This window comes from Paraburkholderia sp. J94, from assembly GCF_905220285.1.
Taxonomy (GTDB): Bacteria; Pseudomonadota; Gammaproteobacteria; order Burkholderiales; family Burkholderiaceae; genus Paraburkholderia; species Paraburkholderia tropica_A.
The window spans coordinates 172,177-225,829 of the sequence record NZ_CAJMZH010000016.1 but is presented as its reverse complement, the minus strand read 5'-3'; the positions used below and the strand labels follow the sequence as shown (position 1 = coordinate 225,829).

Below are 53,653 nucleotides of genomic sequence, written 5' to 3'. Positions count from 1 at the left end.
ACACGACAGGTTTAGCGTAAAGATCCGGTCGAGAATGGCGTGTGCTTCATCAGCGCTCACGGCGAGAAAGCCATTCTGAACATCATAGCCATGTACGTGGACCAGCCAGCCACCTAAGGCAACGGCGACGCGTTTGAGTATCAAGGCCGCCACCACGGCGACCATCGGCACTATCCAGAGCGAAGAGCGCAGATGGCTAATCAGACTGTAACGACGATTCCAGGCCATTTCCCCTCCTTCGTGAGGTCGCATCCCGCATCGACTCTTCGGCGCGACGCGCATCCCCCTCACGCCGGACCGAACTCGCGTGCACTGAAATTTGGCACCTGCAATCGATTCGGTGTCCGGGGCAGTTTGCATTCGCTGCCCATCGGGAATTGCACGTTACTGAACCCGCGAGTGTTGTCTCCAACTAGAACTAGACTCAACGATGCGCCTGCGCTGGTTGATTCAAATCAACCAGCGTCTGGAGATCAAGTCACAGAAGGGGCACTTGATTGCCACCTTGTTGCGCTGACCGCGAAGACTTGACCTATGTCAAGCGAAATAGCCGCCCCGACGCCTAGCGTTTCATGCATGCCATGTACGGCGGTCGGTGTCACGAACGCAGACGGCAACGACAACGGATTTGGTGCCCATCGCGCCTGATTTATCTGACTAGATCGGCACCCCAAACGGCGTCGTAGCCAGCAAACGACGCACGCCCGGCAGGTCGTCAGGCGGATGTCCGTCCTCAACGACCTCGTATCTTCAGAGGAGTGACTTCAATGTATCGGCCATCGATCTGGATTACCCCGCCCTTGCTGGTTCACGGAACCGATGTGTGGTTCTCAGCGTACGGATTCGGGTGGGGATACCGAGCCTTCGCGATTTCGCTTGAATCCGTACGCACCTCGCTCGGTGCAGCAGACTCATCGGACGAGCAATTCCGCCTGGCCTTCCAACTGGGCACGCAGACGCTTTTGCGTGCAATCCGGGAGCACAATTTTCAGCCTTACGCAGGGGAGCGCATCTGGCTAGCCCTCGAACCGTCGATTCGTCCAACGTCGAACGGACACTGCGAAACATCGACGCTTGCCGAAAGCGATGAAGCCAGCACTGTAGAGGCGTTACGGCCAACACTCGTTTCCTCCGGGTGACCCACGGCAAAGCTCGTCTGGGGGACCAGGCGAGCGCCTCCTGAGCGCGAATACGCGTGGCAAGCCGAGCCACCTGGGTGCCCTCCAGCATGTGTTCCAACGCCATAAGGAGCAGTCTCTATGGAATTCGTATTATTGGCCGCCATCTTTCTTGCGTCGACGGGATTGCTTGTAAGTGCAACCGTGGCACCGACGACGCCAGCCACGACGGCCCCCCTCACGGTTCCCGGCCCCAAGGTGGACCGCATGGCTGCGCCGCAGTCAGGTCCCGATCTGCCCGGTCGCCCAGGCGCATCTCCGGCTGGGAATTCCGAACGCAGCGATAACCCGACTCACGGAGTGCAATATGGGTCTCCTTGATTGGCTGTCACAGCCGAAGCGGTCGCCCCATCCGCATTCGGACAGTATGCGCCTCGCCGAAATGATCGACCGCACCATCGCGATCAACCCACGCCTGAAACACGCGCGGCGCCACAACGAACGTCTGGCTGACGCAGTCGGCGTGGCGCTCGCCTACATCGACGAACTGATCGGCTCGTTGCCGCCAGCACATGAGGCGAATTCGGCAACGTGGTCAACCGATCCGTTAATCAGGGCATTTTTCGCGACACCAGACGATCTGGCAAAAATGTTCAGCCGCTCGCAAGCCCTGCGTGATTACTTCGATCGAAACCCGTCCATGTCGCACGCCTATGCGACCCTCGGCATGGCGATGACAGAGCGTCACGTCCTCGGCGTTGCACTCGAGGGAGAGCTTGTCCGCCATGACGTTCCTCAGACTCAGATCTGCTTCAGCGACCACCGCATCATTATCTGCGCTCAGACGGAGATCGAACTGCATGACGCGATTGCCCGCCGGCTGGTAGACCAACTGGCACTTGAAGGACTATCGCGACTGGCTGCCGACCGCCGCGACCTCCTTGCAAGAGGACGTGAACTGCTTGAGGCGCGTGTCGCTTTGCTGGAGCGCCAGGGCACAGGGGTTCGCTCGGTGCTCGGTGAGCGCCCGGACGACGATGCCGACGAACTGGCCAGGTTACAGATCCAGATTGACGAAAACGCCCGCAGCCTGGCTTCCCTTCGCGTTCCGACTGAAGCGATCGAGTTCGAACTGGACCGGGTCTGCCATGTCTGCGCTCATCCAGCAGACGCTTTGTACATCGAAGCTCGCCGCATCCGTCTGGACCTCCTGAATGTGGTCAGGGAGGACGAGACTCAGGCGAGCCGCGAGATCGAATTTCGGGTCGCTCGCATTCCCGGCGATCCGCCCCGAACGCGTGCCTTCACGCTGGTCCGCTACCCGCGATCGGAATTGCTGCCCGGCGGATTGCATATCGATGCCGCCATGCGGGCCCTGTAGTGCCCCAGTAGCGACAGATTGCGCGCCATCGGGCGAAGCGCAAAGCGCGCTTGCGCCCGACACTGCGCCGACGGGGCCGAACAGCGAGCCAACACGTCTTCCGCACCTATTCGCGAGGCGATAGCACGAGCAATAGCGGAACGGTCGTCAAGCGCAGAGTCCGTTCGGCGACGCTGCCAAGCAGCCAGCGGGCCAGGCCGCGTCGTCCGTGCGTTCCGAGGAGTACGAGCTGCGACTTCGAGCGCACGGCATCACGCTCGATCGCATGTGGTACGTCATCGAACGAACTGCTTGTCTTAATAAGCGCGGTTTCCACCGCCCGTTCACTTTGTCGGCCATACACGGCAAGTTCATCGACTGCCGCCTTGAGGGCGACCCGGCCGATCTCTGTCAGGGTGTCTTCGAGCTGCCTTTCAAAAGGCCCGGTTCCCGCGGCGAGCAGGCGGTCGACGACGTAGACGATGCGCCAATTGGAACGTGGCGCGACGAGACCAGCGCCTGCACGCAGCGCACACAGGGACGCATCACTGCCGTCCGTCGCGAAAAGAACCCGCGAAGGCGGACCATCCGTGGCGCCTTTGTATTCGGGCGGGACGATCAGGACCGGTGCATGGAGCAGTCGGGCCAGCGGCGCAGAGACCTCGCCCTCCACCCAACGCAACAAGCCCTGATGATGGCGGGTTCCCAAAACTACGAGATCGGGTGACCATTGCGAAATCGCATTGCTGAGTGCGTCTACAAGATGACCGCCCACTTTGCAAAGGTCGATGAGTTGGCCCTCTATTTTTGCGTCGCATCCCTGCAGTTTGGCTTGTGCGGCCTGGATCGCGGCATCCGCATCACGCAGCAATTCGAGCCGCGCCCCCTGAAGCTGCACACCCGCCCATCCGCCGAGAGGCACGAGCGTGTGCGGGTTTTCTGCCACGGACACCACGCGCACGGTTACGCCGCCATGAACGAGCGGCTTTAGATACTTGAGCGCCGCAGACGACGCCGGTGTCGAATCCACCGCGACCAGAATCCTCGTGAATGACATAAATAACTTCGTGCCGGATTGCTGGTTCATTTCGCACCTCACGATCAACGCAGGACGTCGAGTTGCATGCTCCCGCGGATCCGCCGCCAGCAATTGACACAGATCAATTCAGACAGAGCCTGGTTCCCTTGCACCCACTCCAGCAGCCGAAATCCCATTTCATATTATCGAATTTGCGCCGTCCTTTTGTGATACCGTCGATCGGCGGCTTGAATCGCTCGTCGTACTTCACCATGAAAAACACCCAAAAAATTGGATCAATGTCCAACTCTTGGGGTGCGGTTCAAGCCGGGTTGGCATTTTTGTTTGTCGGGCGGAATCTTGCCCGGATTCAGGCCGTTGTGCTCGTCAATATACGCGTCGCGCCGGGCCCAGGCGACTCGCCAGATGCCGCGACCGCCGTCTAATCCGCGAGTTGTCCTCGTGCAAGCGTTTCGAGCGCCGACATGTCCCGCGCAATCACCTCTCCCAGATAGGTGCGCAAGAACTCCACCCAGGTTCGGGTCTTCGCATCGACGAACTTGCGAGAGGGATAAAGCGCATACACATTGACCCGTTGCAAGATGTGTTGCGGCAGCACGCGCACGAGCGCGCCACTGCGCAGCCCTTCGATCGCGGCATAGACGGGCAGCATGCCGATACCCATACCCTCTCTAATCGCGACGGCCAGCGACTCAGCGATATTCACCTGCACCGGCCCGTCGACATGCATCGCAACGGCGCCTTCCGGTCCTTCGAGCGTCCACTCGTGCGCGGGAGCCGTGGGCGTCTTCAGGATCAGGCAGTCGTGACGCGCAAGATCAGCCGGCGTTCGCGGCGCGCCGTTCGCTTGAATGTATTCGGGCGACGCGCACAGAATGCTGCACGACACGCCCAGCCGGTGCGAAACGAGATCGGAATTCGGCAACGAGCTCGCGATCACCAGCGACACGTCGCTGCTGCCCCCATACAGATCGGGCATACGCTGCGAGAGCGTGAGTTCGACCGTGACGTCGGGATGCCGTGCGCGATACTGTGAAATCGCTGGCAGCACATAGTGCTGCCCGATGCTCGCGAAACTATGCATACGCAGCGCGCCCGCTGGACGCTCGTGTGCACAGCTGGCTTCCTCTTCGGCGCCATCGACGTCGGTAAGAATCTGCTTGCAGCGCTGCAGATAACGCTCGCCGGCCGTCGTGAGTGCGAGACGGCGCGTCGTGCGATTGAGCAAGCGGGTGCGCAGATGCGCCTCAAGCTCCGAGACCGCGCGCGACATCGCTCCCGTGGTCGAATCGAGCGATTGGGCAGCTGCAGTGAAACTGCCCGCCTCGACCACGCGGACAAACACCCGCATATTTTGTAGCGTATCCATCAGACCTTCAGTCGTTATCTTGTTTCGCGAATGACCAGCGAGCGCGCGCGGGTCACATCGCCTGATCCGCGAACAGGCTGCAGCGCTCACGATCAGGCGCGTGGCCGGTGGAGCGCTGCTTCGTAAGACGAATCACGCGTGCCGAACTTCAGCCGAGAGGCAGTTTAATGAAAATTCGGCGATGCATATCGTGATTTAATGTCATAAAATCCAGTCGTATTTTTCATGCGTAACAAGACTGATATGTCGATAGATATCCGCGCGCTGCGCTATTTTGTCGAAACCGTTCAACTGGGCAGCTTCACGCAGGCTGCCGCCGCGGTGTTTGTCACCCAGTCGACAATCAGCAAGATGGTGAAGCAACTGGAAGACGAAGTCGGCCAACCGCTGTTGATCCGTGATGGAAGGCAAGTTCAGCTCACCGACATGGGGCGTGTGGTGTACGAACGTGGGTTGCAGGCGCTTTCCGTCATTCAACAGTTGCAGTTGGAAGTCGCCGATGTCGCACAGCTCTCTCGCGGTCAACTCTCCGTGGGTATGCCGCCAATGGGGAATCTGTTTTTCCCAGGCGCCGTCAGGACCTTTCAGCAACGTTACCCGAAGCTCGAATTGCATCTCGCCGAACACGGTGGACAATTGCTCGAGCAGAAGGTCATATCGGGAGAGCTGGAAGTCGGCGCCACAGTACTTTTACCCGGAAGCAATCCAGAAGGTCTTGCAAGCCGCGTGATCGCACGCCATTCGATCTGGGCGGTGGGTCCGCGTGAAGCCTCATGGCATGGACGCCGGACCGTGCGGCTTGCCGCGCTCAAAGCCGAGCCGCTTATCCTGCTCGACGAGGGTTTTGCATTGACCCGCCGCGTTCTTGCAGCCTTCCGCGAGGCCGGTATCGAACCGCACGTCGTGGCAAGGAGTGGACATTGGGACTTTCTCGCTGCCATGGCGGCAGCGGGTCTCGGCACTACCTTCCTGCCCGAGCCCTTCCTCGCACACCTCGACGCCGGCAATCTTGCGGTCGCGCGAGTGACGGAGCCGTCGCTGGACTGGACGCTGTCGCACATCTGGTCCGCGGATCGGTATATGTCGCACGCAGCGCGTGCGTGGCTGGACATCTGTCACGAAGTGTTGGGCAAACAAACGCGCGTCGGCGCGCCTTAAGTTCCGCATGCCAGGTATCGACGCGACTGATTGAACTGCGAGGCAATTCGATCGGAGCATAAAGCGCGTTACCTTACTCAACCCACGCGAAAGACCGAAATCGCCGTCTCGAGTTGCCCGGCCTGTACCTTGAGCGATAGCGCCGCCGCGGACGCCTGCTCCACGAGCGCCGCGTTCTGTTGGGTCACACGGTCCATTTCGGAGACAGCCTGATTCACCTGCTCGATATCTTTCGATTGGGCGTCCGAGGCAACGGCAATTTCGTCCATCAAATGGCTGACACGCTTAACCGAAGCCTGAATTTCCTGCATCGCCAAAATCGCGCGATCCGCCTGTTTCGCTCCTGCTCCGACCCGATTCAACGAATCGGTAATGAGGTCCTTGATTTCGCGCGACGCCGTTGCGCTGCGTTGCGCGAGCGAACGCACTTCGCTGGCGACAACGGCGAAGCCTCGCCCTTGCTCACCGGCCCTGGCGGCCTCCACGGCTGCATTCAGAGAAAGAATATTGGTCTGGAAAGCAATGCCCTCAATCGCACCAATGATCTCCGCGATTTTTCCCGACGAATCGGATAAGCCACGCATAGTCCGCACCACGGCCTGCGTCGCCTCATTACCCTGATCGGTGAGCCGCGCAGTGTTTCTCACCACTTCACTTGCCTGTTTCGCATTCTCGGCGTTCAGGCGCACAGTCGCCGTCAACTCATCCATGGATGCAGCGGTTTGCTCCAGCGATGCCGCCTGCTCTTCCGTGCGTTGCGAAAGATCCACGTTGCCTTCGGAAATTTCATGACTGGCCGTTTCGATCAGGCGCGAACCATCCTGAACGACGCCGATTGTCCGAATGAGCTTGCCTTGCATAGCCTTCAGCCCTTCCAGTAATCGCCCCATCTCATCGCGCGAATGGATTTCGACTTCTGCAGTGAGGTCGCCGTTTGCGATGGCGCTAAAGTGATCGAGCGCTCGATCCAGCGGACCGCCTATTGCGCGCTGTAGCGATCGCCACGCAAGAATCGCGGCCGCCAGGGCAATCGCGATACCCACGATGGCAATTGCCAAAAACCAGCGAAAACGCGTCTGAGCGGCATCAAACAATTCCCGTGCGGTCGTGACCTGAGTCCCGCCGAGTGAGTCCATGCCGTCGGACACATCGATAAACAGGGAAGGCGGCAAGTGTTTCCAGACGTCGGCAATCCTCGCCGCGTCATGAGTTTCGATCGCCGCGAACATCAGGTCCAGCCCGTTTGTGACGAGCAAGCCGAACTTCTCGTTGACGTCGTGCGCTTGACGCGCCTCGTCGGCGCTGGAAAACGGCAACGCGCGGTAACTGTCCCACGCATTCCTTGCGGCAGTCAGCAGGTTACGGGCGGTCAGCGTCTCCTGCAGCACGTCAGGGCTCGTCGGATCGAGTGCGATGCGATACAACCACAGACGTGCCCTGGACAGTGCAACGTTCGCCTGCCCCAAGGCCTCGGAAGAGGCCAGTCGGTTCGCGTACAACTCCTTTACATCGTTATTGCTTACGAACACGCCGCCGACACCCATCAGGCCGCCAATGACGAGCAAAACTGCGAGAAAGGCCATCGCCATCGCGAGGCGGGCACGAATGCTGACATCCTGAGGCATAGAGGTCGCTACCTGGGGCTAGAGGTTTTTAATGTCCCGCCATGATTTCCCCGCTACGCAGGAGAATCTGCATGGCATGTTTTGGTCACCTGCCCTGCTAACGGCGAGAATTCCCCAACCATTAGTGGCTAATCCAGAAAGGACATTTATTGAACTTCACATTGCCGCCAGCCCGATAAGCTGATAAACAACAGGATATTGTCAGACGAAAAAGCGGACGCAGAATTATTGTTTAAACGGCGAATCCGCAGATCGCATCCACCAATCCTCTGAGCCGCCCGTCGATGATGCATGACCAAAGGCGAGGTACATGCAAGCGCGGGCATTCGCCCTCGATCGACAGATCAGCCGGTACCTCCCCATGATTCCGGCGGCACCGTCACTCGATTTCGAGCAGGTCGACGACTGCCCGCACACCTGACGTCGCTTTGGCCGCCCCGTACACGAGCCTGCGTTCGGCGTTCGACGCAACTTTGCCTGTGAGGATGGCCGTGCCGTCGTCAATCTCGATCCCGATATGTTTCGCTTCACGATCGCCGTGACGCTGTATCGCGTCGCGAATGCCGACAGCGATATCCTCCGCCGAGGCCTCGCCCCGGACGCGAATTGTGTCGGTGACGCCCGTGACGCCGAGCAGATGCGCAATTGCGTTTTTCGCGGCGTGACTCTGATAGCCCCAATCGCACTCTCCCACCAGCGTGACCCAGCCCTTCTCGACCTGCGCCTGAACCATCTGATTGTTCAAACCGACGCTCCACTCCAGAATCGAGCGCACCGTGTTTGCGATGTCCTCGTCGCTGCGCACGTCATGGCGCGCAAGACGCACCTCCATTTCGACGACGATTCCGCGCACACCCGCGACCCTGGCCGCAGCCCGCTCCGCAGCGAGTTTCTGCGCGAAGCTGGTTGTATGGCCCGACAAGGTGACGACGCCGTTCGACACACCCACCCCGATCTCCGCAGGGTTGATCGACTTGTCCCAAGCGAATTCAGCTTCGACGTCGCGCTTCAGTTCGATATCGGATTTCATTGCCTCTCACTCCTGATCTAAACGCTGATAAAACTGCCTGATCACCATCGAAAAATCGGCTGCGATGCGGCCGATACGGACGATTCGTCCAACTGGTCTGCATTTGCATTTATGCTCTAGCGTCATGCCACTTGCAGATTGCCGACCAGATCTCCTGCGCGCTCTCGCAAAAGCAGAATAGCGCGAGGTCGTCGCGCGCGATCATGCCTTCGTCCGCCATCATGTCGAAGTCGACAAGGCTGCGCCAATACGCTTCGCTAACCAGAACGACCGGAATCGGATCGATTTTTTTCGTTTGCAGAAGCGTCAGGACTTCGAATAATTCGTCACAGGTTCCATAGCCGCCGGGAAAGAACACCGCCGCTTTTGCCCTTTCGAGCAGATGGAGTTTGCGAATGGCGAAGTAGTGAAATCGGAAGCACAATTCGGGCGTCAGATACGCGTTCGGAAGCTGATCGTATGGCAGCGCGATATTCATGCCGACGGTAGGAGAATGGCTCTCAAACGCGCCACGATTGGCAGCCTCCATGATGCCGGGGCCGCCGCCCGTCACGATCGTGAGCCTCGGAAGCCGTGGGCTTCCTTGCGATGCGCCGACCAGCCGCCCGAACTCGCGCGCGATTTCGTAATAAACGCTGTGGCGCACTTTTGCATCCGCCGCACAAACCGCGCGTTGGCGCTGCGCGTCGGACGGCTTGGCCTTGAGCCTCGCGCGCACCTCTGCAAGCCGACGGCGCGCGCGAGCGGGCGCATCAATGCGCGTGCTCCCATAAACCACAACCGTGTCGCGAATACCGATCTGCTGCAACTTCTCCGCGGCTTTCCAGTAGTCGAGCTGCAAACGCACGCCACACATTTCCGGGCGGCGCAGGAAGGCGCCGTCCTCGTCGGCCTGAACATAGGTCGGGCTCTCGACGAGGCGGCGCACGCGCGCCGGCAAAGCCCGGCGCGCCTTTCGCGTGGGCGGCCGTTCCGGTTTGATGGACGTGTTCACGCGAGCACCGAAGCGAAGTGTCCGCGAACGAACTCGCGCACGCGCGCGAAGTCGGCCTGCGCGTCCGCAGGGGGCAACGCCGGGCCAACTTCATCGAAATGGAGATGGCCGACGACGTCGAACCCGACCGCGCCGAATACGTGCACGTCCTGGAGCAACTGCATCGTCTGCCAGCGACCGTCGTCGGTGAGCGAAGCCAGCGGCGCGCCGGAGACCGTCACCATCGCCGCCCGCCGCCCGCCGAGCAAGCCGCGCACTTCGCCCTGCTCCACCGTGTACGCAAAGCCGCGGCTGAAGACGCGGTCGATATAGCCCTTCATCATCGCGGGCATCGCCATCCACCAGAGCGGGTAGATGACGGTCAGAACAGCCGCTTCGAGCACATCCTCCTGAGCGGCCAGTACGTCGACCATTCGAATGTGCGCGTTCCTCCCGTCGATCAGTTCCTCCGCGGGTAGCACGGGATCGAACCCCATGCGGTACAGATCATGAACGCGCACGTCATGCCCCAGGCGGACCAGTTCGCCAACATACATCCGCGTCAAGCTCATGGTGAGGCTGTCCTCGACCGGATGCGCGGCCACGATCAGGTGTTGCATGACTTTGGCTCCTTTCACATTGGGCAAGCGCGACAAGGTCGCTGCACACACAGATTCATCGTGCGCCGCGCCGCCGACCTCGAATTGACACATATCAAGGATGCGATAAGCACGCAGGACGTGTCGATGCCTGCGGCGTACCTCGCCGGCTCACCGTAAGGAGGGCCGCAACGCGCACTCCTCGCGCGCTGCCCTGATTGACCTGAATCAATGGTGCACCCGCTCCGCGCGCCGAGACTGAAACGGCAAACGGATGCCATGACACGCGTACTCGCTCAAGGCATCACGCATTTGCACTGCGCCGCCATCGGCGGCATGGCCGTATATCCCGTGTGCGTTGACGAGCCATTCGGGGCGCGCCGCGTGCACCGACCCGGTTCGACCGGCTCGCCAGCGACTGGAGCAATGTCATGACCTCTATTCAAAGCATCGAGTACGAACCCGCGCCGCAGTTGCCGCCCGCTCGCGCGAGCGGCGAGGCGCCTGTCTTCATCGACCTTCCGCGCCCCCGGCACGACTTCGGTGCGCCGCTCATGAGCGCGCTTGCACGTCGCAGAAGCACGCGCGAGTACGCGGACTCGCCCATTGCGCTGGACACGCTCGGCGAACTGCTTTGGGCTGCGAACGGCATCAATCGCACCGAAACCGATGGCCATACCGCACCGTCGGCTCAGGCCTGCAACGAGATCGACATCTATGTCGCCTTACCTCACGGCGTGTATCGCTACGAGCCCGAATTCGACCGGCTGGTGCTCAAGCATGCCGTCGACGCGCGCAACATGACGGGCTACCAGGACTTCGTGGGCAAGGCGCCGCTCGATCTCGTCTACGTGCTGCGCGGCTCGCAAGTGCTATCGACACCGCGTCGGCAGCGCGAACTGTTCGCGGGCATCGCCGCTGGCGCGATTTGCCAGAACGTCTCGCTCTATTGCGCCTCCGAGGGGCTCGCTACCGTGGTGCGCGGCTGGATCAACCATCGGCTGCTCGCCGATGTGCTCAGGCTGAATGAGGACGAGTTGCCGATCCTCGCGCAGACCGTTGGCAAACCGGCAGCGTGATCGGCTCCCGGCGTGTTCAGGGAAAGAAGGAGTTGGCAATGGCTACGCGCGTCGATCTGACCGGCGTCCAGGAGGTCTATCGCCTCTGCTATGTTTGCGCGCCTTGGGCGTACTTCACACGCGCACCGCTAGAGCAGCAATGGGGTGACAACTGGGAAAAGTCGCCTTACACATCCGAGGCCGGATTGCCCTACGGCGGCGAACGCGACCAGATTCTCAAGATCGCCTTCGACGGTCCGCTGCTCACGCCGGAAACCGGCGCACATGCGCACCCCTTCAGCGTGCAGGAGATCAATAGCCGACGCGCGCCGTGGCTGCGGACCAACAGCTACTTCGGCGGTCCGCCCGTGCATGTCATGGCGGGCGCGACGCTCCAGCGCTTCACTGAGCTGGTCGGCCTCGCGGGTGGCGCCGTCTACGCGCCGGTCGGCTGGGGGCAGTTGCCGGCGCTCGCACGCAAGACGGTGACGAACTGGTGAAAGGACTGCGCGCCCTCTTCGAGAGACAATGCCGACAAATGCGCGAGAGCGGCGTGCGTGACCTTCACGAGCCAGTGAGCCGGCGAGCACCGCACGCTCATAAAAGCCCCCGCACGAGCAGCACCGGGCAGTCTGCCACGCGCACGAACGCCTCTGCCACGCTGCCGAGGAAAGCGCGACTCACGCCGCGGCGGCCATGCGTGCCGAGTACGACAAGTTGCGCGTCTATGCGCGTTGCACATCGGTTCAGGCACACCGCCACGCCGTCGGTGACGCCTTCCAGTTCCAGCAACATTGTCTCGCACGTCACACCGGCCGCCACAGCCTTGGATCGCGCGACGTCCAGCAGCCGCTTCGCTTCCTCCCGATATGCGTCGATGAGGTCCGGCGGGACATAGGTCAGCCCCATACCAAGCGGCGCGATCACATCGATGACATGCGCCACATAGAGTTTCGCCCCGGCCAGTTGTGCAAAGCGAAGCGCTTCCTCGAGCGCTTGCAGCGAGGTCTCGCTGCCGTCGAACGCCATCATGATTTTCTCGTACATGGCCTGCCTCCTCACCCGGGGTACCCGGTGCCGCACCGCGTTGCCTGACGCCAATCTTCGGGTTCACCGGAGCCACGCGGTTGATTTGCATCAACAGACAAGCGCGGCCACGACACAGCGATAGTTTGACCTGCATCAGACGTCTATCCCACTTGCGAGCGATCCTTGGCTAACCAGCCTGCCGATCGACGGTGCGAGGAGAAGTCCATGAAACGCATCCATGAAATTACGCTTGCCGTCGCACTGATGACGGCGATGACAGCAATGACGTCTGGTGCGAGTTTTGGCGCCGCGGACATCGCGGCTTCCGATACGACCACCGTGGCGACGCGGTCCATGCAGAACGGCATTGCCTATATCACCGGCGGCGTCGGAATCGACGAAGCCGATGCGCTTCGCAGCGTGGCGCGTCAGTACAGCCTGCGACTCACGTTTTTGACGGAGGGCGGCCAGTTCCTCTCGGACGTCGATGTCGAGATCGTCGTGCCTTCGGGCGCGTCGGTCTTCAGGACGCGCACGCTCGGTCCGTATCTCTACGTGGCGCTACCGCCCGGACGCTATCAGGTGGCCGCCTACGCGGCGGGGACGAAACAGGTGCGCGTCGTGGTCGTGAACAAGCGTCAGGGCACGAACGCGCAGTTCGTATTTGTCCCGGCCGTGCGCAACGCCGTAGCCCCCTGTTGTCAGACGCCGTCCACGATCAGATGACGCCTTTTCACGCCCTTTTCGCCTCGCTACGCACCGAACACGTTTAGCACGCATTGCGCAGCCCCCCCCGCCCTACGATGGCTGCTGCACGATCACCACGCCGTAACAACGCGATATGTTGCCCATCAATGACGAGTACATGCCGTTTGCCGTCGCGCTGGGTGTGGGTCTGCTGGTGGGCGCGGAACGCGAGCGACGCAAGGGAGAAGGCGTGGCCCGTGCCGCTGCCGGCATCCGCACCTTCACCATCACGGCGTTGCTCGGTACGATCGCCATGCGTGTCGGCGGCACGATACTGGCCGCCACGCTGGTTCTCTCGCTGACCGCGCTGGCCACTGCCGCCTACCTGCGGCCTCACGACGATCCGGGGTTGACCACCGAAGCGGCGCTGATCGCCACACTGCTGCTGGGCGCGCTGGCCGTCATCGACGCGCCACTCGCCGCCGCGCTGGGCGTGGCACTCACGATCGTGCTCGCGGCGCGCGCGCCGTTGCACCGCTTCGTCGTGGCGCGTCTCAATCACAAAGAGGTGGTCGATCTGCTGATGCTGGCCGCGTCCGCATTGATCATCCTGCCGATGCTCCCCGACCGTCCCGTCGACCCGCTCGGTGCGATCAATCTTCAGACAGTCTGGCGCTTCGCCGTTCTCGTCATGGCGATCAGCGCCCTTGGTCACCTGGCACAGCTGATGTTTGGCGCGCGTGTCGGCTTGCCGTTCGCGGGCCTGCTGGGCGGCTTCGTTTCCAGCATTGCGACCATCACGACGATGGGTCGCCGTGCCGCGCTTTCGCAAGCCGATTGTCCGCAGTTCGCCGCCGCCGCCGCGCTCTCCTCGGTCGCGACGCCAGTGCAACTGGCGCTGATCGTCGGCGTCGTTCATGAGCCGCTGCTGCGCCAGCTTGCGCCGGCGTTCGCCGCGGGCACGCTCGGCGCACTGGCCTGGGGTCTGCTCATCGCCTGGCGCGCGATACGCAAGCCGATGCAGGAGGCACTGGTGATCGGCCGCGCTGTGGATCTGAAAGCGGCGTTGCTGCTCGCCTCGACGCTTATGATCCTGACGCTCAGCGGCACCCTGCTTGCACGTTGGTTCGGCGAGGCCGGACTATTGATCGCGGCGATACTCGGGGGCCTCATCGACACGCACTCCGCCGCCGCCTCGATCGCCGCGCTCAGTGCCCAGTCGCTGCTCAGCGCAAACGACGCGGCCATGCCGATCATCGTCGCGTTCACGGCCAACTCGATCATGAAATGCATCGTGGCCGCGGTCTTCGGCAAACGCGCATTCGCGTGGACCGTCGTACCGGGTCAGGCGCTGATCCTCGCCTGCGTCTGGAGCGCGTGGTGGTTCGCCAGTTGAATGTCGGCGGCAGACTAAGACTTGATGTACATCAAGTCTCGACGCGCATCCGGCGACAACATGCAACCAGTCACTTCCGTCTGGCCGCGCGCGTCCCGCGGCGCAGCGAAACGCACTACCCGAGAGCGTGCTCCCCGGCACGCCATTTCCCCCAGGAGAGGTCGCCATGCAGTACAAGACCGTGCTCGCTTATCTCGACCCGGACGAACGCACGCAAGCGAGACTCGATTTCTCGCTGACGCTCGCGGGACGCTTCGATGCCCACCTCATCGGCCTTTATTCGCCGTTCGCGCCAGACTCGCGCGCCTATTTCACGGTCGCCGGCGGTGCCCCGTACTACAGCGAATACTGTGACGTGCGGCGCGGCCAGCAGGCTGCGGCCGAAGAGTCCTTTCACCACGCCTTGAGGCGCGTCGGCATGGACGGCGAGTGGATCGCGTTCGACTTCTACGCCGAACAGCCGATCGTCCGCCGCAGCCGCCACGCCGATGTGCTCGTGGCAGGCCAGGCGAACCCCGACGACAATACCGCGTCCCTGCGCAGGCGCTTTCTCGAGCATGTGGTTATGACGTCCGGCAGGCCAGTACTCGTCTTGCCTTACGCGGGCGCGCTGCGCGCCACCTGCGAAGCGATCGTGATCGCATGGGACGGGAGCCGCGAAGCGGCGCGTGCGGTGCATGACGCAATGCCGCTGTTGGAAACTGCGAAGCGCGTGACGGTGTTGCACATCGATACGTCGAATTCGTCACAAACTCCGATGCCCGGCACCGGGATCTCGGACATTGACCTGCTGCTGGCAAGCCACGCGGTCAATGTGGACTTTGCGCAAGACTTCAGCGACTCGGACGAGACAGCGGGCGAGACCCTGATTTCGTGGGTCGCAAAGAACGGCTGCGATTTCATAGTGGCGGGCGCCTACGGTCATCCGCAGTGGCGCGAGCGCCTGCTCGGCGGCGTCACGCTCTCACTGCTCGAATCGGCTACTGTTCCGGTTCTGCTTTCGCATTGATGAGCCGTCGAGCGGGGGAAGCGCGTGGGCCGCTGTCGTCCGGCAGCAGGCCGAATCGCTGCGTGAATCACCACCCGAATCGGCGGCTCAACGCTCAAGACTCCGGCGTGCCGCCGTCATAGAGCCGTCTCACCTGGGCCGCGTCGCAAAGCGCTGTGCCGTCTGTCAGCAGGGTCGCCGATGCCGCCGCCTGTGCGAGACGGGCACCCGCCGCCAGCCCGTCGCCCCTGCACAACGCGACAACCAGCCCCGCGAGAAAACTGTCGCCTGCGCCAACCGAACTAGAAACCGGCACGGGCAGGGCCTTCACCCGTATCGAGTCCTGAGGCGAAACAATCAGCGCGCCGTTTCCCCCCAGCGTCAGCGCAACGACTTCCGCGCGCCGTTGCGCCACGAGTTCCTGCGCGGCGGCCAATTGCGCCGCCTCGTCGGCGAGCGGCCGCCCGGCAAGCTCCGCCAGTTCGCCAAGGCTCGGTTTCACGAGGTAAACAACCTCGAGCGCCAAGGCGAGCGGCACCCCGGATGTGTCGAGCACCACACGCGTCCCGCGGGCATTCGCGCTCCGTGCGAGGTCCGCATAGGTACGGGCCGGCAAACCCGGCGGCAGGCTACCGCTCATCACGAGATATGGCGGTGCGGGCATAAGCGCCTCGTAGAACGCCAGCGCGCGCGCCCATTCGCCGGCATCCACACGCGGGCCGGGCAGCACGAAGCGGAACTCGCGGCCCGTTGAGCGCTCTTTCACCGAGAAGTTTTCCCGCGTTTCGCCAGCGATATCGAGCCTTCGACAATTGACGCGCTCGGCGGCCAGCAATCGATCCAGCGAGTCGCCCGCCACGCCGCCCGCGAGATAGAGCGCGAGGCAATGGGCGCGCGCGGCGTCGAGACGCTGGATCACGCGTGCGACGTTGATACCGCCTCCGCCCGGATAGCGCCTGCCCGCCTCGCAGCGCATCTTGTGCGTGTCGACCAGGCGCTCGACTTCTGTCGACACATCGACGGCGGGATTGGCTGTCAGCGTCAAGATCTCGATCACTTCATCGGCTCCGATCGGATGACTGAGCCTGTAGGACAATGCCTACGGGCCCAAAACAAGACCTACATCACTTTCAGCGCCCGCTCATTGGTGCGCCTCGCTGCGCTGACCATACTGGAGACGTAGCGAACCGCTCGAAAAGCTCGCCCCTCGGAGCATCGTCATGCAACCCGCGAACAACCCTGCGCTGTCCACCGTTCCGCTCGCCGCGGTGATTGCCCCTGACGACGCCGAATCACTGCTCTCGCTCGCGCGCGCCGCCGGCATGCTGGTCACGCTGGATGGCCAGATCGGCCGCGAAAAATACCAGAGCATCGCGGGTTCGCTGGGAGCGTTCCAACGTTTTGCCGCCGCGCTACGCGACGCACTCAGCGCAGCGAATTGAGTCGTGCTTGAGTCACGCTTGAGCAGCAACTCGGCTTTCATCGCGGCCGGTTCCAGGCGGACCGTCGACGCGAGCTTTGCACGGGCCAGCGCCATCCGCGCTGATCTGCACCAACTCGCAAGGTCCAGCGCGTTGTTCGGCACCGCAAAGATATCCCGCGGCGGCCGCGCGGCTTCTCTGGCAGACCACCGGATTGGGCTTGACCCAAATCAATTCCAAACCGACGGCGGTGCCTAGACTGAGTTGCACGAGACACCGCTTCGGTGTTCGATCCACCGCGGAGCGCCCATCATGGATTACCGCAACATCCTGGTTCACCTGGACGAAAGCGATAGCGCCCGCAAACGCCTCGACGTTGCATTGCGCGTCGCACAGCGTCACCACGCCCATGTGAGCGCGCTTTTCGCGCCCGCTGTGCAAGAACACGACGTCGCGTACGCGTTCGTTCTGAACGCCGAATACTGGTCTCAGTGCCAGCAGGAACACGAAACGTGCCGCCGCGCGCTCGAACATCATTTCTTTGGCTGCCTCTCCGAAGCGGGGCTCAAGGGTAACTGGCGCACGGCAACGAACGCACAGCATGAGTTGCTGACGCGCGCGCGCTTCGCCGACCTGATCGTGCTTGGCCAAAGCGGTTCCGACGATCCCTACGCGTCGCTCGCCAACCGGCTACAGGTTCGCGTGACGCTGAGCGCCGGCCGGCCGGTGCTCTGGATTCCCCATGAAGGCGTGTTTCCCACGGTAGGCGAGCGCGTAATGGTCGCGTGGAATGCGGATCAGCCGGCCGCGCGCGCACTCTACGATGCGCTGCCGTTCATGCGTCTGGCAGAGCACACCGAACTCGTGACATTCATGCCCGCGCACAAGGACAGAGACCGCATGCCGGGTGCCGACATCGGCCTGGTTCTGGCACGTCACGGGCTCGATGTGCACGTCACAGAGCTACATCCGCCGCCGACGATCACGGTTGGCGATGCGCTGCTCGCGCGCGCCGGAAAGACCGGCTGCGATCTGATCGTGATGGGTGCGTACGGCCACGCGCGCTGGAAAGAGCTTCTGCTCGGCGGCGTGACGCAGACTGTGCTCGGCTCGATGTCGGTGCCGGTGCTCATGTCGCATTGAGTTGGTCGATTCGCCGGATCGCGTGTGGGCCGCACAAATTACAGTGCGAACGAGACCGGGAATAGCCGGGAGGGAAAACGCCATGTGTTACAAGACTCTGCTAGTCCACCTCGACGATTCGGCGCGATGCGAGGTCCGTCTGGCACTCGCGCTCGATCTGGCGGAGCGCTTCGACGCACATCTCATCGGACTGTATCTCCCGATTCCGCATTCGCGCACGCCAGCAGCGGACGACACCCCGGTGCCGGAGCAACGCCGTGCGCACACGCACGCTCAGTTCCTCGAAGCAGGCGCGCGAGCGAGCCGGATGGTCGAATGGCGTGCGCTGCAACCCGGCGACGCCTCGGCCGCGACGCTGCATGCACGTCACGCCGACCTGCTCGTGCTCGGACAGGGCGAGCGCGACAACGGTGCGTTCGATCCGGCCAGCGGTCTCGTCGTGGACCTCCTGATGACGTCCGCGAGGCCAGCCGTCGTGATCCCGCATTCCGGGGGTTTTCCGACGCTCGCACAGAACATCCTCATCGCATGGGACGGCAGTCGCGAAGCGGCGCGCGCGGTGTCCGACGCCCTGCCGCTATTACAGCGGGCCGATTGTGTATCGATAGAGATCATCGCCGCGCGTCGCGGCGCAACACGCACGCGCGCCGAAACGGAGGTGGCGGATGCCGCGGCATGGCTGGACCTGCACGACGTCAGCGCTTCGTTTCACGAAAGCGCACGCCAACCGGGCGTCAAGACAGGTACGGTGCTGCTGAGCCGCGCGAGCGACCTGCGCGCCGACATGATCGTGGCCGGTGCTTACGCGCATTCGCGCCACTTCGAGCGGGTACTTGGCGGCGCGACGCGCAACCTGCTCGAAGCCATGACGATTCCGCTTCTGATGTCCCACTGATTCGCCCCTGCACGGCGGCGCGCCCTGAACGCCGACGTGCACCTGCCCGCCGGGAGCCCACCATGGACGACAATCCAGCCGCAGTCGATTCCGCAAACCGTTCCCTCAACACCGCAGCCGAAGTCACCCACGAGTTCGCCCTGCGATTCGCCGTGCGTCATGCAACGCTTGCGCCGTCGAGCCACAACAGCCAGCCGTGGCGCTTCGTGCCCGGTGCGGATCGTGTGATGCTCTGTGCGGACAGGCTGCGTGCGCTGCCCGTGGTGGACCCTTACGACCGGGAGCTCATCATCAGTTGCGGTGCGGCGCTTTTCAATCTTCGTGTGGCGATCGCGAGCCTCGGCATGGGTTACGCAATCACCCTTTTCCCGTCGAGCACGGAGCCGGATCTGTTAGCCGAGATCCGCCTGTTGCGTGAGCGCGTCACCGCGCCGGAGCTGGCGACGCTGTTGAGCGCGATTCACGAGCGAGTAACCACGCGCCATCCATTCTCGGCCGATCCCGTCGACGTCATGATCGAACAGCACCTGATGGACGGCGCGCGCGCCGAAGGCGTCGAGGTTGCCTGCGTGAGCGCTGCCGCGCCGCGCAATGCGATTGCCGACCTCGTTGCCGAAGCCGACCAGCAGCAATTCGCCGATCCGCGTTTCAGGCGCGAGCTCGCGAAATGGATTCACCCGCGCCACACCAACGATGGAATGCCGGTCTATGCGGCTGGGCTCGGCGCGCTGCTCGATTTCGCGAGACCGCTCGTGACCTCCGCGATCCGAACCTTCGACCTTGGCGACGGCGTGGCCGCCACGCATCGCGAGCTTGCGGCGGGCTCGCCGCTCCTGCTGTGTATCGCAACCGGCGTCGACGAAACGCAGGCCTGGCTCGCCGCGGGTCAAGCGCTCGAACGGGTCCTGTTGCTGGCGACCGTGCACGGCCTCTGCGTGTCCTATCTGAACCAGCCCATCGAGATAGCAGCGCTACGGTCCCGGCTTGGTTCCCTGATGGGACTTCAGGGTGCGGATTTTCCGCAGCTCCTGTTGCGCATCGGCCGCGGCACGCCCGACGCGGCGTCACCACGGCGCCCGCTCGACGACGTCATGTCTTGAGCGTGCCCTCGCCGCGCGTCCGCGATCCCGGCGCGCCTTTTTGCCCTACCATGCATAGAGCCGTTATGGTACTCGCGGCAATGAAGGGGCGAGGCCGCCATCTAAGGATTCTTCTGAATGTTCGGAGCGCTCCATGCAAACGGCCGAGTCCACACCCTGGTTCGGGCGCAACGATAGCGAAATTGCGATCGCCGACCGCTATCGGCTCTTGATCGATGCTGTGCACGACTACGCGATCTTCATGCTGGAGCCAGGTGGTCTCGTCGCGAGCTGGAATCTCGGCGCGCAGCGCATCAAGGGCTATGCACCGGACGAAATTGTCGGCAGGCATTTTTCCGTGTTCTATACGCCGGAGGATATCGCCTCGGACAAGCCCGCGCGCCTGCTTGAGACGGCCGCAACTGATGGACGGGTCGAAGACGAGGGATGGCGCGTGCGCAAGGATGGCAGCCGCTTCTGGGCGGATGTCGTCATAACAGCGATTCACGACGAGTCCAACGCGCTCCTTGGCTACGCGAAGATCACGCGTGACATGACCGAGCGCCGTCGGCTGGACGAACTCGAACATTCACACGCGGTGTCCGCGCTGGTCCAGCAGGCGCGCGAGAACGAACAACGACGCATTGCCCGCGAATTGCACGACGATCTCGGCCAGCGGCTCGTCGCCCTGAAGATGGCGCTGGCGCAGCACCAGACAGAGCTTGGCACCGCGTTGGCGGGGCCGCTGCGGCACACGCTTACCTCGCTCACGGAAATGGCCTCGCAGATCGACTCGCTCACCATGTCGGTGCGGAGAATCGCCGCCGATCTGCGCCCGAGTTTGCTCGACGATCTCGGGCTGGAAGCCGCACTCGAATGGCTCGCGCACGATTTCGAGCGGCGCTGCGGCGTGGCTGTGCGATGCGAGCTGGATGCGCACGCGCTTGAGCCCGGCGACTTCGCGACAACCGCCCTTTTCCGCGTCGCCCAGGAAGCGCTGACGAATGTGACGCGTCACGCCCGCGCGCTCAACGTCGCGGTCCGTCTTTCTTCTGACGAACACCGCTGCTGCCTGATCATTCGCGACGATGGCGTGGGTTTCGCGCCCGGCGCGGCGGTGAGACCCGATGCCTTCGGCCTGCTTGGCATGCGCGAGCGCATGGTTCAGCTCGGCGGCTCGCTTTCGGTCGCCAGCCGGCCCGGTGCTGGCGTCACCATTACCGCCGAATTGCGTCTGCCGGTCGAGCCTCACCAGGTCAAGCGGCGGTTGCAGCGATAGCCGACATGAATGTGTGTGCTCAGTCTGCGCCGCCCACTTCACGCGCAAATTCGAGCTGCCCCTCGCGCAACTGCTCCGCGCAAGAGCAATAGAGCCATCCCGGACCATTATCGATGCTATACATGCCCCGGCACATTCCCTTCAGGCGAATCATCGTCGTGCCGTCTGCGGCTGTCTCGCGGGCCGCCCAGAAATAAGCGACGCCGAATTCGTGGGGCATCCGCGTCTCGATCGTCTCGTCCGTATTCCGCACGATCGGCGTGGGCGAATGCGATTGGACAAATGCCCGCGCACGGCTCCATGCCTGCGCACAGTCGCGCAGCGTCATGCAGTGGATTGCCGCCTGCTCGCGTGCGGCCTCCAGCCCGGACTCCGTATGACGGAAAGCTTCGCGACTCGCATCGGTCGCACAAGCCGCAAGCCACGCCGCAAGCAGGACCAATAGCCGACGCAGACTCCATCCGTGAAACATGTTGGGAATCTCAAGAGAGAACCGGTCCGCGAAGGCGGGCCACAAGGCCCAATCTACGGATCGTCTACTCCCGCACGATTGATCTGGCTCAACTTAGTTTCTCGCCCTCGATGACTCTCACGACTGATGCAGATCAACCGCGCAACGGCAAAGCGCGCTGCAATAAGCGTCAGGCGCGCCGAGGGCGCATTGTGAGGGAGTGCATGATGAAGCTGACCTTTCTGGGTGCGGCGCAGACCGTCACCGGTTCGCGTTACTTGCTCGAAGCGCAAGGCAAGCGGGTGCTGATCGACTGCGGGCTGTTTCAGGGCACCAAGAACCTGCGTTTGCGCAACTGGGCGCCGCTGCCTTTTCCCGCTGATACGCTCGATGCCGTCATCCTCACGCACGCGCACATCGACCACTGCGGCTACCTGCCGGTCCTGGCGCGCAGCGGTTATCGAGGCCCGGTCTGGTGCACGCCGGGAACGGCCGATCTATGCGGCGTGATGCTGCGCGACAGCGCCCGATTACAGGAAGAGGACGCGGCGTTTGCGAACCGGCACGGCTTTTCGAAGCACAAGCCGGCCCTGCCGCTCTACACGCTCGACGATGCCGAAGCGGCGCTGCGGCTCATCGCGCCACGCGATTTCGACACACCCGTCGCGCTCGGCCAGGATTTGACCTTCCGGCTGCTGCCCGCCGGACATATCCTCGGTGCCGCGAGCGTCGTGCTGTGCAGCGGCACGACAGTGGTTGCCTTTTCCGGCGATCTCGGGCGTCCCGACGACGCGCTCATGCGTGCGCCGATGCCTCCGGTTCATGCCGACTATCTCGTGGTCGAATCGACCTATGGCGACCGGCTGCACGCGGCCCTCGATCCCGAAGGCGAACTGGCCGAGATGTTCGCGCGCACCTTCGCACGCGGTGGGATCGTGGTAATGCCCTGCTTCGCAGTCGGCCGCGCGCAGGAAGTGCTTTACTACATCGCACACCTCAAGGAAACCGGACGCATGGCCAACGTTCCGGTCTATCTCGACAGCCCGATGGCGATCAGCGTCACGGATCTGTACCGCCATCACATGCGCGAGCATCGGCTGAGCATCTCGCAACTGCACGCCATTGACCACGCGGCGTTCATGACACGTACCGTCGACGACTCGAAAGCCATTGCTTCGCGTCACGGACCGATGGTCATCATCGCCGGCAGCGGCATGGCGACCGGAGGACGCGTGCTCCATCACCTGAACCTCTATGCGTCCGACCCGCGCAACACGATCGCGCTGGTGGGCTACCAGGCGCCCGGCACGCGCGGCGCGGCGCTGGAGGCGCACGCTCCGGCCATCAAGCTGCATGGAGGCTATGTGCGCGTGCGCGCCGAAGTGGCCTCGATTTCCTCGCTCTCTGCACATTCGGACTACCGCGAAACGATGCGCTGGCTCGCCGGCATGACCTGCCCGCCGGTACGCACGTTCGTGACGCACGGCGAGCCTGCAGCCGCCGATGCGCTGCGCCGGCGCATCGCCGAAACGCTGCACTGGGATTGTTGCGTGCCGGAGCAGGGGCAAACCGTCGAACTGCCCGAGGGACCGGTTCGCGAACATCCATGCCCACCGTGTGAATCCGTCGATGCGGCGTGACCTCTGGCACGAATGATCCGTGCGGAAGCGGCGCGGCCGGATCGTGGCGCGCCGGCACCGCCTGCGCACGCGGAAAAGATTGCGACCTGCGCCACACATCGCGTATTTTTTTCAGGACAGACCTTCGCGACGATCCTAAAATTGGGGCAAGCGGCCCCGGTCATTTCGGCTCCCGGATGTTCTCCGATGAAGTCGCTACTTCATATGGGAATGGCTGACACAACCGTTCCACGCAAGCGCAACTTCATCTGGACAGTTGCCATGAGCACAGGCGCTAAGCGACACGAGCACGGCGCAGCACGCATGTTCCTTTCACGTCTACGTCAGCCAGCAGGAGCATCTGCGCTGGCGTTCGTCGTCGTCCTGACGCTCGCACTCATCGTTGCTGCGTTCATCGCGGCACAATGGCAAGCCGTCGCCGAGCAGCGCTTTGCGCGCAGGGCGTCCGCGCTACGCGAAACGGTCGAGCACGCACTCATCGCCGACGACGCCGTCCTGCGCGGCGCGCGCGGATGGCTCGCGCAACATCCTGCTCCCGATCCCGAGGCATGGAGGCAGTATGTGGCCGATTCAAGTCTGGACGTCTCCCGGCTCGCGGTGATCGCGCTGGGATACGCCGCCCTGCCTCACGGCGCGCCGGATGCAATATCTGCGCAGTCTCCGCTCACCACGCTTTGGGCCGGCCCTGCCGCCGCGGACGCTGGCGAAACACCCGACCAGGGCGCCGCGGACGTTGCGGCGCGCCGTTATGCGCTGCAAACCGGCCATGTGGGGCTCGCCGCCGAATCTGCCCAGAACGCGGCGCAGCCTCGTCTGATGCTGTATCTGCCCGTCTACGCCGCTCCGGTTGCGCGTGACGCGCAACGGTCGTTAGCGGGATACGTCATGACATCACTCGACATGCGGCGCCTCTTCGAGCCGATACTCGCCAACCAGCCGGACCTCACTCTCGCCGTCCTCTCCTCTCATGCCGGCCAGCCAGCAATCGAACTTTATCGCAGCGCCCCCACGGAAAACGCCGCAGTTGCCGGGGGTGCACGATTCGAGCACACGGATACCATCGTGTTCGGCGGCACCACCCTCACGCTTCACGCGAGCACCGATGGCAGCCCGTTCGTCACGGGCGCAGCCGCCAGCGCTGGGACCGTCCTGCTTTACGGCATCATCACAGCCGCCCTCTGCACCTTTCTGGCTCATCGCCTCGCACGTGCAACGACAGCAGCGCCCAGTCCCCGCCTCGTGTCCGAACCCGCCGTCGCCGATGCCCGGCTGAACGAAGCGCGCATGATGGGCATCGTTCGTTCGTCGATGGAAGCCATCATCACGGTGGACGAAGAGCAGCGCATCGTCATCTTCAATCCGGCCGCCGAATTCGTTTTCGGGCTGTCCGCGATGGACGCAATCGGCTCCCCCCTGGCTCGCTTTATTCCCGAGCGCTTTCGCATGGCTCACGCTCGCCACGTCGACCAGTTCGGCGCGACCGGCGTCACCGAACGCCAGATGGGCCGCCAGCAACGCACGCTGTTCGGCCTGCGCGCCAACGGCGAGGAGTTTCCGATCGAGGCGTCGATTTCGCAGATTCACGATGTGTCCGGCAAGCTCTTCACGGTCATGCTACGCGACATCACCGAGCGGCTGCGCGCGGAAAACTCACTCAAGCGCTCGCGCGAAGAACTGCGCGAGCTCTCGGCCAATCTGCAAAACGTGCGTGAGGCCGAAAAGACGCGTATCGCACGCGAATTGCACGACGATCTCGGCCAGCAGCTCACGGCGCTCAAGATTGATCTCTCCGGGCTCCGGCATCGGCTTGGCGGCATCATTGGCAATGACATCGCTACGCGCCTCGACGACATGAACAAGCTGATCGATTCGACTGTCAGAGCCGTGCGGCGCATCGCAGCCGACCTGCGGCCCGTCATGCTCGACGACCTCGGACTCGTGCCCGCAATCGAATGGCTCGCGAACGATTTCACAAGCCGCTACGGCATCGCAGTGCAGCAGTCCATCCACACCGGCAACACGGTGTTTTCCGGCGAAGCCGCTTCGGCGCTCTTTCGCATCATCCAGGAAGCGTTCACTAACGTCGCGCGCCACGCCGATGCTAGTCTCGTCACCCTGAGGCTCGACGTCGACAGTCAACACTGCACGCTGCGCATCGCCGACAACGGCCGCGGCGCGCAGAACGACGCCTGCGATCCGCAGCGGCACGACCGTCACGAAAAATCATTCGGATTACTTGGCATCCGAGAGCGCGTGCATATGTTCAATGGGCAAGTCGAGATCGAAACGGCGCCCGGCAAAGGTTTTGCGATCGCCATTACGTTCGAGCTCGACGCCCTCCTGCCAGAAGAGACCGCCTCATGATCAAGGTGATCCTCGCCGACGATCACACACTCGTGCGTGAAGGCCTGCGGCGCATCCTCGAAGACGCGAGAGAGTTCGACATCGTGGGCGAAGGCTGCGACGGCGCCACCACACTCGCGCTCGTGCGCGAGCGCGAGGCCAGGGTGCTGGTGCTCGATCTCTCCATGCCAGGACGCAGCGGCGTGGAACTCATCAAGCAGATCAAGGACGAGAAGCCGGCGTTGCGCATCCTCGTGCTGACCATGCATGCCGAACAGCAATACGCGGTGCGCGCATTCAAGGCGGGCGCGTCGGGCTATCTCACCAAGGAGAGCGCCAGTGCGGAACTGGTGAACGCCGTGACAAAGGTGGCCGCCGGCGGCGTCTACGTGAGCATGACGATGGCCGAGCGCTTCGCGCAAAGCCTGAACGAGCCTGTCGACGCCCTGCCGCACCAGCGGCTCTCCGACCGCGAGTTCGAGGTGTTCCGGCGCCTCGCCAACGGAGAAACCATCGGCGAAATTGCGCAGGCACTCTGCGTGAGCGCGAAGACGATCAGCACCTACAAGGTACGTATTCTCGAAAAAATGGAGATGCCGCACGAGGCCGCCCTCGTGCGTTATGCCCTGCGTCACAAGCTGCTAGATGACCAGGACGAACCCTGAGCCGCTTCGCCTTTCCGTTGCCACACCTCGTCGCCCGGATCAGCGGCTCATCGTCGCACGCATGTAGGAATTGCCCTACACAGCTTCTGTTCCGCGTACGCTGATTTCCACCGGTGCCGATTCTTTTTCGCCATGTTGTCGCCGATACTGGCTACATGAAAGCCGCTCCGACGAGGCCACAGCGGTACGCCGCAGCATTGCCGAGGCACTCGCGATCTTCTGCTGAATGCAAGCGACGATATGGAACTCACTGCCCGGCTGTCGCGCGAACAACCCGAAGTGGTCACGGTCGTGCTGACAAACCATGCTGATGCGCCGCTCAAGGCCGCCTGCGAACGGGCTGACGCCGCATTCTTCTTCGACTAGACGGCCGAATTCGACGCTGCCTTTCATGCCGTTGAAGCGCTTGCGAAACAACGCGCGGACCTCGCGCGATGAATTGGAGACTCTCATGTATGCCGAGCCGGTTTGCCGCCCCTATCTTTCCGCGCCTGGATCCACGCTCTGGCCAGCAATTGCATTGCAGCCAGCGGCGAGCGAGGCCGCCCCGTGCCGTCCCGCCTCGCGTTGCTCGACGTGCTCGCTGCGCCCGGTCTGTATGCCAGCGGACCTCAGCGCCGTGGAGCTCCAGCAACTGGATACCATCGTCTTCACGACGCGCATCGTGCGGCGCGCCGAAACGCTCTTTCGCACACACGATCCATTCCAGAGCCTCTACGCGGTACGCACCGGCTCGTTCAAAACCGTCGTTATGCATCGCGACGGCCACGAGCAGATCACGGGTTTCCAGATCCCCGGCGAGCCGCTGGGCCTCGACGGCGTGTGCGCCGGTACGCACAACTGCGACGCGATCGCGCTCGAAGACAGCACGGTCTGCATCATTCCGTTCGGCCAGCTTGAGCGGTTGTGCCGTGAGAGCCGTCGTATGCAACGCCATCTCTACCAGTTGATGAGCGGCGAAATCGTGCGTGAGTCGAGTCTCATGATGCTGCTCGGCACCATGACCGCAGAGCAGCGGCTCGCTGCCTTCCTGCTCGACCTGTCCGCCCGCTTTAGCATGCGCGGCTACTCGGGCGCGCAGTTCAACCTGAAGATGAGCCGTGAAGAAATTGGCTGCTTTCTCGGTATGAAGCTCGAAACCGTGAGCCGGATGTTTTCGCGTTTTCACCGGGAAGGGCTGGTTGAGCCGGCGGGCAAGCAAATCCGTATCGTCGACGCGGACGGCCTTGCACGCGTTTAAGCCCCGGCGAAGCGGACAACTGCGCCTGACTTGCTGGCAGCGAGCCTTGTCGGCCAAGCTGGTTCTTTGCGCGGCGCTCCCGGAGTATCGGGCGCCGCGTCTTTATTCGCCCGCTGTTCCCATCCCCGTCTCCGTCCCCACTCCACCCTTGTCGATTTGACCCAAGTCAACGCCGTACCGCCAGACAATGCGAGCATGATCCAAGGCGGCCCTCCTTTCAGCCTGCCCGATATTCGAGGAGATCATTCATGGCCTGCAAACTGTTTCCCGCCACTTTCGCACCGCTGCGCGAAGCGCGTCGCACGCGGGCAGGCACCATGCTCACGCAAGCGGCCGTATTACTCGCCGTGTCGCTGCACGCCGCCGGCGCGGCTGCTCAAGCGCCCGAGCCTGTCGAACTGGTGGATCAGCAGCACTGCATGTTCTGCCATACCTCGGACGCCCCCTTTCTCGCGCCATCGTTCCATCAGATCGCGGAACGCTATCGCGACAAACCCAACGCCAGCAGGATGCTGGAGGAAAAGCTCAGGCACGGGGGCAAGGCTCACTGGGGCGACATGTCCATGCCGCTGCCTGCCGATCGCGGCGGCCCCCTTTCGGCCGAGGACGCGCGCACGCTCGTCCAGTGGGTGCTGAGTCAGTAACTTCAGGGCGTCGGCGCGCGTACCACAAGTCATCTCGACGCGCTCTACCCGCTCGCGACCGGCGCCAGATCGATCGTCTCAATCGACATGAGCGAGCCTGCGTCGCGGAAGTTGGATTGTTCGGCGACGCGGGAACACACGCAAAGAAAGCTCACGACGGCTTGGCGCACTCCATCTTCGCGTCAATGATCGCGCCGCGCCCGGCCGCTTTGAACTGCGTAGCGCGAAGCGTCGGCGAGCTGTAGTTCCTGCTCGGCGGCATCGAAGGCCTCGCGCATGGCGACGAGTGGATCATCGTGCGAGCAGTGGACGATGGGCTTGAGACCTGCTTCGGCCAAAAGAAGATCGAGTCGCACATCGTAGGTCTGGGCATGGCCCGTTGTATGCATCGATTCGATCGCAAGATGACATGCCTGTAACACGCCGCTGAACCGCTCCAGGCGAAGAAGCTGCACGCCGGCTTCCGCCTCGATCGCGGCGGACCCGACGAATCCAAGATAAACAATTTGCATGCCCAGTCCCATCGCCATGCCCCTTCCCGCCTTTCTGTATCACTGCGTTCACGCGCGTAGCGACTATCATCGCTGCACGTGGAATGCATTGCGATTCTTGAGATCGATCCAGAGCATGCCTTCGCGAAGGCCGTCCAGCATCGCGGCCGTCTCGGTAACGAGCGTTCGATGATGAGCAAACGCGTGGCAGACCGGTTGTTCCGGCCCGCCCTGCCTGATGCTGATATGGCACGCGAAGCCGCCCTGTGGAGCGGGGGACGTGACCGCTTCCACGACCCACGTGTCTCCATTGACCGTACCCTTGAGTGTCATGATGCGAATCTCTCTTGCACGTCACTGTAGATGGAATGGCACACGCGTCGGCGCGCGTCATTCGCCATAAACGCGAAACACGCCACTGTGCAGCAGCACAGGTGCCCCGCGCGTCGCCTGAATCAGCGTGACCGTCGTGTCCTCGATGGCGTGGCGATGTTCGTCGAAGGCTTCAACGAGATCGGTCTCGCGAACCGATCGCGCTCCGAAATGATCCTCAAGCGCCTCAGCGGTAATACCGCACTCGATCCGCTTGCCGTCCACGCAGACCGGAAACACCAGGGTGTAGCATTGCGCGTCGTATTCAGGCGCCGACTGGGGGAACGAAATTTCCATGACCTGATCTCCTTGCCATGCCTCCCGCAGCCATTCAACGGGCGGCCAAAAAATGGGCGGGGTAAAATCAGGATAAGGCTTTGAAGTGCGGGTCGGTTGACTCATATCAATTCAATGAATGCTGCTCACGGCCGAGAAAGCCGAGTACCCAACAGTCTGCGGCACGAGCATCAGTGGCAATACCGTGCGTCGGGCAACATCGGCCGCGACGCTTCCGAAGCGCCAGCGAGCCCCCTCATGACCTCCGCGCGTTCCGAGCACCAGTAGATCCGCGTGCCATTGCAGCGCTGCCTCGACGATCTCGCGTGAAATCGAGGCGCCCTCATGCTGCAGCTCATTCGGCGGCCGTTCGAGAACAACCGCGTCGAAGTCTTCCGGATGCCGCGCTTTGACCGGGTCGCAAGCCAGATAACCCACCCGGACCGCGGCACCGGCCGCAGCGACGCGAGCGGCTTCCCGAACTGCAATGGCCGACGCGGCGCTGCCGTCGCTCGCGACGAAAATGCGCTGCGGGGGAACACGGCACCGCCGCGCAAAGGGTTCGGGCAGCACCAATACCGAGCAATCCGCTGCGCCAGCCAGCGCGACCGCGTTCGGCGGCGCGCCGATCGCCAGGTCGGCTCGCCAGGCACGCATCGCGTGGGCCAGTGCTTCCGTCTGTCCTCCGCCGCCGTCCGGTTCGAGGACCGCCCCCTGTACCTCGATTCCGTGCCGGGCGAGCGTCTCGCAGGCTGCTTCGACGGTTGCGCCCAGGATGAGCGGTGCCAACAAGCCTGCCGTGGCCTTCCTTCCCGCATCGTGATCCGAAGGCTCCCCTGCGATTGCTGCGACGCGCACTCGTGCACCGCCCCGCGCCCAGCCGGCCACGCAGTCGAGTAGCGAAGCCACATGTTCTCGTCCCGTGATCAGGACAACGATGCATGAGAAAGGCGCGACGACGGGTGTAGTCGTACCTTTCTCTGCCGAGCGCCTCATTCTTCCTCCCCGCGTGGCGCGCCCGTTCCCGCACCAACAGCGCGGGTCCGGTAACTGGGGAACGGCCCGCAAAGGAAAAAAAGGCGCAGGCTGTGCCCGCGCCTCACCGGCACATCCCGTGCGAGCCAGCACGTATCGATGCGCCGCCTCCCCGCAAAGCATTTCATCTACTCGATCCGCAGGCGCTTATGCTCTGCCGGCGCCTTTTTCGGCAGCGTCAGCGACAGCACACCGTCCTGATATTGGGCAGTCGACGCGCTCTCGTCGATATCGCCACCAAGCGAGAACGAGCGCGCAAACGCCCCCGTATAACGCTCGCGGCGGATGACCCGTTCACCTTCCTTCTGCTCGGTCTTGCGTTCGACCTTCGCGTTGATCGACACCACATTGCCGTCGATCTTCACGTCGATGTCTTTCTTGTCCACGCCCGGCAATTCTGCTTTCACCGTGTAGGCCTGATCGCTCTCGGTCACGTCAAGCTTCATTGCCGAAAGGTCGTGCTCCTCCGCCGCCAGCAAGCCGCGCATGGGACGGAAAAGCCCCTGAAAGAGGTCGGAAACCGGCTCCACCGAAAACGGGTCGTAACGTGTCAGGTTGCTCATCGCTATTCCTCCTTTGAGCTGTTACTCGCCGCACCGTCCAATCACTGAACCTCGCGGCAGCGCGGGCACGTGCCCGCTCCTTGCGCGCCGCACACCGTCAGCACGCTTCGTCTTTAATCTACGGACACGCGACTTTTCTCGATTGATCTACCTCAATGCTCGCTCTCTCGTGCGGCGTGTCGACTCCGCACTGGCGTACCACCGATCGCGGCACGCAGGCGCTTGATTTAAGTCAAGCGTGCACACCTCTTCATTCGTAGACTCGAATCATTTCGTTGCCCGCATGAGGCTGGGTGGCGATGGACCGTCCCCTCGTCCCGGAGTTCCGCCATGTCCTTTAAGAGCTTGATGCTTCATCTAGATACCAGCGCGCGTGCCAGCACGCGCCTCTCGCTCGCGTTGAAACTCGCGCGCACGTATGGCGCGCACCTGGACGGTCTGTTCGCCGCCTTTGAGCCGAGCCCGCGCGAGTTCCATGTCATGGCCGGTACGGCAGACTACTTCGACTCGCACCTCAGACTACGGGCGGAGCAACGCGCTGCGATCGAGCGGCTGTTCCATGCGGAGCTTGCCCGCGCGCAGGTGGAAGGCGCATGGGTGACCGCCGAGGGCGAACCCGTTGCGACCGTCACACAGCGCAGCCGCAGCGCCGATCTGACGATCCTCGGGCAAACCGATCTGGACGACCCGGAAGCCTATGTGGCGGATCACTTCGTCGAATCGATCGTGCTGGGCACCGGTGGCCCTGTGCTCGTCGTGCCCTATACCGGGCACTTCGAATCGCTGGGTGAACGCGTGCTTATCGGCTGGAACGGCAGCCGCGAGGCAGCGCGCGCGGTTCACGATGCGATTCCTTTCGTCGCGCGCGCTGCGCATGTCACGGTTGCTGCCGTTTCCAGCAGCTTTACGTCCGCCCCCTCGCATGCGTCGTGCTCGGATCTGGCCGCAATGCTCGCGCGCCATGGCGCGAACACCGTCGACATCGCACGCTTCGACCGTAGTGCCTCGGAGTCCACGGGCGATGCTCTGCTCAGCTACGCGGCCGATAACGGCTTCGACCTGCTGGTGATGGGTGGCTATGGTCATCATCGGTTGCAGGAAACCGTACTCGGCGGCGCGACGCGCTCGGTCCTGCTCACGATGACCCTGCCCGTGCTCATGTCCCATTGAGCAACAGCGAACGCTCGCACGCTCACTCAGCTTCATGCCCAGGTTGCTAATTTGGCCCGGAGACTCAACATGTTTTCCCGCATTCTCGTCGCACTCGACGGCAGCCAGACCGCGTCGAAAGCGCTCGATTTCGCTATCGACCTTGCGCACGATAGCGGTTCGGAGCTACTGCCGCTTTACGTGATCGATATGCCGGTGCTCGCCTACGACGTGCCGGGCTTCGATCCGTCGATCGTCCGCGATGCGTACGTCGAAAAGAGCCGGATTCTTAGCGCCGACGCACAGAACCGGATGGGACGCGCGAGCGTGAGAGGCAGCCCGCGCACAGCAGAAGTGGAGTTGGGTGCCGATGACATCGCGCAGTGCATTGAGCGCGCCGCCGCCGACTGGCATGCCGACCTGATTGTCATGGGCACGCACGGACGCCGCGGCATGCAGCGGCTGATGCTCGGCAGTGTTGCCGAACGTGTGCTGCGCAACGCCTGCCGCCCGGTGATGATGGTCCCCGCTCGCACGGCCGGACCGGACCCTGAGCAGGAGCACGAGCCGCCGGATGATCGAACCACCAGCGCTTGCCCTTAAGACCGATGGAACGACGACGGCCCTGTTGCCGGCGTTGCCGGAGATGTTGCGACGCGACACGCCAGACCCGACAACGCCGCTTCACGAGGCTAGCCGCGAACAATCAAGACTGGACAAGACGCGATCCGGAGAAACTCCTCTGCAACACTCCCGAGTACCGCCCTTTTCAGTCCGCGCTTACCGTGTGTCCCCATGACGACCAGATCTGATCCCCGAATTTTCACGCAGCGTTGCAAACATTGAGCGATCGAGTCTGATCTCCCAAGCGTCTCACAAAGCTCGACTGAGCAAGGAACCTTGCTTTCAAGCATCGCCTGCCGCGCTTCCTGGAGAGCCAGACGCCCGACCTCGTTCAGCACCCTGCCAAGCGCTTCGGGCTCGTAGTAGCCCGAATAAGGCGCAAGCCCCCATTTCTGAACGACATACACCGCATGCACATGTACATGCGGGAGTAATGCGAGGTTGATGGCCTCGCGTGTAGCTCGGCGTGACGAATCGCTTCCGTCGATCGCCAATAAGATTTGGCTATAGATGGCCGTTTTCATTGACCGCTCTCCCAACTGAATATGCGTCGCTGAGCGGCCCCAAATGTACGCGTGATCTCGTCCTTGTGAGGCAGGGCGCGAATTTATGGGCAGGCACAAGCCGCTCTCTGAGTGCTACGGCAATATGAAGACACATCGCAGCACTCACCTCGTCATGGATGTCTCGCAATCAGTTATGCGCCGCCGCTGGACTCATCTGGCCGCAAATATCGCTGCGCGCGGCGTCGAGCGATACGTCTCCCGCAGGAAAGACGTTGTCGGAGCGGCACGACGTGATCGCGAAAGTTGCCCGTTACTGACCGCCAACAGTTTCTGGCCAGACAACCCTATCGTGAACGCCGCGATGACAACTCGTTTGACACATATCAGGCGCCACTATTGCCAGTGCATTGTCCTGTTTCGTCGAGCACTAACCCTGATAGTTGCTGCGCACCGCGCTCTCATCAAGAGGCAAGTCGCACCCAGCCAACCAGAATCACAACGACGTCGCGGAGCCGTCATGGCGAGGCCAAACGACACTGCCGGAGAACGTCCATGTCGAGCCAAGGGGTATTCGTCGCATCGCGAGGGGTACGGCCGCTACCGGGAAAGGGACGCAAGGAACTTCAGCAAAATCGATACTGAGGCTAACTCTGCTTCCTGCGCGGGACTGCGCATCACCGACGCGGGCGAGGGTCAGGGTGTTGAGACCGCCTGGAGCGTGCGCCGTATCCCCGTCCACCCGCAATTGCTCGCTGGAGTACGCGCACGCGCAGCGCGGCGAACCGCGCGTCTTCCCCGGCCTTGTGGCGAACAAACACGGCGAGGAGTCCGTGCAGTGGTCCAAGTGGTTCGGCAAGTATTTGCGGGGGGCAATGTCACGGCCCCCCGAATGGTGTTTCACTGCTTCCGGGGCCGCCCTCGTTTCTTCGGTGGGTCCGCTGGACGCTCGACCATCCACGCTGGCGCGCTGCCCGTGGCAACCGTCACAACCTCGACCGCGACGCGCTGGTCTGCGATGCTCGCCAGCCCCTCGAACACCTCACGCAACAGCTTGTTCCTGCCTTGCGGGTGTCTATCGTCGTTCGGATCGGCCACGGTCGGCACAGGTCGCAGTTTCTTCTTCGCCCCGCCTTGTTGCGGGCGCATCCACATAGGCCACGCCTCAACACCCGGCCTAGTCGTTCGATGGCACGCGTACACGACCGCTCGCGACACGGACGCATCGCGCCACGAGAACCGCCGATCCTCGAACCACTGCCTTAGCTCCTTGTGGCCCGCCCACGGGTGCGTGTCGGTCGCGTATGCCTGCTCCTGCCGCCGCTCGCGCGCCGCCCACAACTTCCGCTGAATCCTCTGCTCCTCGATCCAGACGCGCGCCGTGGCCCGCTTCTCCATCCACTTCCAGTACGTGTGGTTCCGCGCGTCCTCGCCCTTCGGCCACTCGGGCTTTTCGCCCAGCGCCGCGAAGTGTTCACACCACGCTTTACGGTCATTCTCGCGCTTCTGTACGTCACGCTGCTGCTGGAGACTGTCCGCCGCGATACGGACGCCCCACAAGCCTGCAAACGGCTCTGCAAGCCATCGAGAAACAGCGGCCTTCGTCAACCGGTTAGCGGCCCCGGCCTTAACGGCGACTGGCGGGTCGATAGGCAACTCGGCACCGCCCCAATCGTCCTGCCGCCATTGAAACCAGTCCTCCGGTTTCCAGCGCTTCAAACTACCCGCCCGTCTGCTGTCCACACAATCGGCGCGCCTTCCGTTTCCTTATGTCTGATACCCCACGTACCCCGATCGCCGAACTGGCTCTCCGGCAACCCCGTGGCTCCGTTACAGGCCAGGCACAACGCCCCGCGCCCGCTCACTTCCTTGTGGTTGTGGTCGTGCGCTACATGATCATCGCTCATCGCCGTGGCGCAAATTGGGCACTTGCCACCCTGCAACCGCCACATGCCATCACGCAGCCACGCGTACTCTGCTGACGTTTTGTTGATCGTCGTGAACTCGTTTTCTCCCTTCCCCGTTTTTCGCGCTCGCAGGGCTAGCGCTACCTGCTTTTTCTTACGTGCTGCAACAGCCATCCGTTCCAATTCCTATATCAAATCCGTATCGGCATCTTGTGCCGCTGCCCCCCCGCATCCGCCAGCACTGCGCGCTAATGCTTTCGTTACGTGAGCAGCCATCCAAATACGCCTCCGTCTCGCCGCGTTCAGGGGAACGTTTTGCTTCATTTCGCCCTCACACTCAAGATTCGAGCATCACTCGCGCGACCTCATTGTGGAATTTCATTTTATTTTCAATCCTTATCAAACTGGAAGGACTGCCACCTAGGGGCAGTGCATGGCTACACGGCTTCCCGCAAGCGCTGATACACCGTCTCGCGGCTTATCCCGTATTCCTTCGCCAGCGCCACCTTCTGCTCGGCAGCGACGGCCCACTTGCGCAACCATGCTGGCACACCAAAGCCGTAAATCGGCTCTCTGGCGGGCAGGCAAGGCGCGGGACAGCTCGCGGGGCTGCGGGCTCTACGGGGATATGGGGCGAGGTACGGGTTCCCCGTACGCGATCAACTCGGCTACGGTTTCTGCAACTATCTGCCTAATCCCGGCGAGGGCCTCACCGTGGGGTGGGGCCAACCAGCTCAGGCTAGGGAATTCGGCGCACAGGCCAACGTACTCCTTATCCAAGGATGACCAGGTGACGTTGTACCATTATTGGTCTATAGACATTATTGTTCTCTCAGGTTCTAGTCCAGCCGCAGTCCGCAAGGCGCACCTTTTAATTTTTTGGTCTCAGCAATTCTTCATCGGGCTAACTTCGCCAACTTTTCCAGCTACCCTCACCTACGTGCTCGCGGTACACCTCGCCCAGCGCCTCGACAATCGATGTCGACTGCACGTAGTACGCCTCCAATTCGTAACGGTATCTTATGCCCGGCGCATTGTATCGCCCGCCCCGCGTGATCGTAGATTAACCCTTATTTAAAGGGATACTATTGCTTCTGTCAGCCAATATCTTTCCGCTCAACATGCTTTCTCAATCGCATCAACGGCTTGTCGTTCGCGGCGGATTATTGTGATCCGCCGCCGCATTTCATTTTCACAGAATTCCTTACTATACGGGGAGGATTGCAGCGCTTTCGGTTAATCCGCGCAAGCTCGCTTTACGGTCGCGGCACCCACTCCTGACCCCACGACTCAATGCCCTGCCCCCACATCGACGTCAATTTGATCAGCAGCACGATCGCGGCTGCACTGATCAAGATCGCCGCAACCACGACACACGCACGCAAGACCTAATCAATCCTGACGACCAGGATCACGAATCAGACGATTGCTATCTCGCGGCTTGAAACGAAGGAGTCCTTCCGGGCACCCTCTGCCGAAAGCCACGCAGCTTTTCACTGCCCGACCATGACCTCTGGCAACGTAAAGATCCTGATTGCCTCGTCCAGCACGTCAGCCTGTACCGAGAGGCTCTGGGCCGTCGCAGCGCCCTGTTCGACAAGTGCTGCATTCTGTTGGGTCGCGTCGTCGAGGCTCAATACCGAGTCGTTGATGCTGTCGATACCCTGGGATTGCTCCGTGCTCGCTAGGGTCACTTCGTTCATGATCGCCTGCATTCTCGTCATCACTTCGAGAATGGCCGTCATCTGACTCGCGGCCCGCGCAACGCTTTCATTTCCCTCGCGAGCTGCCATCACGTTCGATTCGACGATCGATTTAATTTCCTTTGCTGCGGTCGCGCACCGCTGCGCCAGTCCGCGAACCTCACCCGCGACAACGGCAAAGCCCCGCCCAGTTTCACCCGCGCGCGCGGCCTCGACTGCCGCATTCAGCGCAAGGATATTGGTCTGGAATGCGATGCTGTCAATCGTCGTGACAATCGCAGCGATCTGGCTCGATGAGCGCGAAATGGCGTGCATGGTCTGCTCCGTCGCCTGTATCGCGTCGTGGCCGCCCTGCGTCGTCGCCTGCGCGTTGCCGACGATCTCGTTGGCATGCTGGGCCGATTGCGTGTTGCTCTTCACACCCGCGGTTAGTTGTTCAAGCGACGCCGCCGTCTCCTCAAGCGAGGCTGCCTGAAGCTCGGTACGGCGCGAAAGGTCCATATTGCCGCTTGCGATTTCCCGGGTGGCGAGCTTTAAATGTTCAATCTGCCGGCGCACGTCGGAAACGATTGCAGTCAGGCTGACCTTGAGCTGGGTCATTCCGCGGAGAACCTGACCGACCGCACCATGCCCCTGCTGGGGAACCGGAACATCGAGATCACCCGCAGCGAGCCGGCCAGCGATCTGCGCAATCGCTTTCAGATCGAGTTCTGCCCTGCGGACGAGACGCCAGTTGCCAATGCCACTTGCCCCCATACCTGCAAGCACGGCCACACCCAGGCCCGCCGTGATGTGATCGGCTGAACACAGACCTGCAAGCACCGGGATGATCACTCCAGCGATGCTGTACAGCACTGATCGTTTATCGTCATCGAGACGCAACATCGCATCGAGCATTCCACCCAGACCGCGCCTGCGGAGCTCGCCGTGGCAAAGAAAGCGGTTCGTAGCACGCCCGGCGCGCCAGTCGGCGTAGAGCACCTCTGCATCGCGCACTTCATCACGAGACGGCTTCGTTCGCACGCTGAGATAGCCAACCGTTGCCCCTCTTTCAACGATCGGTGTGACGTTCGCGCGCACCCAATAGAAGTCACCATTCTTGCGACGGTTTTTCACAAGAGCGGACCACGAACGGCCCCCCTTGATCGTCGCCCACATATCCGCGAACGCCGCAGGCGGCATGTCCGGATGACGGATCAGATTGTGGGGTTGTCCGACCAGCTCATCGCGTGTGTACCCCGACACCTCGATAAACGCCGGATTGCAGTATTGAATCAGACTGTTCAGGTCAGTTGCAGAAACAAGCATCCCGGAATCAGCAAACTGATATTCGGAGTTTGTTACAGGCAGGTTGGAACGCATTGGGCAACCCTCAGGGTAGTTATTTTCGTATTTCCGAAGTTCCGCTTCTCTGTGGCTCGTGAGCGCGTCTGCTGACGAGCCGGAAAAGATAGATTCCACATGCCTGTTATCGGATTTCAGCCTGCAAAATTGAGGTGTCGCTCTATTAATTAACGACACTTCTTGACAAATATCATAGACAATCGAATTAAAATCTTGAATGAGAATAGATTCTATTGACTTGCGCCAATTGAGACGAAGGGCTGTTGTGCACCCTTTTCAAGACATAAGCTACTTCATCGATAGCTGACCGGATTGGGTCGCTTTATGCCTTTTGTGTGAGTCCGGGCCCGTAGCGACCGCCGGGCTCGGACATCGGGCGCTCGTCGGCCATTTTGAGACGCTCGACGCTGCTGCGTAAACTGTTGACAATCATTGTTCCCAGACGCGCGCCGATCAGCATGAGCCCAATCGAACTCTTGAAACCCACGACCGCTTTGCTGCCGAGCTACGTTTCAGCGCTTGAGGCCGGTTGGTCGCCTGACAACGTCCGTAAGGAGATCGCGGCGCGCGAGCAATTGCATGCTATCGGAGTTGACGCGAATCGATTCGTGGACGGACTAGACGATCCAACTGCGTCCGGCGGTCCGATTCCTTTACCCGATGGTTCGACCGTCGCGCGGCTCCCGAGCATTGTCCGCTGGATTTGGGACGGTGATTTCAGTGGCGCAATTGGATTTCGTTGGCAGCCCGGGACCGCCGAATTGCCACAATACGTACTCGGACATATCGGCTTCTCAGTGGTGCCATGGAAGCGAGGCAACGGCTACGCCAAGCAAGCGCTCAATCTAATTCTGGGCGAAGCAAAGGTACAAGGGCTGCCCTACGTCGAGCTAACGGTCGACCCAGAGAATATCGCTTCGCAGAAGGTTATCTCGGCGAGCAATGGTGTACTGATCGAGCGCTTCAGAAAAGCGGCAGCCTACGGATTCGCTGAGACTCTTCGCTATCGCATTGAGCTGAGCGAATGAGCAACCTGTGAGACTCTGTTCGCCGATGCGACTCCCTGAATCGCCAGCAATCTAGTGAATCTCGCTGTGCCGGAGGTGAACGAATGCCACGAAAAATTCAACTGCGAACAGCGTCCGAAGATGACATATCGCGTATCGAGATGTGGGCTCAAGCGATCGACGCGGATCAATATATGTCGCGCCATCTTCCATATCTGCCCGATTTGCTCCTATGGAAGATCATCATCGTCGATGGAACCGAAGCCGGGACAGCGTGGGCTGAACGCAAGGACGGAATACCCGGAATCGTGTTTCTTGGGATTTTCCTTGGCCAGTCCGAATTGTTTGGGGAAGGAGTCGGGAGCACCGTCATCAGGGACGTGATCGCCGCTGTTCGCGCGTTCGCTGGCGAAGTCTTAATCCGACTGAACGTGCGTTCCAGTAATACGCGTGCCATAGCCTGTTACAAGAAATGTGGATTCATCCAGATAGCATCAGGTGAGAAGGTGAGCGCCGCCGGGAATCTCATTGACACAATGACTATGCAGTACACACCGACCGCTGAATCGGAGGCAACTTAACCTGCGATGTCTGCCCGGGGCGCGCTTGTGTTCATCGGACAGCAACCGGCCAGAAGCGACAGGTCGACATCGCCGCGCAGATCGTCAACATACAGCGCGCCTTAAGGTGAGAACAAGGTGTCCGTTGACGCCAAGGCGCGTCTAAAATAGCGATGGTTTTCCACCACCACCGAGCGTCGTGAATCCTCAACCGACCATCCGAATAGCGCGGCGCACAGATGCCGAGATCCTTCAGTCGTTGTATCGTCAGTTGGTCAACGACCAGAATGTCAAGGTTACTGAGTGCCGGGTCGAAGCGCTCGCGAAAGACCCTAGCACGCACCTGCTGGTGTGCGCGATTGACGGCCATGTCCGTGGGACCGTATTGGTTTGCCTTTGTGCGGATGCGATGTATGCGGAACAGCCTTTCGCGGTAGTCGAGAACCTCGTCGTTGATCAGGAATGCCGGGGGTATGGCATCGGGCAGGCGCTGCTACGTGAGGCCGAGCGATTTTGCCTGTTGCGGAACTGCTCGAAGATGATGCTTCTCAGTTCGGCGTCTCGCGTCAATGCACACCGATTTTTTGAGCGGGTCGGTTTCCGTGGCGACCGAAAGCGCGGGTTCGTCAAATACCGCAGCCAGTTCAGCGAAGCGACGTGAATTCTGCTGTCGCTCGTCGGCCATGAAGCGACATTCGATGTAGAGTTTGAATCGTTGCCATGCACTCGCCAGCCTACTGTCAAGCGAGCTAATCCATATGTTCGATGCCTGCGGGCATTTCGACCCAAGCATGCATGCGCTCTTCATAAACGGAAAACGTCGGAGCGGGAAACGTCGGGTCAGCGAACGACCCTACCGTAACAATGATGCTTTCTTCGCGTTCCTCATTTGTGTAGAAAACCGTGGCACCGCATGTGGGACAAAAATGGAACGTACTCTTGCTGCCACCGTCGCCAACCCGAATGAACGTGTGTGAGACGCCTGCAATAGCTACAGCCTTCACCGGAAATCGCGCCTGCGCAGCGAATACGCTACCGGTTCGGCGTTGGCAATCATGGCAGTGACAAACGGCGACGCCAATTGGCGCGCCCAATGTCGTAGCTGTAAGTTGACCACAGACGCAACTGGCGATTCGTCGGGTTTCGATCATCGTGCACGCGCTCCCAGAATGATTTTTGCAAGCATCGGGTATCAATACGCGGCGCGAGTGCTCTTGTCCTCGGCGCGCACAGACATCCGACGCAACGGATGCATCCTACAATTTCAAAAATCAAACCCGGGTTGCGAATCGCCGTTTTCAGCGGCGCCTGGAGTTCGCTCGGAGTCACACTGAGCCAGTCGCCCTTCGCTGCTTGCGCGCCCATCGATACAAAATGTTTGGGTTCGAAGTCGGCCAAGAACGGCCGATCGGAGGTACTTAACCGAGTGACCGCTTGGTGGAATCAAGGCAAATTGTCTGAGCTAGTGGCCAGTGTGGAAAAGCTCAACCTAGTGGTGCGTCAAGCGACCTGCCGAGACGCTCATATCGCGGAAGATAGTAATGTGCAGGATTCAACGAATAGGCAACGCGCTTTGCTTTTCCCATGATCTCATTGCGGGGAAAGAATCCAAAATATCTGGAGTCCGCACTATTATCCCTGTTGTCACCAAGCATGAGGTATTTCCCAGGTGGCACGACGACCGGGCCGAACGACTCCCGTGGACTCGGCGCATTAGGTAACAGACGAATGATATGGGCAGACGTTCCGTCGATCACTTCGGAGTAGTATTCTCCGCGCGAGGCCGAAGATTCTGAGAATTCATCTCCCTTAAGTTCCCGATAGTTCACCTGTGAGCCGTTGATAAACAGTATGTTGTCGCGCATTTCAACGCTGTCCCCCGGCAACCCAATCACACGCTTGACTAACAGTTCGTGCGCCGCCGAAGACTGGATCGTGACAATGTCCCCTCGCGACGGATTGTGAAGGCGTACGAGAGTGAAATGCGTGAGTGGAACCCGAATGTCGTACGCCATTTTGTCCACGAGTATCCGATCCCCGACTTGAATCGTCGGAAGCATCGACCCACTGGGCACGACATTCCAATCCGCGACGGCACTGCGAAATACTGTCATGAGGAACAGAAAAGCAATGAAGCCTTTGTTTTCTTTCCAAGTCTTTACAATGAAGCGCATTAACTTTCGTCTCCGTAAAGAAATATGCTATGGGAGACCCAATATAGCCCAAAAAAATTCGATAAGCCCTGTCGTCATGAAGCACAATGCTGAACGCATAAGCTAACGAATCGCGTCCTTCCGAATCAAAAAAACGGTTTCGTTGGCGACTGCACGCGACAATGCACAGGAAAAGTGAAGCGGCCATTCATTCGACATCGCTGGAGATCCGCTTCGGGGCGGGTCGAGCCAGTCAACTGCACCGCTCGCTTGCGAATCGATGCAAAGCGCATGAGGTCGTATCCGGCCAAAACCGGCCGTTCGACGCGACACCTCGGATCGGTGACAATCATGGAGCGTTGGCTCAAGCGATCCGACACCCTGAGTGTTTCATTACAGCTACCTTAAAGGCGCGAAATGAAAACTGATTGGCGATTAATTCGTGATGTTTTAAATGCAGCTATCGACAGTTGCGAACGTTTGGAACAAGCAGGTTATACCGAAGAGCATCGCAGTCGCACTGTTCAGGTGAACGGACGGCAAGTGAGTGTGCAGGAATTTCTGGTCAGTGCGTGGACATTGCCAGAGAACGCTCGATACGAAGTAATCCGGGCCCGGCATGACGAGGCGCTCGATCTCCCTTATGTTCCAGAAGCGGCCCGGATTCTCACCGCGGTAGCTGCCGCATGTGCGGAGCTTATAGGTGCCGGGGAGACGCCACCGGCCGAGCCGTATATGCGAGGCATGATCAATTGGTATCGGGACCACTTCGATACTGGCGTGCAACGCGCAATTTCAGCGACACCCTAAGTCTGTACCCGGCCAGTCGACGCCAGACTCAGGTTCGTTGACAATCAATATTTCCCAAACGCTGGCTCGACAAACTTTTCATGCCGAATATCACTACACGTCCAGCAGTTGCTTCCGACTGGGAATTCTTGAGCCTGATTCAGGAAACGTGCATGAAAGAGTATGCTGTACGAACATGGGGAATATGGGTGCCCGAGCCGCAGGAGAATTTCCGGCCCGAGATCCATGAAATTATCCAAGACGGGAAAGATGAGATCGGCTGTATCGCTGTCGCGATCGACGAAGACAATTTGTCTTTGGAAAAGCTTTATATTCTTCCTGCTTTTCAGCGCCGCGGAATTGCTACATGGCTGCTAAGACGCCTCATCGAGCGCGCACATGCTTGCGGGAAATCGATCCGACTACGTGTTCTTCGCGTCAACCCTGCCAGACGGCTCTATGAGCGAAACGGCTTCCAGATAGATAGCTCAAGCGAAGAGCGTCATTTTATGTCTTACACGATCGACAACCATGTCGGGCCTATCTTCGGGACCAATAGCCGCACGGACGATTGAGTCAGCGCACTCACGCCTGCTGGGGAGCGATGAGAGACAGCTTAGGAACGTCCGCTTCGGGGGAATTCGAACTACCGCTCCGGGTCGCGCCGGGCCGCTCGTTCGCAACCGCTCGTGCGGCGATGCAAGGCGCATGAGTCCGCGGGCGGCCAACAGCGGTCAATCACGAAGGCACCTCAGATTGCTAACAATCGGTTTCGATAACATAATTCGCAACACGATGGATCAGTCCATTTCGAGGACCGAAATGTCGCACTATAGGAATCACTTCATAACACTTTGGCGGGCGGTCATCGCATATCCGATTGCAATGGCTGGGGCGGCGGCGGCATTCTTCCCCGCCCTTGACGTGGTGATTTCCGCTCGTCAGGGTAACCTGCTACTTGCATTTCCCCGCTCGGACCTTGGGCACCACATTCTACGGTTCTTGCAGCTGGAACTTGGCGCAGTAATCGGCTGCTTCGTTTTTTTCGGACTTCCAGTACTTCCTCTTTACGCGATGGGAATTCTCGTGGCGTGGAGGCTTTGCATCCAGAACTTGACTTACTATATCTTCCTCGGAATTCTGCTTTCGCTATGGTCGTGGCGGTGGCCTTTCATATTCGGTAGGGGTGTGGGAAAGACGTTGCACTGGTCGATGAACATAGGCTTTACCTGCCTACAGGGTGCCGTCGGGATCATCGGTGGTTTGGTGTGTTGGGGCTTCCTCTGCCTTACCTATCGTGAGTACATCGATCCTAAGGATTTGCTAAGTCGTCGCAGATCGAGCGATCAGTAGGCATTAAGCCGGTCGAGTTTGTGAGCGAAATCGGCCACTTTGAGACCTTCGGCACCCCGCCCAAAATCGTGAACAATCGATGGTGAAGATGTGATTACGTCAGTCTTTCGAACCCGCGCTTGAACCGCGCTGAAACCGGCTTCGCCGCGATCGGTGCGAGACCAAGCACGATTGCAAGGAATCCAACTTGGCCTAAATAGAATGGCGCGAGCCATTGATCGTTCGCCGCGACATAGTACGTGTTGTGAATTACATCGCTTACGATGATCGCGACAGTTAGCCAGATTCCCGACCTCGGCTTAACAAACAACAACACGGCGGCAAGGGGATCAAGAATAGTCAGCAAAGCCCAATAGACCTTGCTCATGAAGGCAATCTTGTTTCCGTAGCCGTAATCCCAGAGCAAACCATGCTGCAAAATGGCGCGGGCGTGATTGAAGGTTGCGGCAAGAAGGCATAGTGCGAACAGAATTCGGATTACGATCGGCGCTCGAAGCATTTTGACTCTCTTGGAAGGATTTGCGCCGAGACTACCAGACCGAAATTGCTGCGACGATCGCTGCGGGGTGTGTCAGTTATTGGGAAACCGGGAAAACCGATGCGCATCGAATTATGCCTTTTGCATGAGATGTGCGCGCCAGACGATTGTCAGGCTCGGTCGTGGGGCGCTGCACGGCCAGTTTCGGCCGTTTGACTATGCTATCGAACAGACATTCGAAAGTCGGTTCTTCTCCGTCATGCGCCGACGGTACGCGCACGGCGTGATCGCGCCGCGCGAGCACGCGTTTTCCAGCGGTCGTCCCGTCGCCTAGCAGAGCCGTTCTGAAATCGGCCGACGACAGTTTTTGATGCGTTTTCGTTCAGGATAGAGAAACAAGGTTTGCATGAGATTTGTGCGTTACCCCACTGTCGCAAGAAGTTTGTACATGTTTTGATGATGCTCGCAGTTATTCTAGGTGTAGCATACCTACTCATTCCCTTACGCAAACCCTCGTTCAATCTTTGAGTACGCCATCGGAGTCTTGTTGCGGGGGTGAGAAGAGAATCGGTACACACGCGCGTTAAGCTCGACTTAAATGGAAGGGGCACCCCATGATAAATATCAAGCACCAAATATTTATCAGCTCAACATATGCCGACCTTATCAAGGAACGCCAGCGTCTATTTCGAGCGACCTATCGATTGAACCACATTCCAATAGGGATGGAAGGATTTGTTGCGTCGAATAAGGCACAATGGGAATATATCGAACGTCGGGTGCGAGAGAGCGATTATTTTGTGTTGGTCCTCGCTCATAGATATGGCTCCCGCATCCCTGATGCGTCTGGCCGCAGTTTCACTGAGGCAGAATACGATTTGGCGGTCGCGTTGGGAAAACCCATTCTGAGATTCATAATAAATAACGCGGCTCACTGGCCGGGGGACCAAAATCATCGCGACAGCGATCAAGATGCGCAGGATCGCTTACGAGCTTTTAAAGATCGAATTTCGGCAGCAAATCTCTGCGACTTTTGGAGTGACGAATTTTCTCTGGAGGGCGCATATTCCCAAGCATTGGCCGAATTGATCAAGGAAGATCCGCGCGGCGGTCTTTGCCCAGTTGGCACACATCCGTCACTCGATAAAATTGGCATAATCGCGTTGGATGAGGTATCGAATTCTGCGGACCACAAATCAATTCTCGCTTCAGCTGGGCCGGTGACCATTGTTTTGAACGATGGGTACCATTTTATTCAAAAATATCGAAATGAAATTGCCGAGCGCGCAAATTCCTCTCGCCTGACGCGTACTCTTCTCGTCCATCCCGATTCCAAAAATATCGAATTGGTGACTCGCAAGAGTAACAAAAGTCTCGATCAACAGATAAACGACATTCGCAAGACTGTGGAGATTTTGAGAGATATATCAGCGAAAACAGCCTCCGGAAAATTAATTGAAGTTCGAGGACATCACTATTTGAATAATTATTCAGCGACTTTATCAAACGAAGAGGCAATAGTATCACTATATTTTACTCGCATTAGATCGAACGAATTGACAACGATGCGACTTAAAGCTGGTACAGGAAGCCTCCATCACCGATATAGCGAGGATATTGATCAGTTGTGGCGCGAGGTGGAAAGTGAAAGCGCCTCGGATCTGCTCGCCTAATCGCGTGCTACACCTACGATCTTCAAGAATGACCGTTGAACGCTCGAAATCGGCCCTTGGGACTTCGACGGCTTGACCGACCGCAACGGGTCGACACCGGAAGTTCGTCGGCAGGAGCGAGGGGCTGGCCGCGGCTTCTCGACGCTGCCCGGCTGCCCGGCCCGGGTATCGGATGACCCGGCTGCGCAGTTGTTGCCCCGAACGATGCCTGCCGTCCCGCCAATCGAGGGCTGCGGCTGCAGCATCGGCACCCTCCTCTGCTCCGGTTTCCCACTTCAGGATGGGCAGTCAGCAGGTCGCTGATTGGAAAGGAAAATGATAAGGGGCCTAAAGGCAAAGCCCCTTCAAGCGGGGGCCGGGCTAACCGGAAAACTGCACGAAAATCAAGGGGACACTTAGAAGCCCGATCTGGATGAAAAACCGCCAGTATGACGCCTTCCCCCTGCTCGCCCAGTGCGCGAATCGAAGATTCGCCTTAAAGTGATCAGGACTCCAATTCAGTATATTTCAGCCGTGAATCAGAACGACGACTGGCTTCACGCGCCGGGTATGGCCTTTCGGCGCTGGCAGAAACTCGATGCGACGGGCGCGGCCGGAAGGCCTTTTTCCGCCCGCTCGATCGTCCAGCACACGACGATGTTCGAACGCTTCCAGCGCTTCCTCGCAACGCGTGGGACGGACATTCGTCATTTCGGAGAGGACCACTTCGCTGCCTTCCTAGATGACCTGGGCGGCCACTGCCGCGCGGAGACGAGCACAGCGCTGCGATATGCGAAGCTCATCGACCGGCTATGTCGTCATCTCGTTGACGTCGGGCTGCGTGGCGATAACCCGGCAGCGGCGCACGCGCGGCTGAGTTCGTGGCCAAGGGGGGAGCCTGTGCCCATTTATCTGGACGAAGTCGCCGACCTCCGTCTGCAGGACGCGTTACAGGAGTGGCCCGAAGGGGATGAGCGTGGACTCCGTAATCGGGCAGCGGTCGCGTTATTGCTCGCTACCGGCGTTACGTCGGCCGAGATCAGACGCGCGCGGCGGGAGCACGTGATCGCAGAGAGGGGGCGATGGCGCTTCCTCGTCAGCGCGCACGGAGCGAGAGTCGAGCGTCTGATCCCGGTTGCGCCGTTTGCACGCGCGGTAGTCGACGCGTGGCTTCACCGGCCGCGGGCAGACGATGATGAGTTGCTGTTCCCGTTGCTAGGTCCGGCCGGTTCGCTCTCAGAGGAGACGTTATGGCGCGCTGTCCGGGCTGCGCTGGACGCGCAGGGCTTCGAGGGTGCCGACAGGAGTCCGCGCGTGCTGCGTAATACCTTCGCCCGCCGGCTTCTAATTGCGGGCAAATCCAACGAAGAGGTGAGCCGCCTGATGGGGCTCGCGAGCCAACGCACAGTGGTCCGTCTGCGCGCCACGTTGATGGCGCCGGGACGGAGCTTGACTTTCTCGCAGGCTCCGTAACCTGGTTTTGTCGCCCGCAGTGGGCGGCATACCCAAGGAGCCATCCATGCTGTTTCAAAGTCCAGTGCAACCCATCATTTTCCGGGGCGAGCAAGGCCGCCCCAGTGCGATGTACTACCGCATCGCGTTCACCGATCAGGAACCGTGGCTCGCGATCATCGAGCTGCGTCAGGCCGTCGCCGACTTTCCAAGCCCGGTCGTATCCGCGGCCGCGAGAGACCACGTGCTGAATCGCGTGCTCGAACACGACCTGCGCGGCGTGCCGCTAAATGTGATCAAACTCGTGGCCACCGATTCGACGGGTTCGTTTGGATTCGAATTCACGCCGGATTTCCACGACTATGTGAGGAGGGACAATCGCTACGAGATCCACCCCGAGAAAGCTCGGCGGGGCCGCGTCGTCGAGCGTATCGAAATCGACCCGGAGAACCTGATCGCTGGGAGCGTGCGGGTGGACACGGTCCACGCGATTGCGTCTGTCGTCGCGACCGAGGTCGCGGCCGCACTTGCTTGATGCCGATACACTGCGCTGCGGGTAAGTGACCAGTGGCGCGAGAGACCATTCGCAGCGAGCACCGCGCCCTTTCACGGGGCCGGTGCATGAATGTCGTGTGTTCGCGCGCGGTAGAATGCGAATTCGCCCAGACTACACTTCGATTCGATGTCAGACCTGAAAGAACTCCTTGCTCAACGGGAGCAGCTCGAAAGCCAACTCGCGGCCGCATTCAAGGAAGAGCGAAGCTCGATGATGGAGCAGATCATCGGAAAGATGAAGCAACATCGGATCACGATCGACGAGCTCCGCGCGCCTGTGGCGAAAGCGAAACAGAAACTTCCAGCGAAGTATCGGGATCCCGCAACGGGGGCAGAATGGTCTGGGCGCGGAAAGCCGCCGAACTGGATCAAGGACGCAGGTGATCGATCGATTTTCCTGATCAATCGCTAGCCAAAGGGGTACCGAATTTTTGATCTCAGACCGATCGATTCGCTGAGGGAAAATTCAGCTCTTACCTCGCCCATTCACCGTGCAAGCAAATCTGATCGACACTCGGGACGTGGATTTTCGATTTCGCACACAACTTCCTTGCCATCTCGCTTGAGATGCTTTTTCCCGTCAGCGATCAACGAAACCAATGATGCCGAGGGGCGTTCTTCAGATGCCGGCAGTGGCACAACGCTAGCCTTGTACGCAAACGCGCTAAAGCCGCCGACGACGAAAAGAACCGCTGCAGCCAGTATGCAGCGCCACGCGACCGCTACGAGTTTGTCGTCATCATCCTTTTCACGAATCACAGCCCGTTTTCCTTTGTATTCGCCAGGCGTTGCTGCCGCCACGCCCGTCGCCAGCCGCGCGCGCAATCATCGCGGCTCGATTCGGCTTCCGGCCGCGCGGGGCCCTCATGGGCCTGTTTTCCGTTGCCTCAGTACGTTAGTGATTTCTGTGTCACCCTAGAACCCGACGTTTTCCGTTAGCCACTCGCGATAATTGGCGTCGCCCTGAGCCAAAATCTCCTGTGAAGGCAGCTTGAGGTAGTGGCGTGCCTCGCTTGTTTCCGCGTCGTTCAACGTTTGGGCGTTCCACAAAACCTCCACGACCTTGTAGAAGTCGTGTGTTGCGAGAATCTTGTGAGTCGGCGTCATTCCTCCGCGATAGATCGTATAACGCCGCTGAGGTTCGGCTCGGGTGTGTTTCCCAGTCATAGGGGCCCTGTCCCGCCGTGCGGCAGCAAGCTTGATAGCTGAGACAAGGCCAGGAACGTAAGGCCCGGCAAAGCAATGCTGAGCGACCACTTGATTTTTCGACTCGCAAACAAAACGCGTCCAGATATCCCGGATGCCGCCGATAAATTCCCCTCTGTCCACAGCGACTCGACGCCAGCGGTTCTGACCTTTCGGAAACGGCGTGTGCTCGCCGTAGACGTATCCGCCCGCAGCATTGATACGGTCCCAGCGCACAACGCGGTTACCCTTCTCTAGAATGCAGACCATGTGATTTTCAAGCACGCGAAGCTCACGCGCGCGCGTCTGAGCGTCTTTGTGCGATTCAGCCGGTAGGACAACATCAACGCCGAGGATCGACCGTGCTGTCACTGCATACTCGGAATCTGGGAGTTCGAGCTTCATAGCCTTTGCCGCGTCTTCTGCTGAAATCCTCTTCGCCATAGCGTTTTCCTGTGCGTGTCAGGTGTCGAAATGAACATCGGCCAGGACCTTTTGGCTCGCACTCATCAGATGCAGATAACCTTCCAACGAGCGCAGCGCACGAACCGCTTTTTCAATGTGTTTGGTCATGATGTCTCGAGGTCGTTATACGCCGCCGTGGTCGAGGGCGAACTTCAGCGCTTCCTCGTTGCCGGCCGCCGCCGCTTTGCGGACGAGTTGGAGGCCCTGCGCGTGGACTTGCTGTGCGGTCAGCGCCCGATCGAGCTTGAACCATTTCGAGGAATGGTCATCGATCATCAAGGCGCGCCCCATGAGGAACATGGCTGTAGGCTCGCCTGCTTCGGCCTCCGTTTGCAGCAGGCCGGGATAGTCTTTCCAGAAGTGCATCGCCAGCCACGTCCCCGCAGTGCGATTCCCGGCATTCATCGCCGCCTCCATCGCCGGTCGCTCCCGCTTCGCGTCCATCGACCGCGACAACTGCTGGATCGGCCCGTGCGCACTGCCGACAACGAGCCACAGCGCGGCGGCTACGCCCGCGAAGATCGCGACCCGTTTCAGTTTCTTCCGAATGGCAGGATCGGGATTCATCAAAAACGAGGTCTTTTCCGGCCATGCGATGCTTTGTGACTTGCCCGGCAGTACAGCCAATACTTCAAACTGTCCTCTGTTGAATTCCACACGAGGTATCGCGCCCTTTGCAGTCATCGATCTGACGTCACCGACTACGCAGGGGTGCAAGCTGCCTTGTTCAGCGCGTTTGTGCGCTCTGCCGCCAATGACGAAGGCCCCTCCACATGCGGAACATTCGTACAGGTAAGCACCGTCACTAGCCGGCAATGGCGATTGGGTTGCTTGGGCGTTGCACAGCACACACCGAGCGTTTTCGTGCACGATTAGTTTTCAGTTGTCGAAGACGTTATCTGGCGAGCACGGCAGTTGCCTGCGCTTTGATAAAGCGGGTGAACTCGCCAGGAGCTACGTGAACCGGCATCAGGTTCTCCGAGATCAACCATGCTGTCAGGTTTGAAGCAAACTCGCCAGCCGCCCACCCGCGCAAACCTGCGTTCTTCACAAGGGTCGAGAATGCGGCTTCGATTGCCAGCTTTGCAGTGTCCGTCAATTGAAAACCAGGATGGACGCCCATTGCGGTTTCCTTTGTGGTCCGCGCATCGAGTGCGGACGCTTTCCGATCGGTTGTTGCATGGCTCTTTCCACCTTTCCACGCGGCGGGGGGGCAGGCCTATACACGTTCATTTCGTATATTCGCGGACGTCGATCCATTCCACGCGGCCGTCCTGCAAAGCGTCGCTTTTCGCGATAGCTTGCGTGCGAAGACAGCGAACGGTCTTACCTTGATACTTTTCGATTGCGCCTTCCGAGTAGACGCCCTTTCCGGGCAGCTCACACAGATTGCCTTTGGCGAGCGCATTCTCGACAGTTGTCGTTTCGGCAGAGGCCATCCCCGATAGGCTCATCAGAGCGGCAACGGCGGCAAGAACCAGTTTCTTCATTTCTCTCACTCCTCTGCGGTTAGATCACTGAGTCGGACGACTCACGGTTGCCGCTCGTATCGGCAAGGATTAGGCGTCCGGATGTTTCTCTAGCTGTTCAAATTGGTGCAACCAGGCTCGCAACTCGTTTGTGAAAGAGTGCCTTCGAGGCTTCGGGATAGACAACACGGGATATAGGAACTGGATGCGTTCGATTTTGGCGCCGTGAATACGTGAGAACTGTCCTTGCAGCCACCTTCGCGGAACTCCGCGAGAGCGGGCGCCAGTGTATTTAGCCTGATCTCATCACGACATTGTGGGGCTCTTCGAGACGGCCGTGCGGGCAAAAGGTTATGGTTTTTGTATAGCTTTCTGCCGAATTTCAGCGCGGACGAAAAAGAGCCCGCGTCCACCGTTAGGTGGCGCGGGCATCTCGATGAACGGAATCAACCTGAATGCAGCATCGGCGACACGACAGAGCCTCGGCGTGTACGGCTATCGATGAGGCCGCGGCGCGCTGCTTCGCGAAACGCCGCATTAATCGTGTTGACGTGGAAGCCGAGATCGTCGGCCACGTCGCGTTGCGTCGGAAGCCGGTCTCCCGCACGAAAGACGCCGGTGAAGATCGCATTCTGTATCTGGTCAGCGATGGCCAGGTAGACTTTTCCACGAATCCGGGCGAAGTCCGGGCGCCAGCGCTGCGGGTCGGAAATGCGATGCGTATTGCCGGCACTCGGGCCAGCGCGCGAGGCGGTTTGCGAGTGCGTCATGCCGGGCATCCTACACCGACTGCAACACGAGATGTTGCGACCACTCCCGACCGCCGGGCAGACCTCTCACGAACGATGAGAAGGCGTTGCCCGTCGGCGGGAGCACCAGCCTGCATTGACTCGCGATCGCGTCGGCAAGGCGCAGCGCGTGCGCGAGCGTCTTGTCGTCCCGCGCGCACGGGGACGCGAGCACGGTCGAGATGAAGCGCGCGGCGCGCGCGGCGTGGCTTGCGCCGATGATTCCGGCAATGGCAAGGTCGGCCTGCGCGCCGATATCGGCGTCAGAGAACTCTTCGGCTTCGACTACGTCGGTGTCGATGAGGCACCGCCCGATATCTTCTGAAAAATCGTTACTCGAATACGTCATGGTCAGTTCCTGAAATGGTGCGGCCCGTCTGCGGACGGCCGCTAGAAAGGTGTGGGCGCGGTGTACGAAGACAGCACGCAGATGAGCGCGGCTGCGAGAAGCGATGCCGCCACTGTTGCGATGACGATCTGGCGTTGCAAGGCACCTCCTGTTTTGAATCAGAAAAGACAAAGGCCCTGCTCCAGAGGGAGACAGGGCCTTCGTTGCGGTTGGGCCGCTGGCCAGTTACTGGGTTGTCCGGGTCACGCGCACGACTTGGGATGGTTCGCCGGAAAGACGAGTACGCGCCCGTCGTCGCAGATCCGGAAATCGCCCTGCTCGCGCTTGGGCGAATGCACAACGATCACGGTGCGGTCCGCCTTTGGCATCGCCGGAGCGTTGCCACAAGCCGTAAGCGAAGACGTGCCGGCGGCTGCCACGAGCAGCATCAGAAAATTCATCATGGTGTGTTCCAGAAAAGAGAATGGCGCCGCCCCGTGTGGGGCGGCGAAGGAAGATCACGCAGCGGCGCGCTGGTCGACGGGTTCGCTGACGGTCACGGTGATCCAGTGGCCATCAACGAGGACGTCGCGCAGGCGCGAGCCGTTGAGCGTGTAGACGTGCTCGACGCCTCGGCGTGGAGCGGCCGCACGCACGGCGAGCGTGGTGCAGCGAACAGCGCAAAGTTGCTTCTGAAACATGGTTGCTCCTCGGGTGTGAAGACGAGGAGCGCCCCTTGCGGGGAGTCGCTCCCCACAAGGGTTAAAGAAAAAATCACGCAGCCATCGCCTCGACGTCGATGACGGCGTCCGCCTCGATGACGAGGTCCGGTGTCTGCGAGATGAAGAATTCACGCGCGTAGCCCCCCTGGCGGAGAACCTCGCGTTTCATCTTCATGAACTGCACCTTGCGTGCAGGGTCAAGCGGACCGTCCGACTCGTCGCTGAACAGCGTCTCGTACGGCTCCCCCGCATTGCGCGCGAGATAAAGGGCGATGCCACGCGTGAGACATTCGTTGATCCAGACCTTCTGCCCACCCGACATCACCGATACAGGCTTGGTGCTGTCGTTATCGGCGTCATGGACCAAGATCTCGAAGCCTTCGCGCATATCGCCGCTGGCAAGCGCACGTTGCGTGCGGATCTCGACGGTGAATCGCGGTCCGTAGCACGCCAGCAGCAGGTCGTTGACCGTCTGCGTGAGCGCCGGGCCAGCGTCGTCAA

Annotated in this window: 61 protein-coding genes and 1 pseudogene (1 of these 62 cut by a window edge); 28 read left to right on the top strand and 34 right to left on the bottom strand. The window is 60.8% G+C overall.

The genetic code is table 11. The features are described from left to right. A pseudogene (locus U4Y88_RS30010) lies at positions 1-228 on the bottom strand (DUF2254 domain-containing protein); the annotation flags it as partial. Between the two features lie 1,257 nt (positions 229-1,485). Here U4Y88_RS30010 and U4Y88_RS30005 point away from each other — a divergent pair. After that, positions 1,486-2,499 (top strand): hypothetical protein, encoded by a 1,014-nt coding sequence (locus U4Y88_RS30005; RefSeq protein WP_321788361.1) that lies wholly within the window; start codon positions 1,486-1,488, stop codon positions 2,497-2,499. 106 nt (positions 2,500-2,605) lie between these two features. Here U4Y88_RS30005 and U4Y88_RS30000 read toward each other — a convergent pair whose 3' ends face one another. Continuing rightward, entirely contained in the window at positions 2,606-3,565 is a 960-nt protein-coding gene (locus tag U4Y88_RS30000; protein ID WP_321788359.1) for a universal stress protein, read from the bottom strand. Between the two features lie 373 nt (positions 3,566-3,938). Then, entirely contained in the window at positions 3,939-4,886 is a 948-nt protein-coding gene (locus U4Y88_RS29995; protein ID WP_321788378.1) for a LysR family transcriptional regulator, read from the bottom strand. A gap of 243 nt (positions 4,887-5,129) precedes the next feature. Here U4Y88_RS29995 and U4Y88_RS29990 point away from each other — a divergent pair, with 243 nt between their 5' ends. Continuing rightward, positions 5,130-6,044 (top strand): LysR family transcriptional regulator, encoded by a 915-nt coding sequence (locus U4Y88_RS29990; protein ID WP_321788376.1) that lies wholly within the window; start codon positions 5,130-5,132, stop codon positions 6,042-6,044. A 77-nt stretch (positions 6,045-6,121) separates the two neighbouring features. Here the strand turns inward: U4Y88_RS29990 and U4Y88_RS29985 are convergent, their stop codons facing one another. The 4 genes from U4Y88_RS29985 to U4Y88_RS29970 all read right to left on the bottom strand — a co-directional run bounded on the left by U4Y88_RS29985 (position 6,122) and on the right by U4Y88_RS29970 (position 10,292). After that, positions 6,122-7,669 carry a methyl-accepting chemotaxis protein gene (locus U4Y88_RS29985; protein ID WP_321788357.1) on the bottom strand — a complete coding sequence of 516 codons (1,548 nt, stop codon included), beginning with the start codon at positions 7,667-7,669 and terminating at the stop codon, positions 6,122-6,124. A gap of 379 nt (positions 7,670-8,048) precedes the next feature. After that, entirely contained in the window at positions 8,049-8,699 is a 651-nt protein-coding gene (locus tag U4Y88_RS29980) for a BON domain-containing protein (RefSeq protein WP_321788355.1), read from the bottom strand. Between the two features lie 109 nt (positions 8,700-8,808). After that, positions 8,809-9,693, bottom strand: a complete 885-nt coding sequence (locus U4Y88_RS29975; protein ID WP_321788354.1) for a TIGR00730 family Rossman fold protein — start codon at positions 9,691-9,693, stop codon at positions 8,809-8,811. Beyond that, positions 9,690-10,292, bottom strand: a complete 603-nt coding sequence (locus tag U4Y88_RS29970; protein WP_321788352.1) for an NAD(P)H-dependent oxidoreductase — start codon at positions 10,290-10,292, stop codon at positions 9,690-9,692. Before U4Y88_RS29970 ends, U4Y88_RS29975 begins: the two co-directional genes overlap by 4 nt. A 410-nt stretch (positions 10,293-10,702) precedes the next feature. Here U4Y88_RS29970 and U4Y88_RS29965 point away from each other — a divergent pair, with 410 nt between their 5' ends. Together U4Y88_RS29965 and U4Y88_RS29960 are read left to right on the top strand one after the other, a co-directional pair. Continuing rightward, the gene (locus U4Y88_RS29965) at positions 10,703-11,350 is read left to right on the top strand and encodes a nitroreductase family protein (protein WP_321788350.1); all 648 of its coding nucleotides are present in this window, start codon (positions 10,703-10,705) and stop codon (positions 11,348-11,350) included. A 38-nt stretch (positions 11,351-11,388) separates the two neighbouring features. Further along, positions 11,389-11,829: a hypothetical protein gene (locus U4Y88_RS29960; protein ID WP_321788348.1), complete on the top strand. Its 441-nt coding sequence runs from the start codon at positions 11,389-11,391 to the stop codon at positions 11,827-11,829. A 97-nt stretch (positions 11,830-11,926) separates the two neighbouring features. Here the strand turns inward: U4Y88_RS29960 and U4Y88_RS29955 are convergent, their stop codons facing one another. Further along, positions 11,927-12,376, bottom strand: coding sequence for a universal stress protein (locus U4Y88_RS29955; protein WP_321788346.1), 450 nt, complete (start codon positions 12,374-12,376; stop codon positions 11,927-11,929). A 207-nt stretch (positions 12,377-12,583) separates the two neighbouring features. Between U4Y88_RS29955 and U4Y88_RS29950 the strand changes: the two genes are divergently transcribed. The 3 genes from U4Y88_RS29950 to U4Y88_RS29940 all read left to right on the top strand — a co-directional run bounded on the left by U4Y88_RS29950 (position 12,584) and on the right by U4Y88_RS29940 (position 15,450). Then, a complete protein-coding gene (locus tag U4Y88_RS29950) occupies positions 12,584-13,084 on the top strand; it encodes a carboxypeptidase regulatory-like domain-containing protein (RefSeq protein ID WP_321788344.1) in 501 nt (166 codons plus the stop codon). 115 nt (positions 13,085-13,199) lie between these two features. After that, positions 13,200-14,441, top strand: a complete 1,242-nt coding sequence (locus tag U4Y88_RS29945; protein ID WP_321788342.1) for an MgtC/SapB family protein — start codon at positions 13,200-13,202, stop codon at positions 14,439-14,441. Positions 14,442-14,607: 166 nt separating this feature from the next. Then, entirely contained in the window at positions 14,608-15,450 is an 843-nt protein-coding gene (locus tag U4Y88_RS29940; protein WP_321788340.1) for a universal stress protein, read from the top strand. A gap of 94 nt (positions 15,451-15,544) precedes the next feature. On the opposite strand, the gene U4Y88_RS29935 is transcribed toward U4Y88_RS29940, so the two are convergent. Further along, entirely contained in the window at positions 15,545-16,486 is a 942-nt protein-coding gene (locus U4Y88_RS29935) for a 1-phosphofructokinase family hexose kinase (RefSeq protein ID WP_321788338.1), read from the bottom strand. Positions 16,487-16,649: 163 nt separating this feature from the next. On the opposite strand from U4Y88_RS29935, the gene U4Y88_RS29930 reads away from it, so the two are divergent. The 5 genes from U4Y88_RS29930 (at position 16,650) to U4Y88_RS29910 (ending at position 21,246) form a co-directional block, all read left to right on the top strand. Beyond that, complete coding sequence (locus U4Y88_RS29930) at positions 16,650-16,871, top strand: hypothetical protein (RefSeq protein ID WP_321788337.1); 222 nt, start codon at positions 16,650-16,652, stop codon at positions 16,869-16,871. 291 nt (positions 16,872-17,162) lie between these two features. Further along, positions 17,163-17,993 carry a universal stress protein gene (locus U4Y88_RS29925; protein WP_321788335.1) on the top strand — a complete coding sequence of 277 codons (831 nt, stop codon included), beginning with the start codon at positions 17,163-17,165 and terminating at the stop codon, positions 17,991-17,993. Between the two features lie 82 nt (positions 17,994-18,075). Continuing rightward, a complete protein-coding gene (locus tag U4Y88_RS29920) occupies positions 18,076-18,888 on the top strand; it encodes a universal stress protein (protein WP_321788374.1) in 813 nt (270 codons plus the stop codon). Positions 18,889-18,950: 62 nt separating this feature from the next. Then, positions 18,951-19,988: an Acg family FMN-binding oxidoreductase gene (locus U4Y88_RS29915; RefSeq protein WP_321788333.1), complete on the top strand. Its 1,038-nt coding sequence runs from the start codon at positions 18,951-18,953 to the stop codon at positions 19,986-19,988. A gap of 133 nt (positions 19,989-20,121) precedes the next feature. Next, a complete protein-coding gene (locus U4Y88_RS29910) occupies positions 20,122-21,246 on the top strand; it encodes a PAS domain-containing sensor histidine kinase (RefSeq protein WP_321788331.1) in 1,125 nt (374 codons plus the stop codon). A 19-nt stretch (positions 21,247-21,265) separates the two neighbouring features. Here the strand turns inward: U4Y88_RS29910 and U4Y88_RS29905 are convergent, their stop codons facing one another. Further along, positions 21,266-21,574, bottom strand: coding sequence for a hypothetical protein (locus U4Y88_RS29905; protein WP_321788329.1), 309 nt, complete (start codon positions 21,572-21,574; stop codon positions 21,266-21,268). Positions 21,575-21,924: 350 nt separating this feature from the next. On the opposite strand from U4Y88_RS29905, the gene U4Y88_RS29900 reads away from it, so the two are divergent. The 3 genes from U4Y88_RS29900 (at position 21,925) to U4Y88_RS29890 (ending at position 26,345) form a co-directional block, all read left to right on the top strand. Then, the gene (locus tag U4Y88_RS29900) at positions 21,925-23,337 is read left to right on the top strand and encodes an MBL fold metallo-hydrolase (protein WP_321788373.1); all 1,413 of its coding nucleotides are present in this window, start codon (positions 21,925-21,927) and stop codon (positions 23,335-23,337) included. Positions 23,338-23,523: 186 nt separating this feature from the next. Continuing rightward, positions 23,524-25,701, top strand: coding sequence for a PAS domain S-box protein (locus U4Y88_RS29895; protein WP_321788327.1), 2,178 nt, complete (start codon positions 23,524-23,526; stop codon positions 25,699-25,701). Continuing rightward, positions 25,698-26,345, top strand: coding sequence for a response regulator transcription factor (locus tag U4Y88_RS29890; protein WP_321788325.1), 648 nt, complete (start codon positions 25,698-25,700; stop codon positions 26,343-26,345). The genes U4Y88_RS29895 and U4Y88_RS29890 overlap by 4 nt, the downstream gene beginning before the upstream one ends. A gap of 75 nt (positions 26,346-26,420) precedes the next feature. Here the strand turns inward: U4Y88_RS29890 and U4Y88_RS29885 are convergent, their stop codons facing one another. Further along, positions 26,421-26,798: a hypothetical protein gene (locus U4Y88_RS29885; RefSeq protein ID WP_321788323.1), complete on the bottom strand. Its 378-nt coding sequence runs from the start codon at positions 26,796-26,798 to the stop codon at positions 26,421-26,423. On the opposite strand from U4Y88_RS29885, the gene U4Y88_RS29880 reads away from it, so the two are divergent. Both U4Y88_RS29880 and U4Y88_RS29875 read left to right on the top strand, forming a co-directional pair. Further along, on the top strand, positions 26,797-27,585 hold the full coding sequence (locus tag U4Y88_RS29880; protein ID WP_321788321.1) for a helix-turn-helix domain-containing protein: 789 nt from the start codon (positions 26,797-26,799) through the stop codon (positions 27,583-27,585). The two genes, U4Y88_RS29885 and U4Y88_RS29880, sit on opposite strands and share 2 nt — an antisense overlap. 317 nt (positions 27,586-27,902) lie before the next feature. Further along, complete coding sequence (locus U4Y88_RS29875) at positions 27,903-28,229, top strand: c-type cytochrome (RefSeq protein WP_321788371.1); 327 nt, start codon at positions 27,903-27,905, stop codon at positions 28,227-28,229. A 182-nt stretch (positions 28,230-28,411) separates the two neighbouring features. On the opposite strand, the gene U4Y88_RS29870 is transcribed toward U4Y88_RS29875, so the two are convergent. From U4Y88_RS29870 to U4Y88_RS29850, 5 genes are all read right to left on the bottom strand, one after another. Beyond that, complete coding sequence (locus tag U4Y88_RS29870) at positions 28,412-28,759, bottom strand: hypothetical protein (RefSeq protein ID WP_415774517.1); 348 nt, start codon at positions 28,757-28,759, stop codon at positions 28,412-28,414. A gap of 48 nt (positions 28,760-28,807) precedes the next feature. Continuing rightward, a complete protein-coding gene (locus U4Y88_RS29865; RefSeq protein ID WP_321788319.1) occupies positions 28,808-29,053 on the bottom strand; it encodes a UDP-glucose 4-epimerase in 246 nt (81 codons plus the stop codon). Between the two features lie 57 nt (positions 29,054-29,110). Next, positions 29,111-29,389 carry a DUF1488 domain-containing protein gene (locus U4Y88_RS29860; RefSeq protein ID WP_321788317.1) on the bottom strand — a complete coding sequence of 93 codons (279 nt, stop codon included), beginning with the start codon at positions 29,387-29,389 and terminating at the stop codon, positions 29,111-29,113. Positions 29,390-29,500: 111 nt separating this feature from the next. Continuing rightward, complete coding sequence (locus U4Y88_RS29855; RefSeq protein ID WP_321788315.1) at positions 29,501-30,157, bottom strand: universal stress protein; 657 nt, start codon at positions 30,155-30,157, stop codon at positions 29,501-29,503. A gap of 374 nt (positions 30,158-30,531) precedes the next feature. After that, positions 30,532-30,966 (bottom strand): Hsp20/alpha crystallin family protein, encoded by a 435-nt coding sequence (locus tag U4Y88_RS29850; protein WP_321788314.1) that lies wholly within the window; start codon positions 30,964-30,966, stop codon positions 30,532-30,534. A 330-nt stretch (positions 30,967-31,296) separates the two neighbouring features. Here U4Y88_RS29850 and U4Y88_RS29845 point away from each other — a divergent pair, with 330 nt between their 5' ends. Together U4Y88_RS29845 and U4Y88_RS29840 are read left to right on the top strand one after the other, a co-directional pair. After that, a complete protein-coding gene (locus tag U4Y88_RS29845; RefSeq protein ID WP_321788312.1) occupies positions 31,297-32,136 on the top strand; it encodes a universal stress protein in 840 nt (279 codons plus the stop codon). A gap of 69 nt (positions 32,137-32,205) precedes the next feature. Continuing rightward, on the top strand, positions 32,206-32,718 hold the full coding sequence (locus U4Y88_RS29840) for a universal stress protein (RefSeq protein ID WP_321788310.1): 513 nt from the start codon (positions 32,206-32,208) through the stop codon (positions 32,716-32,718). Positions 32,719-32,807: 89 nt separating this feature from the next. Here the strand turns inward: U4Y88_RS29840 and U4Y88_RS29835 are convergent, their stop codons facing one another. The 4 genes from U4Y88_RS29835 to U4Y88_RS29825 all read right to left on the bottom strand — a co-directional run bounded on the left by U4Y88_RS29835 (position 32,808) and on the right by U4Y88_RS29825 (position 38,214). Next, positions 32,808-33,251 carry a universal stress protein gene (locus tag U4Y88_RS29835; protein WP_321788367.1) on the bottom strand — a complete coding sequence of 148 codons (444 nt, stop codon included), beginning with the start codon at positions 33,249-33,251 and terminating at the stop codon, positions 32,808-32,810. An 891-nt stretch (positions 33,252-34,142) separates the two neighbouring features. Beyond that, positions 34,143-34,961, bottom strand: a complete 819-nt coding sequence (locus U4Y88_RS29830) for a hypothetical protein (RefSeq protein ID WP_321788308.1) — start codon at positions 34,959-34,961, stop codon at positions 34,143-34,145. Beyond that, positions 34,958-35,194 (bottom strand): endonuclease domain-containing protein, encoded by a 237-nt coding sequence (locus U4Y88_RS37805; protein ID WP_415774518.1) that lies wholly within the window; start codon positions 35,192-35,194, stop codon positions 34,958-34,960. The genes U4Y88_RS29830 and U4Y88_RS37805 overlap by 4 nt, the downstream gene beginning before the upstream one ends. Positions 35,195-36,642: 1,448 nt before the next feature. Next, the gene (locus tag U4Y88_RS29825; RefSeq protein WP_321788306.1) at positions 36,643-38,214 is read right to left on the bottom strand and encodes a methyl-accepting chemotaxis protein; all 1,572 of its coding nucleotides are present in this window, start codon (positions 38,212-38,214) and stop codon (positions 36,643-36,645) included. 440 nt (positions 38,215-38,654) lie between these two features. On the opposite strand from U4Y88_RS29825, the gene U4Y88_RS29820 reads away from it, so the two are divergent. The 3 genes from U4Y88_RS29820 (at position 38,655) to U4Y88_RS29810 (ending at position 40,424) form a co-directional block, all read left to right on the top strand. After that, positions 38,655-39,224, top strand: coding sequence for a GNAT family N-acetyltransferase (locus U4Y88_RS29820; protein ID WP_321788304.1), 570 nt, complete (start codon positions 38,655-38,657; stop codon positions 39,222-39,224). 83 nt (positions 39,225-39,307) lie between these two features. After that, positions 39,308-39,784 carry a GNAT family N-acetyltransferase gene (locus U4Y88_RS29815; protein ID WP_321788302.1) on the top strand — a complete coding sequence of 159 codons (477 nt, stop codon included), beginning with the start codon at positions 39,308-39,310 and terminating at the stop codon, positions 39,782-39,784. A 178-nt stretch (positions 39,785-39,962) separates the two neighbouring features. Next, positions 39,963-40,424, top strand: a complete 462-nt coding sequence (locus U4Y88_RS29810; protein WP_321788300.1) for a GNAT family N-acetyltransferase — start codon at positions 39,963-39,965, stop codon at positions 40,422-40,424. Between the two features lie 88 nt (positions 40,425-40,512). On the opposite strand, the gene U4Y88_RS29805 is transcribed toward U4Y88_RS29810, so the two are convergent. The 3 genes from U4Y88_RS29805 to lepB form a co-directional block, all read right to left on the bottom strand. After that, positions 40,513-40,914, bottom strand: a complete 402-nt coding sequence (locus U4Y88_RS29805; protein WP_321788298.1) for a GFA family protein — start codon at positions 40,912-40,914, stop codon at positions 40,513-40,515. Next, positions 40,817-41,161 carry a hypothetical protein gene (locus U4Y88_RS29800; RefSeq protein ID WP_321788380.1) on the bottom strand — a complete coding sequence of 115 codons (345 nt, stop codon included), beginning with the start codon at positions 41,159-41,161 and terminating at the stop codon, positions 40,817-40,819. Before U4Y88_RS29800 ends, U4Y88_RS29805 begins: the two co-directional genes overlap by 98 nt. A gap of 86 nt (positions 41,162-41,247) precedes the next feature. Continuing rightward, entirely contained in the window at positions 41,248-41,937 is a 690-nt protein-coding gene (gene lepB, locus U4Y88_RS29795; RefSeq protein WP_321788296.1) for a signal peptidase I, read from the bottom strand. 396 nt (positions 41,938-42,333) lie between these two features. On the opposite strand from lepB, the gene U4Y88_RS29790 reads away from it, so the two are divergent. Continuing rightward, positions 42,334-42,726, top strand: coding sequence for a hypothetical protein (locus U4Y88_RS29790; RefSeq protein ID WP_224005309.1), 393 nt, complete (start codon positions 42,334-42,336; stop codon positions 42,724-42,726). An 80-nt stretch (positions 42,727-42,806) separates the two neighbouring features. Next, positions 42,807-43,280: a GNAT family N-acetyltransferase gene (locus U4Y88_RS29785; RefSeq protein WP_321788294.1), complete on the top strand. Its 474-nt coding sequence runs from the start codon at positions 42,807-42,809 to the stop codon at positions 43,278-43,280. 872 nt (positions 43,281-44,152) lie between these two features. Here the strand turns inward: U4Y88_RS29785 and U4Y88_RS29780 are convergent. Beyond that, positions 44,153-44,557, bottom strand: coding sequence for a hypothetical protein (locus U4Y88_RS29780; RefSeq protein WP_321788293.1), 405 nt, complete (start codon positions 44,555-44,557; stop codon positions 44,153-44,155). Positions 44,558-45,150: 593 nt separating this feature from the next. On the opposite strand from U4Y88_RS29780, the gene U4Y88_RS29775 reads away from it, so the two are divergent. From U4Y88_RS29775 to U4Y88_RS29760, 4 genes are all read left to right on the top strand, one after another. Beyond that, on the top strand, positions 45,151-46,209 hold the full coding sequence (locus U4Y88_RS29775; protein WP_321788291.1) for a DUF4062 domain-containing protein: 1,059 nt from the start codon (positions 45,151-45,153) through the stop codon (positions 46,207-46,209). 513 nt (positions 46,210-46,722) lie between these two features. Next, positions 46,723-47,661: a tyrosine-type recombinase/integrase gene (locus U4Y88_RS29770; RefSeq protein ID WP_321788289.1), complete on the top strand. Its 939-nt coding sequence runs from the start codon at positions 46,723-46,725 to the stop codon at positions 47,659-47,661. A 46-nt stretch (positions 47,662-47,707) separates the two neighbouring features. Beyond that, positions 47,708-48,175: a hypothetical protein gene (locus U4Y88_RS29765; RefSeq protein WP_321788287.1), complete on the top strand. Its 468-nt coding sequence runs from the start codon at positions 47,708-47,710 to the stop codon at positions 48,173-48,175. Positions 48,176-48,322: 147 nt separating this feature from the next. After that, complete coding sequence (locus tag U4Y88_RS29760; RefSeq protein WP_321788285.1) at positions 48,323-48,607, top strand: H-NS histone family protein; 285 nt, start codon at positions 48,323-48,325, stop codon at positions 48,605-48,607. Between the two features lie 74 nt (positions 48,608-48,681). Here the strand turns inward: U4Y88_RS29760 and U4Y88_RS29755 are convergent, their stop codons facing one another. The 10 genes from U4Y88_RS29755 to U4Y88_RS29710 form a co-directional block, all read right to left on the bottom strand. Beyond that, positions 48,682-48,996, bottom strand: coding sequence for a hypothetical protein (locus U4Y88_RS29755; protein ID WP_321788284.1), 315 nt, complete (start codon positions 48,994-48,996; stop codon positions 48,682-48,684). 114 nt (positions 48,997-49,110) lie between these two features. Next, positions 49,111-49,824, bottom strand: a complete 714-nt coding sequence (locus tag U4Y88_RS29750) for a hypothetical protein (RefSeq protein WP_321788282.1) — start codon at positions 49,822-49,824, stop codon at positions 49,111-49,113. Positions 49,825-49,968: 144 nt separating this feature from the next. Further along, positions 49,969-50,502 (bottom strand): hypothetical protein, encoded by a 534-nt coding sequence (locus U4Y88_RS29745; protein WP_321788280.1) that lies wholly within the window; start codon positions 50,500-50,502, stop codon positions 49,969-49,971. Between the two features lie 238 nt (positions 50,503-50,740). Further along, on the bottom strand, positions 50,741-50,968 hold the full coding sequence (locus U4Y88_RS29740; RefSeq protein ID WP_321788278.1) for a hypothetical protein: 228 nt from the start codon (positions 50,966-50,968) through the stop codon (positions 50,741-50,743). A 106-nt stretch (positions 50,969-51,074) separates the two neighbouring features. Further along, positions 51,075-51,335, bottom strand: coding sequence for a hypothetical protein (locus U4Y88_RS29735; RefSeq protein WP_321788276.1), 261 nt, complete (start codon positions 51,333-51,335; stop codon positions 51,075-51,077). Positions 51,336-51,760: 425 nt separating this feature from the next. Then, positions 51,761-52,084 carry a winged helix-turn-helix domain-containing protein gene (locus U4Y88_RS29730; RefSeq protein WP_321788274.1) on the bottom strand — a complete coding sequence of 108 codons (324 nt, stop codon included), beginning with the start codon at positions 52,082-52,084 and terminating at the stop codon, positions 51,761-51,763. Positions 52,085-52,094: 10 nt separating this feature from the next. Continuing rightward, positions 52,095-52,451 carry a hypothetical protein gene (locus U4Y88_RS29725; protein ID WP_321788273.1) on the bottom strand — a complete coding sequence of 119 codons (357 nt, stop codon included), beginning with the start codon at positions 52,449-52,451 and terminating at the stop codon, positions 52,095-52,097. Positions 52,452-52,693: 242 nt separating this feature from the next. Further along, positions 52,694-52,894 (bottom strand): hypothetical protein, encoded by a 201-nt coding sequence (locus U4Y88_RS29720; RefSeq protein ID WP_124262091.1) that lies wholly within the window; start codon positions 52,892-52,894, stop codon positions 52,694-52,696. 54 nt (positions 52,895-52,948) lie between these two features. Continuing rightward, a complete protein-coding gene (locus U4Y88_RS29715) occupies positions 52,949-53,131 on the bottom strand; it encodes a hypothetical protein (RefSeq protein WP_321788271.1) in 183 nt (60 codons plus the stop codon). A 73-nt stretch (positions 53,132-53,204) separates the two neighbouring features. Then, positions 53,205-53,653, bottom strand: the final stretch of a protein-coding gene (locus tag U4Y88_RS29710) for an SMC family ATPase (protein WP_321788269.1). It continues 1,873 nt past the right edge of the window; 449 of the gene's 2,322 nt are visible here — the last part of the coding sequence; its start codon lies beyond the right edge, outside the window; the stop codon is at positions 53,205-53,207.

Coding starts and splice junctions, on each gene's coding strand:
- U4Y88_RS30005 (WP_321788361.1), top strand. CDS start 1,486: ATGGGTCTCCTTGATTGGCTGTCACAGCCGAAGCGGTCGCCCCATCCG.
- U4Y88_RS30000 (WP_321788359.1), bottom strand. CDS start 3,565: ATGAACCAGCAATCCGGCACGAAGTTATTTATGTCATTCACGAGGATT.
- U4Y88_RS29995 (WP_321788378.1), bottom strand. CDS start 4,886: ATGGATACGCTACAAAATATGCGGGTGTTTGTCCGCGTGGTCGAGGCG.
- U4Y88_RS29990 (WP_321788376.1), top strand. CDS start 5,130: ATGTCGATAGATATCCGCGCGCTGCGCTATTTTGTCGAAACCGTTCAA.
- U4Y88_RS29985 (WP_321788357.1), bottom strand. CDS start 7,669: ATGCCTCAGGATGTCAGCATTCGTGCCCGCCTCGCGATGGCGATGGCC.
- U4Y88_RS29980 (WP_321788355.1), bottom strand. CDS start 8,699: ATGAAATCCGATATCGAACTGAAGCGCGACGTCGAAGCTGAATTCGCT.
- U4Y88_RS29970 (WP_321788352.1), bottom strand. CDS start 10,292: ATGCAACACCTGATCGTGGCCGCGCATCCGGTCGAGGACAGCCTCACC.
- U4Y88_RS29965 (WP_321788350.1), top strand. CDS start 10,703: ATGACCTCTATTCAAAGCATCGAGTACGAACCCGCGCCGCAGTTGCCG.
- U4Y88_RS29960 (WP_321788348.1), top strand. CDS start 11,389: ATGGCTACGCGCGTCGATCTGACCGGCGTCCAGGAGGTCTATCGCCTC.
- U4Y88_RS29955 (WP_321788346.1), bottom strand. CDS start 12,376: ATGTACGAGAAAATCATGATGGCGTTCGACGGCAGCGAGACCTCGCTG.
- U4Y88_RS29950 (WP_321788344.1), top strand. CDS start 12,584: ATGAAACGCATCCATGAAATTACGCTTGCCGTCGCACTGATGACGGCG.
- U4Y88_RS29945 (WP_321788342.1), top strand. CDS start 13,200: ATGTTGCCCATCAATGACGAGTACATGCCGTTTGCCGTCGCGCTGGGT.
- U4Y88_RS29940 (WP_321788340.1), top strand. CDS start 14,608: ATGCAGTACAAGACCGTGCTCGCTTATCTCGACCCGGACGAACGCACG.
- U4Y88_RS29930 (WP_321788337.1), top strand. CDS start 16,650: ATGCAACCCGCGAACAACCCTGCGCTGTCCACCGTTCCGCTCGCCGCG.
- U4Y88_RS29925 (WP_321788335.1), top strand. CDS start 17,163: ATGGATTACCGCAACATCCTGGTTCACCTGGACGAAAGCGATAGCGCC.
- U4Y88_RS29920 (WP_321788374.1), top strand. CDS start 18,076: ATGTGTTACAAGACTCTGCTAGTCCACCTCGACGATTCGGCGCGATGC.
- U4Y88_RS29915 (WP_321788333.1), top strand. CDS start 18,951: ATGGACGACAATCCAGCCGCAGTCGATTCCGCAAACCGTTCCCTCAAC.
- U4Y88_RS29910 (WP_321788331.1), top strand. CDS start 20,122: ATGCAAACGGCCGAGTCCACACCCTGGTTCGGGCGCAACGATAGCGAA.
- U4Y88_RS29905 (WP_321788329.1), bottom strand. CDS start 21,574: ATGACGCTGCGCGACTGTGCGCAGGCATGGAGCCGTGCGCGGGCATTT.
- U4Y88_RS29900 (WP_321788373.1), top strand. CDS start 21,925: ATGAAGCTGACCTTTCTGGGTGCGGCGCAGACCGTCACCGGTTCGCGT.
- U4Y88_RS29895 (WP_321788327.1), top strand. CDS start 23,524: ATGAAGTCGCTACTTCATATGGGAATGGCTGACACAACCGTTCCACGC.
- U4Y88_RS29890 (WP_321788325.1), top strand. CDS start 25,698: ATGATCAAGGTGATCCTCGCCGACGATCACACACTCGTGCGTGAAGGC.
- U4Y88_RS29880 (WP_321788321.1), top strand. CDS start 26,797: ATGTATGCCGAGCCGGTTTGCCGCCCCTATCTTTCCGCGCCTGGATCC.
- U4Y88_RS29885 (WP_321788323.1), bottom strand. CDS start 26,798: ATGAGAGTCTCCAATTCATCGCGCGAGGTCCGCGCGTTGTTTCGCAAG.
- U4Y88_RS29875 (WP_321788371.1), top strand. CDS start 27,903: ATGCTCACGCAAGCGGCCGTATTACTCGCCGTGTCGCTGCACGCCGCC.
- U4Y88_RS29870 (WP_415774517.1), bottom strand. CDS start 28,759: ATGGCGATGGGACTGGGCATGCAAATTGTTTATCTTGGATTCGTCGGG.
- U4Y88_RS29865 (WP_321788319.1), bottom strand. CDS start 29,053: ATGACACTCAAGGGTACGGTCAATGGAGACACGTGGGTCGTGGAAGCG.
- U4Y88_RS29860 (WP_321788317.1), bottom strand. CDS start 29,389: ATGGAAATTTCGTTCCCCCAGTCGGCGCCTGAATACGACGCGCAATGC.
- U4Y88_RS29850 (WP_321788314.1), bottom strand. CDS start 30,966: ATGAGCAACCTGACACGTTACGACCCGTTTTCGGTGGAGCCGGTTTCC.
- U4Y88_RS29845 (WP_321788312.1), top strand. CDS start 31,297: ATGTCCTTTAAGAGCTTGATGCTTCATCTAGATACCAGCGCGCGTGCC.
- U4Y88_RS29840 (WP_321788310.1), top strand. CDS start 32,206: ATGTTTTCCCGCATTCTCGTCGCACTCGACGGCAGCCAGACCGCGTCG.
- U4Y88_RS37805 (WP_415774518.1), bottom strand. CDS start 35,194: ATGTGGCGGTTGCAGGGTGGCAAGTGCCCAATTTGCGCCACGGCGATG.
- U4Y88_RS29825 (WP_321788306.1), bottom strand. CDS start 38,214: ATGCGTTCCAACCTGCCTGTAACAAACTCCGAATATCAGTTTGCTGAT.
- U4Y88_RS29820 (WP_321788304.1), top strand. CDS start 38,655: ATGAGCCCAATCGAACTCTTGAAACCCACGACCGCTTTGCTGCCGAGC.
- U4Y88_RS29815 (WP_321788302.1), top strand. CDS start 39,308: ATGCCACGAAAAATTCAACTGCGAACAGCGTCCGAAGATGACATATCG.
- U4Y88_RS29805 (WP_321788298.1), bottom strand. CDS start 40,914: ATGATCGAAACCCGACGAATCGCCAGTTGCGTCTGTGGTCAACTTACA.
- lepB (WP_321788296.1), bottom strand. CDS start 41,937: ATGCGCTTCATTGTAAAGACTTGGAAAGAAAACAAAGGCTTCATTGCT.
- U4Y88_RS29790 (WP_224005309.1), top strand. CDS start 42,334: ATGAAAACTGATTGGCGATTAATTCGTGATGTTTTAAATGCAGCTATC.
- U4Y88_RS29785 (WP_321788294.1), top strand. CDS start 42,807: ATGCCGAATATCACTACACGTCCAGCAGTTGCTTCCGACTGGGAATTC.
- U4Y88_RS29780 (WP_321788293.1), bottom strand. CDS start 44,557: ATGCTTCGAGCGCCGATCGTAATCCGAATTCTGTTCGCACTATGCCTT.
- U4Y88_RS29775 (WP_321788291.1), top strand. CDS start 45,151: ATGATAAATATCAAGCACCAAATATTTATCAGCTCAACATATGCCGAC.
- U4Y88_RS29765 (WP_321788287.1), top strand. CDS start 47,708: ATGCTGTTTCAAAGTCCAGTGCAACCCATCATTTTCCGGGGCGAGCAA.
- U4Y88_RS29760 (WP_321788285.1), top strand. CDS start 48,323: ATGTCAGACCTGAAAGAACTCCTTGCTCAACGGGAGCAGCTCGAAAGC.
- U4Y88_RS29750 (WP_321788282.1), bottom strand. CDS start 49,824: ATGGCGAAGAGGATTTCAGCAGAAGACGCGGCAAAGGCTATGAAGCTC.
- U4Y88_RS29740 (WP_321788278.1), bottom strand. CDS start 50,968: ATGGGCGTCCATCCTGGTTTTCAATTGACGGACACTGCAAAGCTGGCA.
- U4Y88_RS29735 (WP_321788276.1), bottom strand. CDS start 51,335: ATGAAGAAACTGGTTCTTGCCGCCGTTGCCGCTCTGATGAGCCTATCG.
- U4Y88_RS29730 (WP_321788274.1), bottom strand. CDS start 52,084: ATGACGCACTCGCAAACCGCCTCGCGCGCTGGCCCGAGTGCCGGCAAT.
- U4Y88_RS29725 (WP_321788273.1), bottom strand. CDS start 52,451: ATGACGTATTCGAGTAACGATTTTTCAGAAGATATCGGGCGGTGCCTC.
- U4Y88_RS29720 (WP_124262091.1), bottom strand. CDS start 52,894: ATGATGAATTTTCTGATGCTGCTCGTGGCAGCCGCCGGCACGTCTTCG.
- U4Y88_RS29715 (WP_321788271.1), bottom strand. CDS start 53,131: ATGTTTCAGAAGCAACTTTGCGCTGTTCGCTGCACCACGCTCGCCGTG.